30 protein-coding genes are annotated in these 41,802 nt (G+C 66.6%); 20 read left to right on the top strand and 10 right to left on the bottom strand.

Going from position 1 to position 41,802, the window contains the following annotated elements:
• Positions 1 to 255: 255 nt before the first annotated feature.
• A complete protein-coding gene (gene mgtE / locus PV781_RS23335) occupies positions 256 to 1,620 on the top strand; it encodes a magnesium transporter (protein WP_274778025.1) in 1,365 nt (454 codons plus the stop codon).
• A 153-nt stretch (positions 1,621 to 1,773) separates the two neighbouring features.
• On the opposite strand, the gene PV781_RS23330 is transcribed toward mgtE, so the two are convergent.
• On the bottom strand, positions 1,774 to 3,204 hold the full coding sequence (locus tag PV781_RS23330; protein ID WP_274778024.1) for a homospermidine synthase: 1,431 nt from the start codon (positions 3,202 to 3,204) through the stop codon (positions 1,774 to 1,776).
• Positions 3,205 to 3,408: 204 nt separating this feature from the next.
• Here PV781_RS23330 and PV781_RS23325 point away from each other — a divergent pair, with 204 nt between their 5' ends.
• Complete coding sequence (locus PV781_RS23325) at positions 3,409 to 4,236, top strand: bestrophin-like domain (protein WP_274778023.1); 828 nt, start codon at positions 3,409 to 3,411, stop codon at positions 4,234 to 4,236.
• A gap of 41 nt (positions 4,237 to 4,277) precedes the next feature.
• Here PV781_RS23325 and PV781_RS23320 read toward each other — a convergent pair whose 3' ends face one another.
• Positions 4,278 to 5,498, bottom strand: coding sequence for a polyhydroxyalkanoate depolymerase (locus PV781_RS23320; protein WP_274778022.1), 1,221 nt, complete (start codon positions 5,496 to 5,498; stop codon positions 4,278 to 4,280).
• A 277-nt stretch (positions 5,499 to 5,775) separates the two neighbouring features.
• Here PV781_RS23320 and PV781_RS23315 point away from each other — a divergent pair, with 277 nt between their 5' ends.
• The gene (locus tag PV781_RS23315) at positions 5,776 to 6,426 is read left to right on the top strand and encodes a glutathione S-transferase family protein (RefSeq protein WP_274778021.1); all 651 of its coding nucleotides are present in this window, start codon (positions 5,776 to 5,778) and stop codon (positions 6,424 to 6,426) included.
• 53 nt (positions 6,427 to 6,479) lie between these two features.
• Here PV781_RS23315 and PV781_RS23310 read toward each other — a convergent pair whose 3' ends face one another.
• The gene (locus tag PV781_RS23310) at positions 6,480 to 7,394 is read right to left on the bottom strand and encodes a LysR substrate-binding domain-containing protein (RefSeq protein ID WP_274778020.1); all 915 of its coding nucleotides are present in this window, start codon (positions 7,392 to 7,394) and stop codon (positions 6,480 to 6,482) included.
• A 129-nt stretch (positions 7,395 to 7,523) separates the two neighbouring features.
• On the opposite strand from PV781_RS23310, the gene PV781_RS23305 reads away from it, so the two are divergent.
• A complete protein-coding gene (locus PV781_RS23305; protein WP_274778019.1) occupies positions 7,524 to 8,297 on the top strand; it encodes a sulfite exporter TauE/SafE family protein in 774 nt (257 codons plus the stop codon).
• Positions 8,298 to 8,365: 68 nt separating this feature from the next.
• On the opposite strand, the gene PV781_RS23300 is transcribed toward PV781_RS23305, so the two are convergent.
• From PV781_RS23300 to PV781_RS23290, 3 genes are all read right to left on the bottom strand, one after another.
• Complete coding sequence (locus tag PV781_RS23300; protein ID WP_274778018.1) at positions 8,366 to 9,517, bottom strand: patatin-like phospholipase family protein; 1,152 nt, start codon at positions 9,515 to 9,517, stop codon at positions 8,366 to 8,368.
• 182 nt (positions 9,518 to 9,699) lie between these two features.
• Positions 9,700 to 10,446 (bottom strand): acetoacetate decarboxylase, encoded by a 747-nt coding sequence (locus PV781_RS23295; RefSeq protein WP_274778017.1) that lies wholly within the window; start codon positions 10,444 to 10,446, stop codon positions 9,700 to 9,702.
• 202 nt (positions 10,447 to 10,648) lie between these two features.
• Positions 10,649 to 11,641 carry a WD40 repeat domain-containing protein gene (locus PV781_RS23290; RefSeq protein ID WP_274778016.1) on the bottom strand — a complete coding sequence of 331 codons (993 nt, stop codon included), beginning with the start codon at positions 11,639 to 11,641 and terminating at the stop codon, positions 10,649 to 10,651.
• 225 nt (positions 11,642 to 11,866) lie between these two features.
• Between PV781_RS23290 and hrpB the strand changes: the two genes are divergently transcribed.
• The 9 genes from hrpB to PV781_RS23245 all read left to right on the top strand — a co-directional run bounded on the left by hrpB (position 11,867) and on the right by PV781_RS23245 (position 26,276).
• On the top strand, positions 11,867 to 14,371 hold the full coding sequence (gene hrpB / locus PV781_RS23285; protein WP_274778015.1) for an ATP-dependent helicase HrpB: 2,505 nt from the start codon (positions 11,867 to 11,869) through the stop codon (positions 14,369 to 14,371).
• 72 nt (positions 14,372 to 14,443) lie between these two features.
• Positions 14,444 to 15,064 (top strand): molybdenum cofactor guanylyltransferase, encoded by a 621-nt coding sequence (mobA, locus tag PV781_RS23280; protein ID WP_274778014.1) that lies wholly within the window; start codon positions 14,444 to 14,446, stop codon positions 15,062 to 15,064.
• A 61-nt stretch (positions 15,065 to 15,125) separates the two neighbouring features.
• Positions 15,126 to 15,530, top strand: a complete 405-nt coding sequence (locus PV781_RS23275; protein WP_274778013.1) for a group II truncated hemoglobin — start codon at positions 15,126 to 15,128, stop codon at positions 15,528 to 15,530.
• Between the two features lie 162 nt (positions 15,531 to 15,692).
• Entirely contained in the window at positions 15,693 to 17,978 is a 2,286-nt protein-coding gene (locus tag PV781_RS23270; protein WP_274778012.1) for an Orn/Lys/Arg family decarboxylase, read from the top strand.
• A gap of 24 nt (positions 17,979 to 18,002) precedes the next feature.
• Positions 18,003 to 19,550: an arginine/agmatine antiporter gene (adiC, locus tag PV781_RS23265; RefSeq protein WP_274778011.1), complete on the top strand. Its 1,548-nt coding sequence runs from the start codon at positions 18,003 to 18,005 to the stop codon at positions 19,548 to 19,550.
• A gap of 228 nt (positions 19,551 to 19,778) precedes the next feature.
• Positions 19,779 to 20,768 (top strand): HlyD family secretion protein, encoded by a 990-nt coding sequence (locus PV781_RS23260; protein WP_274778010.1) that lies wholly within the window; start codon positions 19,779 to 19,781, stop codon positions 20,766 to 20,768.
• Between the two features lie 10 nt (positions 20,769 to 20,778).
• Positions 20,779 to 23,514, top strand: a complete 2,736-nt coding sequence (rbbA, locus tag PV781_RS23255) for a ribosome-associated ATPase/putative transporter RbbA (RefSeq protein WP_274778009.1) — start codon at positions 20,779 to 20,781, stop codon at positions 23,512 to 23,514.
• Positions 23,514 to 24,668 (top strand): ABC transporter permease, encoded by a 1,155-nt coding sequence (locus PV781_RS23250; RefSeq protein WP_274778008.1) that lies wholly within the window; start codon positions 23,514 to 23,516, stop codon positions 24,666 to 24,668. The genes rbbA and PV781_RS23250 overlap by 1 nt, the downstream gene beginning before the upstream one ends.
• Positions 24,669 to 24,851: 183 nt before the next feature.
• On the top strand, positions 24,852 to 26,276 hold the full coding sequence (locus PV781_RS23245; protein ID WP_274778007.1) for a toll/interleukin-1 receptor domain-containing protein: 1,425 nt from the start codon (positions 24,852 to 24,854) through the stop codon (positions 26,274 to 26,276).
• A gap of 78 nt (positions 26,277 to 26,354) precedes the next feature.
• Here PV781_RS23245 and PV781_RS23240 read toward each other — a convergent pair whose 3' ends face one another.
• The 3 genes from PV781_RS23240 to PV781_RS23230 form a co-directional block, all read right to left on the bottom strand.
• Entirely contained in the window at positions 26,355 to 27,224 is an 870-nt protein-coding gene (locus PV781_RS23240) for a universal stress protein (RefSeq protein WP_274778006.1), read from the bottom strand.
• On the bottom strand, positions 27,221 to 28,651 hold the full coding sequence (locus tag PV781_RS23235) for an amino acid permease (RefSeq protein ID WP_274778005.1): 1,431 nt from the start codon (positions 28,649 to 28,651) through the stop codon (positions 27,221 to 27,223). The genes PV781_RS23240 and PV781_RS23235 overlap by 4 nt, the downstream gene beginning before the upstream one ends.
• 157 nt (positions 28,652 to 28,808) lie before the next feature.
• On the bottom strand, positions 28,809 to 30,017 hold the full coding sequence (locus PV781_RS23230) for a succinylglutamate desuccinylase/aspartoacylase family protein (protein ID WP_274778004.1): 1,209 nt from the start codon (positions 30,015 to 30,017) through the stop codon (positions 28,809 to 28,811).
• Positions 30,018 to 30,404: 387 nt separating this feature from the next.
• Here PV781_RS23230 and cphA point away from each other — a divergent pair, with 387 nt between their 5' ends.
• From cphA to denD, 6 genes are all read left to right on the top strand, one after another.
• A complete protein-coding gene (gene cphA, locus PV781_RS23225; protein ID WP_274778003.1) occupies positions 30,405 to 33,149 on the top strand; it encodes a cyanophycin synthetase in 2,745 nt (914 codons plus the stop codon).
• 10 nt (positions 33,150 to 33,159) lie between these two features.
• Positions 33,160 to 35,358 (top strand): cyanophycinase, encoded by a 2,199-nt coding sequence (locus tag PV781_RS23220; protein ID WP_274778002.1) that lies wholly within the window; start codon positions 33,160 to 33,162, stop codon positions 35,356 to 35,358.
• A gap of 199 nt (positions 35,359 to 35,557) precedes the next feature.
• Positions 35,558 to 37,384 carry an IlvD/Edd family dehydratase gene (locus PV781_RS23215; protein WP_274778001.1) on the top strand — a complete coding sequence of 609 codons (1,827 nt, stop codon included), beginning with the start codon at positions 35,558 to 35,560 and terminating at the stop codon, positions 37,382 to 37,384.
• A gap of 99 nt (positions 37,385 to 37,483) precedes the next feature.
• Positions 37,484 to 38,203: a GNAT family N-acetyltransferase gene (locus tag PV781_RS23210; protein WP_274778000.1), complete on the top strand. Its 720-nt coding sequence runs from the start codon at positions 37,484 to 37,486 to the stop codon at positions 38,201 to 38,203.
• A gap of 67 nt (positions 38,204 to 38,270) precedes the next feature.
• Positions 38,271 to 39,014 carry an SDR family oxidoreductase gene (locus tag PV781_RS23205; protein WP_274777999.1) on the top strand — a complete coding sequence of 248 codons (744 nt, stop codon included), beginning with the start codon at positions 38,271 to 38,273 and terminating at the stop codon, positions 39,012 to 39,014.
• Between the two features lie 27 nt (positions 39,015 to 39,041).
• Positions 39,042 to 40,019, top strand: coding sequence for a D-erythronate dehydrogenase (gene denD, locus PV781_RS23200; RefSeq protein WP_274777998.1), 978 nt, complete (start codon positions 39,042 to 39,044; stop codon positions 40,017 to 40,019).
• Between the two features lie 65 nt (positions 40,020 to 40,084).
• Here denD and PV781_RS23195 read toward each other — a convergent pair whose 3' ends face one another.
• Positions 40,085 to 40,558: a hypothetical protein gene (locus tag PV781_RS23195; RefSeq protein WP_274777997.1), complete on the bottom strand. Its 474-nt coding sequence runs from the start codon at positions 40,556 to 40,558 to the stop codon at positions 40,085 to 40,087.
• 319 nt (positions 40,559 to 40,877) lie between these two features.
• On the opposite strand from PV781_RS23195, the gene PV781_RS23190 reads away from it, so the two are divergent.
• Positions 40,878 to 41,802: hypothetical protein (locus PV781_RS23190; protein ID WP_274777996.1), on the top strand; the 925-nt coding region annotated here is incomplete at its 3' end.

The following is a 41,802-nucleotide window of genomic DNA, read 5'->3' as shown; positions in this document are numbered from 1 at the left end:
GCAGGCCATAGCTCGGCGCCAGGGCGCACAGCACATTGCCGCCAATGAACAGAGCCATCAGCCCCACCAGCGTCGCCGTGCGCGGCAAGGCGGCGGGCAGGATCGCCCTCACCCCCGCGCCCCGCGCGGCGCGCGGCTGGCCCCCCTCTATCCGTCCGAAGGCTGACCTGGCGCCCGAGCGTCACACGGCTTTCTCCCATTCCGGCTAAGGGCTTTATGGGGGCCTGCGCGTGCGGGCCGGACTGGGGATCAGGGATGAAGCAGGATCCGATCGATACGGCGGCGATCTCGGCCGCGCCGAGTGCGCTGGCCGCGCACCATGTGGCCGATGTGGTGGAGCTTTTGAACCGCAAGTCGCTGGAAGAGGCGGTGCAGTTCATGGGCACGCTGCCCGAGGCCTGGGCGGTGGAACTGATGGACCAGCCCGATTTCGCCTGGGCCTGCGAGGTGATGGAGGAACTGCCCGGCGACAAGGCCGCCCACCTCATGGAGCACATGTCCTCCGATCGGGTGGCCGACCTGCTGCGCTGGATTGCCGAGCCCAAGCGCTCCGAATTGAAGGACCGCCTCTCCCCCGAGACCCGCGCCGGCATCGACCGGCTGCTCACCTACCCGCACAATTCCGCCGGCTCCATCATGACGACCGAGTTCGTCAGCGTGCCCAGCGACTGGACGGTGCAGCAGACGCTGACCCATCTGCGCGAGGTGGAATCCTCCCGCGAGACCATCTACGCCATCTATCTGCTGGACCCAGCGACGAAGAAGCTGGTCAATGTGGTGAAGCTGCGGGCGCTCATCACCGCCGATCCCGCCGCGCCCCTCCTGTCGGTGGCGCCGGCCTATGCGCCCATCACCGCCAATGCGCTGGCGGATCGCGCGGACGTGGCGCGCCTGATCGCCAAATACGACCTTCTGGCCGTCCCGGTGGTGGACACCACCGGCCACATCATCGGCATCTGCACCTTCGACGACATGATCGACGCCATGATCGACGTGCAGACCGAGGACGTGCAGCGCATGGGCGGCATGGAGCATATCCACGAGCCCTACCTCCAGATCAGCTTCAAGGAGATGATCCAGAAGCGCGCCGGCTGGCTGTGCGTGCTGTTCCTCTCCGAAATGCTCACCACCTCGGCCATGCAGGTCTTCTCCGACGAGTTGGAGAAGGCCATCGTGCTGGCGCTGTTCATTCCGCTCGTCATGAGCTCGGGCGGCAATTCGGGGTCGCAGGCCACCTCGCTCATCATCCGCGCCTTGGCGCTCCAGCAATTGCGCCTGCGCGACTGGTGGCGGGTGGCGTTCCGCGAACTGCCCACGGGCGTGGTGCTGGGCTCCATCCTCGGCGTCATCGGCATCGCCCGCATCGCCATCTGGCAGGAAGCCGGCATCTTCGACTATGGCGAGCACTGGGTGCTGCTGTCGGTCACCATCGGCGTCGCGCTCATCGGCATCGTCACCTTCGGCTCGCTGTCGGGCTCCATGCTGCCCTTTGCGCTGAAGCGCCTGGGCTTCGACCCCGCCACCGCCTCGGCCCCGTTCGTGGCGACCCTGGTGGATGTGACCGGCATCGTCATCTATTTCTCGGTGGCCTGGCTGTTCCTCCACGGCACCATTTTGTGAGGGGAGGGGGCCGGTGCCCGGCACCCGATCCTGACACTGTGGGGAAGGGGACCGCCGCCGGCCCCCTGTCTTGCCCAAAACAAAAGCGCCCGCCGGGGAGGCGGGCGCTGAAGGTGCGGCCTGAAAGGGCCGCACGGGTCTTGCAGGCGCGGTTCAGCGCACCAGGATGTTCTTGAACTGCCAGGGATCGTCCAGGTCGAGATCCTCGGGGAAGAGCTTCACCCGCTCGGTCAGGGGCGTCCAGTCCGTATAGGTGCCGATCACCGGGCCGAGATACGGCATCTGGATTTCCAGGCAGCGGCGGAAGTCCATCTCGTCCGCTTCCACGATGCCGGCGTCCGGATTCTCCAGCGCCCACACCATGCCGGCCAGCACGGCGGAGGTCACCTGCAGGCCGGTGGCGTTCTGGTAGGGGGCGAGCTGGCGGGCTTCCTCGATGGAGAGCTGGGAGCCGAACCAATAGGCATTCTTGGCGTGGCCATAGATCAGCACGCCCAGCTCGTCGCAGCCATCGACGATCTCGTGCTCGTCCAGGATCTTCCAGTCGCTCTGCATGCGCCCGCCCGAGCCGAACATTTCGTGCAGCGAGAGCACGGCGTCGTTGGACGGGTGGTAGGCATAGTGGCAGGTGGGCCGGTAGACCGCCTTGCCGTTCTCGCGCACCGTCAGATAGTCGGCGATGGAGATGGCCTCGTTGTGGGTGACGAGGAAGGCATATTGCGGGCCGGGCGTCGGGGTCCAGGAGCGCACGCGGGTGTCGGCGCCGGGACGCATCAGATAGATGGCCGCGCCGCAGCCTTCTTCATGGGTGCGGCCTTCCGGCGGCAATTCCTTCTCGTGCGTGCCCCAGCCCAGTTCCGCCGGCTGCAGGCCCTCGGAGACGAAGCCTTCCACCGACCAGGTGTTCACGAACACGTCGCGCGGCTTGGGATCGCGGGCGCGCTGGGTGTCACGCTCGGCGATGTGGATGCCCTTGACGCCCAGCGCCTGGGCGAACAGGGCCCATTCCTCGCGGGTCTTGGGCTCGGGCCGGTCGAGACCGGTATCCTTGGCGATGTTGAGCAGGGCCTGCTTGACGAACCAGGACACCATGCCCGGATTGGCGCCGCAGGTGGACACGGCGGTCGGGCCGCCGGGCGAACGGCGGCGGGCATCCAGCAGGCCCTCGCGCAGCGCATAATTGGTGCGCGCGGCCGGGCCGAGGGTCTCGTCGAAATAGAAGCCCTTCCAGGGCTCGATGACGGTGTCCACATAGAGGCAGCCGAGCTCGCGGCACAGCTCCATCATCGCCACGGAGGACACGTCCACCGAGAGATTGACGCAGAAGCCGCGCCCGCCGCCCGCCGTCAGAAGGGGGGTGAGGAGGTCGCGATAGTTTTCGGCGGTCACTTCCGCCTTGATGTAGCGAATGCCGCGCGCGTCCAGCAGCTTGCGGTCGTCGTCCACCGGGTCGATCACCACGAAGCGGGACCGGTCGAAGTCGAAGTGCCGCTCGATCAGCGGCAAGGTTCCGCGCCCGATCGAGCCGAAGCCGATCATAACGATGGGGCCGTCGATGGTCGCGTGAACCGGCCAATCGCTCATAATTTTCGATACTCCTCCAAAGGCCAACACCAACGTGGCCGCCGGCACCATGCTGAGGCGGGACCGCGCCGTCAACACCTAGTGTGCCTCAAAGCGAAAGAAGATCGAAAAGCCACGCCACAGCCTGAAGGGTAAGTCCTCCTGACACATGAGGTTCACTGACCCGCCGGACAATTGCTGCAGTGCGGGCGGAGCGCTTTTGTCATGAATGTGTTGCAGTGGGTGGATTCACTTCCCTCCGATCAGGAGGTGCTTGTCCTTACGATCTTCATGCTGAGCTATGCGGCCAGTGTCGTCTATTGCGTCTATGGGGTGCGCAGGCGGTCGCCGAATGCCTTTGCCGGCGTATCGGCTTCGGTCTTCAGTCCGCTGGGCGCCATTTTCGGCCTCACGGCGGCCTTTCTGGGCGCGGACGTGTGGGACAACGAATCCGCCGCCCTGCGGGCGGTCAATGAGGAGGCGCGGGCCCTTTCAGAGATCTGGGTGCATGCCGACGGCCTTGGTACACCCATTGGCGACAATATAAGACAGAATATCCGGGATTACGGGCGCCTGGTCCTCGAGCAGGAATGGCCGATCCTTGAAAAGATGACCGACCCCTATAACGAAACCAGCGTGAAGGCCCGCGAACTGCTCTACGGCATCATCGCCCAGGTGGGGCAATACAAGGTGACGGACGGCGTGGGCCTTGCGCCGCTGGAGATCGACGAATTGGTGCGCCAGGCCTTTACGAGCCGCACCCAGCGCATCGACATCGCCATCCATCATGTGAGCTATACCAAGCTCTACCTGACGTTGAGCCTCGGCCTGCTGCTCATTTTGGCCGTGGCGGTGGTGCATTCGGGGACGCTGCGGCTGCTCATTGTCATGACGCTGGGCGCCACCTTGGTGGTGTCGCTGGTGGTGTGCGGCGTCATTGCCAATGACGAGCCCTATGAGGAGGGCGTCTCGCGCATCGACCCGGTGAAATATTACCAGGTCCACGAGGACTTCTCGCGCGGACCGCTCGCCGGGCCACCGCCCCTGCGCTGACCGCGGACAGCCACCGCCCGGGATAGGTCCCGGGCGGGAAATCAATCACTGGCGAGGATGTGGTTGCGCACCAGGGGATAGACCTGCCCCGCCCATTTGCGGCCGCTGAAGACGCCGTAATGGCCCACGCCCGCCTGCATGTGGTGGCGCTTGCGATGGGGGCGCAGGCTGGAGCAGATGTCCTGCGCCGCCACGGTCTGGCCGATGGAGCAGATGTCGTCCCGTTCGCCCTCCACGGTGAGCAGCGCCGTGCGCCGGATCGCCTTGAAGTCGATGGGGTTGCCGCGATAGGTCAGCTCGCCCTTGGGTAGCCGGTATTCCTGGAACACATATTGCACGGTTTCCAGGTAGAATTCGGCGGCGAGGTCCAGGACGGCGAAATATTCGTCATAGAAGACCTTGGTGGTCTCGGCTTTCTCAAGCTCCCCGGCGGCGAGATTCTCATAAAGCTCGAAATGCGCCTTCATGTGGCGTCCGAGATTCATGGAGACGAAGGCGGAAAGCTGCACGAAGCCGGGATAGACCTTGCGCCCGCTGCCGGCAAAGCCCGGCGGCACGGTGGCGATGAGGTTGCGCTCGAACCAGGAGATGGGTTTCGAGGTGGCCAGCTCGTTCACCTTGGTGGGGTTGATGCGACAATCGATCGGGCCGGCCATCAGCGTCATGCTGCGCGGCTGGGCGGGATTGTCCTCCTGCGCCATGACGGCGGCGGCCACCAGCGCCTGGACGCAGGGCTGGCACACCGCCAGCAGGTGGGAGCCGGGACCCATGAATTCCAGGAACTTGATGACGTGTTCCACATAGTCGTCGAAGGCGAAGGGGCCTTCGTCCAGGCTCACGTCGCGGGCATTGTGCCAGTCGGTGATGTAGACGTCGTGGTCGGGCAGGAGGGTGCGCACCGTGCCCACCAGGAGGGTGGCGAAATGGCCCGAGAGCGGGGCCACCACCAGCACACGGGGCTGGGGCACGTCCACGTCCTTCTTGAAGTGCAGGAGCGTGCCGAAGGGCATGCGGAAGACATTCTCCTCCACCACCTCCACCTCGCGGTTGCCCACCGTGGTGCTGTCGATGTGGAAGGGCAGGCGGGCGTGGGAGAGGGCGGCGCGCTCCACCATCTCATAGGCGGCCGAGAGATGGCGGATGCCGCTATTGCCGCCGAGCAGGCCCATGAAGGGGCTGTCGAGCATCCGCCGCGCCATTTTGGCGCCGAAGCGGATGGGCTCCATCAAGTCGGCCTGGGTCTGGTAGGCTAGGTACATCATGGGATCCTGCGCCTTGTCGGCCGTCCGGACTGCGCCCGTGGCCGCGATTTTTCTTCCCTTGCGATGAAACGTCTCGCCGGCCGCGTTAGGAGGCGCCGCGGCGGGGTTTTGCCCGGCAGGATCTAAGTCTTTGGGAGATTGTCATAATTTCGCCTTCCCCCTGACGCGGTTCGGATATACCTGTAAAGCCCTCTAAACTAGATATTGAAGCGGGGGGTGGTGCAATGCAACATGCAACCGCTAAGATTGATCCTCGCGGCGAAAATCGGGGCCCGGCATGAGCACGCTGACCATTTCCAGCAAGAATTATTCCTCGTGGTCGCTTCGGGGTTGGCTGCTGTGCAAAATGGCCGGCCTGACCTTCGAGGAGGAGCGCGTGCCGGTGGACGATCCCTCCGCCAAGGCCGAGCTTCTGCTGCTCTCCCCGTCCTTCCTGGTGCCCCGCCTGGTGCATGAGGGCGTGACGGTGTGGGACACGCTGGCCATCGCCTCCTATCTGAACGAAGTGTTCCCCCAGGCCGGCCTCCTGCCGGACGACCGGGCGGCCCGCGCCCACTGCCTGTCCATTTCCGGCGAGATGCATTCGGGCTTTGCCAATATGCGCTCCGCCCTGCCCATGAACATCAAGGGCCGGTATCCCGGCTTCAAGGTGTGGGCCGGCGCGCGGGCGGACATCGAGCGGATCGTGGCCATCTGGCGCGGCTGCTTCGCCGCCCATGGCGGGCCGTTCCTCATGGGCGGGCGCCCGACCCTGGCGGACGCCATGTTCGCGCCGGTCTGCTCGCGCTTCACCACCTATGACGTGCCCCTCGATGCCGCCTGCGCGGCCTATCGCGACCGCATCATGTCCCATCCCCTGATGCTGGAATGGATCGAGGGCGCCAAGGCCGAGCCCGAGGAGCTGGAAGAGCTGGACGTGGAATTCTGAGGGCGTCCTGAGCCTGACGTCCTGACCCTGGCGTTCTGATGGCCCTCGGGCGATCAGGGGGCGTTTGGATCCTCCGGTCCTGTCCCCCGCGCCTCCAGGTGGTCCAGCAATTCCCGGGCGAAGGCGGGCAAGGCGGCGCGGCTGCGCACGCAGAGGACGAGGCGCCGCCGCGTCCAGGGCTCGTCCAGCGGGCGCACGGCGAGGGTTCCCTCGGCGGCAAGGCGCAGGGCCGCCGCCTCCGGCAGCACCGCCACCCCGACCCCGGCCGCCACCATCTCGGCCACCGGCTCGAAGCTGTTCACCCGCACCCGGTATTTGGGCGCGGCCCCCGTGCGCAGGGCCTGCCTTCCCACCAGTTCCTGCATGGCATTGCCCGGCGGCAGGCCCACGAAGGGCTCGGCCAGAAGCTCGGCGAACCGCACCGCTGGGCGCTCCGCCAAGGCGTGGCCCGGCGGCAGCACCGCCACCAGGCGGTCCTCCCCATAAGGCGACAATTCCAGCCCCCGCGTGTCCACCGCATCCGAGCCGATGCCCAGATGGATAAGGCCCTGCGCCAAAGCGAGCGTGATCTGGCGGCTCGGCTGCTCGGACAGGTCGAGATCCACATCCGGATGGGCGGTGAGGAAGGCCGCGAGGTCGCCATGCAGGCGCCCGCCCAGCGCCGCCGTATTGCACCACAGCCGCACATGGCCCTTCAGCCCGCGCCCGTAGCGGGCCAGTTCGCCGCGCATGCGCTCGGTCTGGTCGAGGATCAGGCGGGCATGATGGGCGAGCGCTTCGCCCGCCGGCGTGGGTGCTGCGCCGGCGCGGGAGCGGGTGAGGAGGGCGGTGCCGATGGCCTCTTCCATGCCCTTGATGCGGGCGGAGGCGGAGGCAAGCGCCAGATGGGCGCGCTGGGAGCCGGCGGTGATGGAGCCGGTCTCCACCACCGAGAGGAACAGGCGCAGGTCTGCGGGGTCGAAGCGCATGTGGGGCGGCTCCGCTCATCCTATGGATAAGCCGAAGGATAAGGCCGTATCTTCCGCATTGTTGCAAGGCCGTCCTGGCCTTAGAGCAGATGGACCGCCCTTTGGGCTCCTTCTTCCGTCCGTGCCCCCATGTCCTTTTCCTTTCCTCTGCCCGTAACCGAGACCACTCTGGCCTTCATCGTCGCCGTGCTCGTCTTCGCGGGGCTGGTGAAGGGCCTCATCGCCATGGGCATGCCCACCGTTGGGGTGGGGCTCTTGTGCCTCGTCATGCCGCCGGCCCAGGCCGCGGCCCTGATCGTGGTGCCGGCGGCCATTTCCAATGTGGTGCAGCTCGCCACCGGCCCGCGCCTTGGCCACACCCTGCGGCGCTTCTGGGCGATGATCGTCACTGTTGTCATCGGCACGTTCCTGGGCGGGCTGGTGTTGGGAGGGCTGGAATCCCACCTGGCGCCGGGCATATTGGGCCTGACCTTGACCGTCTATGGCGTGATGGGCCTCCTCAATCTTCACCTGAAGACCCCGCCCGCGCTGGAGCGCTGGCTTTCCCCGGTGGCGGGCTTCGCCTCGGGGCTGCTCACCGGTACCACGGGTGTCACGGTGATGCCCATGGCGCCCTACCTTCAGTCCCTGGACATGCCCAAGGAGGAATTGGTGCAGGCGCTGGGGCTGGGCTTTGCCGTCTCCACCTTCGCGCTGGGCTTTGCGCTGATGGGGCAAGGGGCGCCCTTTTCCGATCCCACCATGATGTTGGCCTCGCTGGCGGCCCTGGTGCCGGCGGTGGCGGGCATGGAGATCGGCCGCCGCCTGCGCCTGAAGGTTTCCCCCACCGGCTTCCGGCGCTGCTTCTTCGCCGGGCTGGCGCTGCTCGGCCTGCACATGCTCGCCCGCGCGATCCTGATCTGAGGTTCACCCCACGAAAAAGGGCCCGCCGGACGATGCCGGCGGGCCCTTTTCGTTTGGGGGAGGCGACCTCAGTCGTCGATGCGGTGCACGTCGTGCACCACCACCGAGGCTTCCTTCGGCGGACGGCGCAGCCATTCGCGGTGGCGCAAGGTGCGCAGGGTGTCCTCGACGCCGGCCTGCCAGTGATCGCGCATGGAGGTGCCGGAGAATTCGTAGTCCTTGAAATCCCGCTCGTAGGTCTTTTCCTGATAGATCAGGTGGCAGATGTTGACCGGGCCGGAATTGGCATAATCCTCCAGCACGGCGCGGTCCTCGTCGGTGCGCAGCTGCTCGGGAATGCGCAGCACGGTCTCCGCATGCTTGGTGCGCATCTCCTGCACCCGGCGGAACAGGTCCGTGGTGTAGCGCGTGCGGCTGGAATAGACGATGTCCTTCTGGCGCTCGATCACGTCGAGCATGTCACGGGGCATCTCGCCCCGGGCGCTGAACAGGTCCACCTGGAACACCAGGGAGGCCGGATGCTCGGGTTGGTCCAAGAGCCATTGCAGGGGCGTGTTGGAAACCACGCCGCCGTCCCAGTAATATTCGCCATCGATGCGAATGGCCGGGAAGGCGGGCGGCAGGGCTCCGGAGGCCATCACATGCTCCGGCCCGATGCGATGGGTGGTGTTGTCGAAATAGATGAAGTTTCCGGTTCGCACATTGGCTGCGCCAACGGAAAAGCGCTTCTGGCCGTTATTGATCAGGTCGAAATCCACCAGGCGCAGCAGGGTCTCGCGCAGGGGCGTGGTGTCGTAGAAGCTTGTGGCCCCCTCCGCGCCCGTGGGCAGCAGCCAGGGATTGGGCCAGCGGGGGCGGAAGAAGCCGGGCTGGCCGAGATTGATGGTGGCCAGCGCGCTCATCTGGTTGCGCATGGCGCGGAAGATGTCGCCTTCCGGCGTGAAGGGGAAGAATTTGCGCCCCGACACCGTCTCCCAGAATTCGCGCAGGCGCGGCACCCGGTTTTCCGGCGTGTTGCCGGCGATGATGGCCGAATTGATGGCGCCGATGGAGACGCCCGAAATCCAGTTGGGCTCCGCGCCGGTGGCCGAGAGCGCCTCATAGACGCCCGCCTGATAGGCGCCGAGCGCGCCGCCCCCCTGGAACACCAGGGCGACCCGGTCATATTCGTGAACGAGAGAGGCGATTTCCTGCGGATTGTGATCCAGACGCGTGCTCATCTGTCCCTCGTGTCCTGACCTCCACCGGGCGGCGGTACGCGCCTGCGGGGGAATGCGCGATCTTCATGTGAGGATGGCGTGCGCGCCCATGGAGCGCAATCGCCGGAGGGGTGGCCGGGCACCGCGGGGCGCCGGGCGCCCCGCCATTGGCGCTCAGCCCGGCCGGGCCGTCAGACTGGCCGTCACTTGGGCTCGGCCATGTAGTCGTAGATCACCTCGCCCATGCCCAGGGTCAGGTCCGCGCGCAGATGCAAGGCGGAGACGATCTCCAGCACCGGCAGGCGGGCCACGTCGCAGATGGCGTGGGGATAAAGGCCGAGGGCGGCCGGGCCGACCCAGCATTCCTTCAGGTCGATGTCTTCCAGGTAGTAGCGCACCAGCTCGCAGATGCGGGGGGTGGCGTCCACATGGGGGATGATCTTGATCATGTAGTTGGGCGCCTTGAGCGCCTTCATGACCACGTCCTTGTCGGCCGCCACGTGCTTGTAGCCCATGGTGGCCTCGGCGCAGAGCGTCTTGCCATAGTGGAGGCGGCCGGAGAGCACGTCCTTTTCCACTTCCATCTTGGGATGGGCATATTTCTTGGGGAAGCCCCACAGCTCGCGGCCGCCGGCGATGGGCGCCTCGTCGTCCAGGTACATGGAGTGGACATAGCCGCCCTCCACGCCGTTGAACTTCACGGGGATGACCTGTCCGGTCTCGGTATAGTCGCCGAAGCCGGTGGAGTCGGGCATGCGGATGAATTCGTACTTCACCAGCGGCTCGAACACTTCCAGCGGCTCGGGCACCACCTTGCGCAGCGCCTCGATGTCGGTGCGGTAGGTGATGATCATGAATTCCCGGTCGAAGAACCGATAGGGTCCCTTCGGGAACGCAGGGTTCGTCAGCGGCATGGAATAGGCTGTGCGGCGAACGTCTTCGATCTTCATGGGGAACTCCGAACTCCATCCGACCGGAACGGGAGCGGCCGGGCGAACCGTCCGCAACGTCATCTCGCAGGCGCGAGATAAGCATCAGGTTAGCCCATAGCTGTCCTGCGTGACAGCCCCGAGACGTCATCGCTTGGCGTGTCCCGCACTGCAGCAAAAATGTGCGGGTGCGCTCCGGGCCGTCCGGTCCGCACCCCAGCCTTCAGAATTCCAGCAGGCCCGCGCTGCCCGAGGCCGTGCCGAACGCCACCGCCCCGCCATCCGCCCGCCAGCCGATGGCGGTGACCGGGGTGGCGTCGGGCTTGCGCAGGAGAATCTCGGCGCCATCGGAGATGCGCACCATCAGCACCATTCCGTCCTCGAAGCCGGCCGCCAGCACCGGGTCCTTGGGATGGCAGGACACCTGCGTCACCTTGCCGGTGGTGGAGGGGGCCAGCATGGAGGGCTGCTTGCCCATGGGGCCTTCCTTGGACTGGAACGGCCACAGGATGACTTCCGTCGAGCCGGAGGAGGCCAGCCACTTGCCGTCGGCGGTGAATTCGAACGACTTCACGCGGCTGGGATAGCCGGTCATGCGCATATGCCCGCCATCCACCACCCGCCAGCCATGGAGCGCGGCTTCCTGCATGGTGGTGATGACGAAGCGGTTGTCGGGGCTGAACACCACCCCCAGGTGCGAGCCCTTCCAGCCCAGCGTCTCCGGCTTGGAGCCCGGCGCATTGGGGAACCACAAGGTCACGCCGCCATAATGGGCGACCGCGAGGCGGATGCCCTTATGGGCGAAGGCGAGACCGCCCACGGTGGAGGCGACCTCCAATTGGCGCGGCTCGCCCTTGGGGGAGATCATGTGGGCGGTCTTGCCCACCGAATAGGCGGTGATGCCGTCCGGCCCCAGGGCCACATGGTCCACCCAGCGGGCCTTGTGCTCTGCGAGGATTTTCACCGTGCCGTCGGCGGCCAGTTCCACCACCTTGCCGTCATCGCCGCCGCTGACAAGCCGCCGTCCATTGCCGGCCACGTCCAGCGGCACACCGTCATGGAGCGCGACCTTGAGGGGGGAGGCGCCCACCAGGGTCGCGGCGCCCGCATCCTCCACCAGCACGCAGGTCCCGCCCAGAAAGCCGGAATGGACGATGCCGCTGTCGAGGGTGAAGGTGCGGACCTTGTCGGTGAGCGAAGAGGGAACAGTGGACATGCGCCAGCCGGAATGTCTGCGCCATCGGGGACGATCCGCCCTCCGAAGGCTTGAAGGAGAAGCCCGTGCGATCCGCGACGCAGCGGGCGCGCCGGCGGATCGTTCGCCCCCTAGATAAGCGAGGCGAGGGCATTTGTCGCCCCGCACCCGGCGTTCGGCCCCCGTTTCGGCCGTGCCCGCCGCCATGCTACAGGACGCGCCCCGCCGCCCCATCATTCTGGCCCCATGTTCGACACCCGCCTGCCCATCGATGACGTCCTGGATCCGCTGCGCGAGACGCTGGCACGGGGCCCGAATGCCGTCCTGGTGGCGCCGCCCGGCGCCGGCAAGACAACGCGGGTGCCGCTCGCCCTCATGGACGAACCCTGGGTCGCCGGCCGCAAGATCCTGGTTCTGGAGCCCCGCCGTCTCGCCGCGCGCGCCGCCGCAACCCGCATGGCGCAGACGCTGGGCGAGAAGGTGGGGGAACGGGTCGGCTATCGGGTGCGGCTGAAGGCGGAGGTCTCCCGGCGCACCCGCATCGAGGTGGTGACGGAGGGTGTCTTCACCCGCATGATCCTGGACGATCCCGAACTCTCCGGCATCGCCGCCGTGCTGTTCGACGAATATCACGAGCGCTCCCTGGACGCTGACCTGGGCCTTGCTTTGGCGCTCGATGCCCAAGGCGGGCTGCGGGAAGACCTTCGCCTGCTCGCCATGTCCGCAACCCTCGATGGGGCCCGCGTCGCCGCCTTGCTGGGCGGGGAGGGCGGCCCGGCGCCGGTGATCGAGAGCGAGGGGCGCGCCTTTCCGGTGGAGACCTTCTATCTCGGCCGCGATCCGCGTGCGCCCATCGACCGGCAGGTGGCGGATGCGGTGGTGCGGGCGCTCAACGCCGAGCGCGGCTCCATCCTGGCCTTCCTGCCCGGCGCCGGGGAGATCCGTCGCACGGAGAGCCTTCTGCGCGAGCGCGTGCGGGACAAAGACGTGGCCATCGTGCCCCTTTATGGCGCGCTGGATGCCGCCGAGCAGGACCGGGCCGTGCTGCCCGCCCCGCCCGGCACGCGCAAGGTTGTGCTCGCCACTTCCATCGCCGAGACCAGCCTGACCATCGAGGGCGTGCGGGTGGTGGTGGACGGGGGCCTTGCCCGCGTGCCCCGCTTCGAGCCCGATGTGGGCCTGACCCGCCTTGAGACCGTGCGCGTCTCCCGCGCCGCCGCCGACCAGAGGCGGGGCCGCGCCGGACGCACCGAGCCCGGCGTGTGCTATCGCCTGTGGAGCGAGGGGGAGATGGCGAGCCTCCAGCCCTTCGCCACGCCCGAGATTCTCGCCGCCGACTTGACCGGCCTGGTGCTGGACCTGGCCGCCTGGGGCGTGCGCGATGCGCGCAGCCTCGCCTTTCTCGATCCGCCGCCCGTTCCGGCCTTGGCCGAGGCCAAGGCGCTGCTGGTGCTGCTCGGCGCGCTCGATGCGGAAGGCGCGGTGACGCCGCTCGGCCGGCGCATGGCGCGCCTGCCCTTGCCGCCGCGCCTCTCGCACATGGTCATTGCCGGCGCCGATGCGGGCCTGGCGCAGGAGGCGGCGGAGATCGCCGCCGTGCTGGTGGAGCGGGGACTGGGCGGGGATGGCGTCGATCTTCTCCACCGCCTCGACGGTTTCCGCCGCGAGCGCTCCCGCCGGGCGGACGATGCCCGCCGGCTTGCCGATCGCTGGGCTGAGAGTGCCGAACGGGGGGCAGGGGAGGGGCGTCTTTCCCTGGCGCAAGTTTCCCTCGCGCAAGGCGCTTCGCCTGCCGGCCTCCTGGCGCTGGCCTTCCCGGACCGTGTGGCCAAGGCTCGGGGGGATGGCACGCGCTTTCTCCTGGCCAATGGCAGGGGCGGGGTGATGGAACCCTCCGCCGCGCTCGCCCGCGCGCCTGTCCTGGCCGTGGCGGAAGTCTCCGGTCGCGCCGAGGCCGCCCGCATCACGCTCGCCGCCGCCCTGGAGGCGGAGGAGTTGGAACGCCTGTTCGCCGCCGACATCACCAGTGGCGTGGAAGTGGCCTTCGATGCGGAAGCCGCGGCCGTGCGCGCCCGCGAGACGCGGCGCCTGCGGGCCCTGGTGCTGGCGGACCGGCCCCGCCCGGTGCCGCAGGGGCCGGAGACGGCGGCGGCGCTGGCGCGGGGCGTGGTGGGGCTGGGCCTTGTCCGCCTGCCCTGGAGCGCGGCGCTCTCCCAATGGCGCGACCGAGTGATGTTCCTGCGCGCGGCCGAGGGCGAGCCCTGGCCGGACCTCTCTGACGCCGCCTTGGCGCAGGCGCCGCAGGATTGGCTCGCGCCTTATCTGGAGGGGCGCACGGCGCTCGCCGACATCACGGCCGGCGACCTCTCCAACGCCCTGCACGCCCTTCTGCCCTATGAGCTCACCCGTCGCCTGGAGGCGGAGGCCCCCACCCATTTCGAGGCGCCCACCGGATCGCGCCTGCCCATTGATTATGGGGCGGAAGGCGGCCCGGCCGTGTCGGTGCGGGTGCAGGAGATGTTCGGGCTGAAGGTGCATCCCGCCATTGCCGGTGGGCGGGTGCCGCTCACCCTCGCCTTGCTGTCCCCCGCCCATCGGCCCATCCAGATGACCAAGGACCTGCCGCAATTCTGGCGGGGCTCCTGGCGGGACGTGCGGGCGGACATGCGCGGGCGCTATCCCAAGCACCCCTGGCCGGAAGACCCCTCCCAGGCCCCGCCCACCACGCGGGCGAAGCCAAGAGGCACCTGAGGGTGCCGTGATGCCGCCCGCTTCCTGTGGCTGGGATGGGGGACAACAAGGTCCGCAAGCAAAGGGCTGGTCATGTCGATCAAGGTCATTGAGGGACTCACCGGCGTGGTTCTGGCCGGCGGCGAGGCCCGGCGCATGGGGCGCATCAACAAGGCGCTGGTGACGGTGGGCGGCGTGCCGGTGATCGACCACATCCTCGCCCGTCTCGCCGAGACCTGCGCGCATGTGATGGTCATCGCCAATGATCCCGCCCCCTATGCGGAGCGGGGCCTGGAGGTGCATGGGGACGTGATGCCCCATCACGCGGCGCTTGGCGGGATCTATACGGCCCTGCTGAAGGCGCCCACGGAACATGTCTTCGTCTGTGCCTGCGACATGCCGTTCCTCTCCGCCCCGCTCATCCGGCACCTGAGCTATGCCCTCGACGGCCATGACGCCGCCGTGCCGCGCGATGCCTATGGGCTCCAGCCGCTGCACGCCATCTATGCCCGCCGCATCGCGCCGGTGTTGCACCCCTTCCTGCTGCGCGGCGAATTGAAGCTGGAAAAGGTCATCGCCGCGCTCGATGCCCGCATCCTGCCCCCCGCCGAGGTGGAGCCCTATGCGGCGGAAGCCAATATCTTCTTCAATGTGAATACGCCCGCCGACCTGGAGCAGGCGCGCCGGCAGGCGGGGTATCCGGGGGAGCCCTGAGTGGCGCGCGCCGTCCGCCTCGCTATGGTGGCGCGCTTCGAGGACGAGGATCATGGGCGGCATGGCGCAACAGGATCAGCAGGCGCCCGAGCGCTCGGTCTATGACCGCATGGGCGGAGAGGCGGGCATCCGCCGGCTCACCGGGCGCTTCTATGAATTGATGGACACCTTGCCCGAGGCCGCCGAATGCCGGGCCATCCATCCCGAGAGCCTCGCCGGCAGCGAGCAGAAGCTGTTCGAGTATTTGTCCTACTGGTTCGGCGGGCCGCCTCTGTTCGTGGAGCGCCACGGCGCGCCCATGATGCGCCAACGCCATTTCCGCGCGCCCATCGGGCCCCTGGAACGCGATGGCTGGCTCATCTGCTTCCGCCGCGCCTTCGACGAGACGGTGGAAGATCCCGGCCTTCGGGACGTGGTCATGCCCCGCGTGGAGGCGCTCGCCATGCACATGCAGAACAAGGCGTGACCAGTTTTGCATCGCAATGAATCTATGTGCCGAGCGGTTTTGGGGTAGTGTTCAAAATAGTGGTTTGTCCGTGCTTAAAATGTGAGCGAAGTCAAAGACTGAAATCGCCTTCTCCGTGGTAAGCTCCTGCCAAAGGTCCGACGTCAGGGCAGGAGACCTGGAATGGCACGTTCTCGGGAAGAAGGCCTCGGGATGCGGGCTTTGCTCGCGCACTCCCACATCAATTCTCAAACGCCGCCGGGCCGGGCCGCCCGCGCCCTCGCCGACGAGCTGATCGAGCAGGACGTGGACGTGGTGACCGCCACCTCCTGCGAGGATGCCGGCGCCCTGTTCGCCGCCGATGCCGCCATCCAGGCGGTGCTGCTGGACTGGGACATGGAGGGCGACGCCGACCACAAGGCGGCCCTTGCCACCATCACTGCCATCCGCGCCCGCAATTCGGCAGTGCCCATCTTCCTGTGTGCCGACCGCTCGCTCGCCTCCACCATTCCCCTCGACGCCATGGGCGAGGTGGATGATTTCGTCTGGCTGATGGAGGACACGCCCCGCTTCATCGCCGGCCGCGTGGTGGCGGCGACGGAGCGTTATCGCAGCCAGGTGCTGCCGCCCATGTTCGGCGCCCTCGCCCGCTTCTCCCAGGTGCACGAATATTCCTGGCACACGCCGGGCCACACCGGCGGCACCGCCTTCCTGAAGCATCCGGCGGGGCGGGCCTATTTCGAGTTCTTCGGCGAGAACCTCCTGCGGGCGGACCTGTCCATCTCGGTGGGGGAACTGGGCTCGCTGCTGGACCATTCCGGCCCCATCGGCCAGGGCGAGAAATATGCGGCGAGGGTCTTCGGCGCCCATCGCACCTATTATGTGACCAACGGCTCGTCCACCTCCAACCGGGTCATCCTCATGGCCTCGGTGACGCGGAACGATGTCTGCCTGTGCGACCGCAACTGCCACAAGTCCGCCGAGCACGCCATGACGCTGTCCGGCGCCATCCCCACCTACATGATGCCGTCCCGCAATGGCCTCGGCATCATCGGCCCCATCCCGCCCTCGCGGCTGACGCCGGAGGCCATCAAGGCTTCCATCGCCGGCAACACGCTGGTGGGGGAGGGGGTGGACCCGACGCCCCAGCACGCCATCATCACCAACTCCACCTATGACGGCCTCTGCTACAACGTGGCCAAGGTGGAGGCGCTGCTGGGCCAGAGCCTGGATCGCCTGCATTTCGACGAGGCGTGGTACGGCTACGCCCGCTTCAATCCACTCTACAGGGACCGCTTCGCCATGTTCGGCGATGCGAAGGCCTATGACCCGTCGCGGCCCACGGTGTTCGCCACCCAGTCCACCCACAAGCTCTTGGCGGCGCTCTCCCAGGCCTCCTACATCCATGTGCGCGACGGGCGCCGGCCCATTCCCCATGGACGCTTCAACGAGGCGTTCATGATGCACGCCTCCACCTCGCCCAATTACGCCATCATCGCCTCCAACGACGTGAGCGCGGCCATGATGGACGGCGCCTCCGGCAAGGCGCTGACCACCGAATCCATCCGCGAGGCGGTGGCCTTCCGCCAGATCATGGCGCGGCTCCATGGCGAATATGGCGAGCGGGGCACCTGGTTCTTCACCACCTGGCAGCCGGACTTCGTCACCGACCGGAGCGGCCGCAAGGTGGCCTTCCATCTGGCGGATGAGACACAGCTTGCCACCGATCCCGCCTGCTGGGTGCTGGCGCCGGGCGCCGCCTGGCATGGCTTCGAGGGGCTGGAGGATGACTGGTGCATGCTCGACCCCATCAAGGTGTCGGTGCTCACCCCCGGCATGTCGCCGTCGGGCGTCCTGGCCGAGACGGGCATCCCCGCCGCCATCGTCACGCTCTATCTGGACCGGCAGGGCATCGTGGTGGAGAAGACCACGGACTTCACCATCCTGTTCCTGTTCTCCATCGGCGTCACCAAGGGCAAGTGGGGCACGCTGGTGAGCGAGCTGGCGGACTTCAAGCGCGACTATGACGCCAATGCCCCGCTTGAGCACATCCTGCCCGACCTCGTGGCCCTGGCTCCCGGCCGCTACGGCGCCCTGGGGCTGAAGGACCTGGCGGACGAGATGTTCGCCGCCATGAAGGAGCTGAAGACCACCGCCACCATGGCGGACGGTTTCTCCGAACTGCCGGAGCCGGATCTCTCCCCCGTGGAGGCCTACGAGAAGCTGGTGAAGGGCAAGGTGGAGGCCCTCACCCTCGACGAGATGGCGGGCCGCACGGTCGCCACCGGCGTGGTGCCCTATCCGCCGGGCATTCCGCTTTTGATGCCGGGCGAGAAGGCGGGCGCCAAGGCGCTCGCTTATCTCAAGGCGCTGGAAGCCTTCGATCGCCGCTTCCCGGGATTTGGCCACGACACCCACGGCGTCGAGGTGGAAGACGGCACCTATCGCATCCTGTGCATCACGGCCTGAGGCCACGGGAAAGGGGAGGCGGGCATGAGCGAGGCGAGCACAGCGGCGCCGGCGGCTTCGGCCAATGGCGCATCCAGCGGCGGCAAGAAGATCGGTCTGGTGGCGGCCACCTTGATGGTGGCGGGCAACATGATGGGCTCCGGGGTCTTCATGCTGCCGGCAAACCTTGCCGCCACCGGCGGCATCGCCATTTTCGGCTGGCTCATCACCATCGTGGGGGCCGTGTCCCTGGCGCTGGTGTTCGCCAAGCTCGCCTCCATCGATCCGGCGGCGGGCGGACCCTATGCCTATGCCCGCAAGTCGTTCGGCGACTATATGGGTTACCAGACCAACCTCATCTACTGGCTCGCCAATGTGGTTGGTAATGTGGGGCTGGCGGTGGCGGGGCTCGGCTATCTCTCCAACTTCTTCCCCGGCCTGAAGGACCCGCTGATCTCCGCGCTCGCCCAGATCGCTTTGGTCTGGTTCTTCACCTATGCCAACATTCTCGGCCCCAACGTGGTGGGGCGGCTGCAATCCTTCACCACGTCGTTCGCATTGGTGCCCATCGTGGGCATGGCCATTCTCGGCTGGTTCTGGTTCTCCGGAAAAACCTATGCGGACGGCTGGAACGTGTCGGGCCAAGGCACCTTCTCGGCCATCGGCGCCACCTTGAACTTCACGCTCTGGGCCTTCATCGGCGTGGAGACGGCCTCGGTCTCGGCCGGGGTGGTGGAGAATCCGAAGCGCAACGTGCCCATCGCCACCGTGTTCGGCGTCATCATCGCGGCGGTCTGCTACGTGCTTTCCTCCTCGGTGATCATGGGCATGATCCCCAACAAGGAATTGGTGGCCTCCTCCGCCCCCTTCGCCGATGCGGCGCGCCTCGCCTTGGGCGACACGGCGGCCAATATCGTCGCGGCTTGCGCCGCCATCGGCTGCCTGGGCTCGCTCGCCGGCTGGACATTGCTGGTGGGCCAGACCGCCAAGGCGGCGGCCGATGACGGGCTGTTCCCGAACCTGTTCGCCAAGGTCAATTCCAAGGGCGTGCCCTCGGCGGGCCTCGCCGTGGTCGCCATCATCATGAGCGTGCAGATCGTGGCGACCATGTCCCCCACCGCCAGCGAGCAATTCGGCAAGATCGCCTCCATCGCGGTGATCATGACGCTTCTGCCCTACATCTATTCGGCCATCGCGTTGAAGGTGATCGGCTACAAGAACATGCCACCCAAGGACTATACGATCTACACCATGATCGCCTTGGTGGCGGCGGTCTATTCGCTGTGGGCGATGGTGGGATCGGACGGCAACCAGACCCGCTGGTCGCTCATCTTCGTCATCTCCACCATCGTCTTCTATGCCCTTGCCCTCAATCACAAGCGCGACGTGGAGGATGGCACGGTGCATACGGGCGGCGCGGCGCCCCGCTGGATCCGCTATGCGACGCTCGCCATCACCATCGCCGCGCTGGCGCTCATGTTCTGGGAGGCGGTGGGCAAGCACGAGGCCGGCACGTTGCGCACCCGCTCGCCCCATGCGACGCTGGAGTGGCGGGGAGAAAAGCCGGCGGGGCCGGCGCTGGTTCTGGCGTGAGGAAAGCGTTGGGGTTGACCGGGACGTGTTGACCTGCGTCAACGAAGCGCGCTGCGGTGCAGCATAGGGTGAGCCCGCTTCCGCCCCCGGCTTCACGCAGGGGGTGGCCCGGGTGGAAGGTTGCGGTCCCCGGGGGCGAAGACATGACATTCGGACCCCGTCCTCCGAACCGGCCGAGATGCGGCCGAAGCGGCGGGCGTGGCCCGGCCGGCCGGATTGGACCCCCTGATGCTCCGCAAGATCGTCGTCGCGCTCGTCCTCATCGCCCTCGCCGCCGGCGGGGGCGCCTATTACTACCTGAAGACCCGCCAGCAATTGCCCGCCGGCTTTGTTGCCGCCAATGGCCGTATCGAGGCCACCGAGATCGACATCGCCACCAAATATGCCGGCCGCGTCGCCCAGGTGATGGTGGAGGAGGGCGATTTCGTCCAGGCCGGCCAGGTGGTCGCGCAGATGGATGTGGAAGAGACCGCCGCCGCGCTCCGCACCGCTGAGGCCCAGGCCCAGCAGGCGGAAAAGGCGCTGGAGCAGGCCTCCCACGTGGCCGAGCAGCGCTCCAGCGAACTCGACCTCGCCGTGAAGGAATTGCAGCGCTCCGAGACCTTGCTCTCGCGCGGCTTTGCCACCGCGCAAACCGTGGACCAGCAGCGCACCGCCCGCTTCACCGCCCAGGCAGCCCTGTCCGCCGCCCAGAGCAGCCTGGCCGCCAACGAGGCGGCCGTGCGCGCCGCCCAGGCGGAGGCGGACCGCCTTGCCCGGCAGGTGGCCGACGGCACGCTGAAGGCGCCCAAGGCGGGGCGCATCCTCTATCGCCTCGCCGAGCCGGGCGAGGTGCTGGCGGCGGGCGGCAAGGCGCTGACCATGCTGGACCTCTCCGACGTCTACATGACCGTCTTCCTGCCCGCCGGGCTCGCCGGCAAGCTGGCGCTGGGCGCCGAGGCGCGCATGCTGCTGGAGCCGCTCCCCGACACCGCCATTCCCGGCCGCATCTCCTTCGTTTCCGCCCGCGCCCAGTTCACGCCCAAGCAGGTGGAGACGCAGACCGAGCGGGAGCGCATGGTGTTCCGGGTCAAGATCCGCATTCCCTCGCAGCTCGTCTCCGACCATATCGACATGGTGAAGACCGGCGTGACCGGCATGGCCTATGTGCGCATCGACCCGGCCGCGCCCTGGCCCGCCTGGCTGCAATCACGCCTGACCGAGGCCGTGGCGAAGTAGCGGGGCGATCATGGCCGATCCGGCTTGCGCCCCCGCCGAAACCGCGCCCGGCACGGGGCTCTCCTTTCGCGGGGTGCGGCACCTCTATGGGGCCTATGAGGCCCTGAAGGGCATCGACCTCGACCTTGATGCCGGCGCCTCGCTGGCGCTGGTGGGGCCGGACGGGGTGGGCAAGTCCACGCTGCTGGCCCTGCTTGCCGGCTCCAAGGCGGTGCAGGGCGGCGTCGTGCGCGCGCTCGGCGTCGACATGTCGGTGCGCCGCGACCGGGAAGGCGTGCAGCCGCGCATTGCCTATATGCCCCAGGGGCTGGGGCGGAACCTCTATCCCAACCTCACGGTGGGCGAGAACATCACCTTCTTCGCCCGCCTGTTCGGCGCCAGCCCCAACGAGGCCCGCGCGCGCCTCGCTCCGCTTTTGGCTGGCACCGGCTTGGCGCCCTTCGAGGACCGGCTGATGCGCAAGCTCTCCGGCGGCATGAAGCAGAAGCTCGGTCTGTGCTGCGCGCTGGTGCATGACCCGGACCTCCTGATCCTCGACGAGCCCACCACCGGCATCGACCCGCTCTCGCGCCGGCAATTCTGGGAATTGGTGGACGCCATCAAGGCCGAGCGGCCGCAATTGTGCGTCATCGTCGCCACCTCCGACATGGACGAGGCCGCCCGCTTTGACCGGGTGGTCCTGATGAATGACGGGGCGATCCTGGCCGATGGCTCGCCCGCCGACCTCCTGGCCCGCACCAAGCAGCCCAATCTGGAACGCGCCTTCATCGCCCTCCTGCCCGAGCGGCCGGACGGGGTGGGGCAGGACCATGACCGCGCCGCCATTCCCGCCGACGCACCCGTCGCCATCGAGGCCAAGGGGCTGACAAGGCGCTTCGGCGACTTCATCGCCGTCAATGACGTCAACTTCACCATCCGCAAGGGCGAGATCTTCGGCTTTCTCGGCTCCAATGGCTGCGGCAAGAGCACCACCATGAAGATGCTCACCGGCCTGCTGCCAGCGAGCTCCGGCGAGGCGCTTTTGTTCGGCAAGGCGGTGGCGGCCGATGACATGGAGACGCGCCGGCGGGTGGGCTACATGTCCCAGTCCTTCTCGCTCTATGGCGAACTCACCGTGCAGCAGAATCTCGACCTGCACGCCCGCCTCTTCGCCTTGTCCGGGGAGGCCGCGAAAGCCCGCATCGCCGATCTCGTCGCCGATTTCGACCTCGGCCCCCATCTGGAGGCGCTCTCCGACAGCCTGCCGCTGGGCGTGCGCCAGCGCCTGCAATTGGCGGTGGCCATCCTGCACGAGCCGGAGCTTCTCATCCTCGACGAGCCCACGTCGGGCGTCGATCCGGTGGCGCGCGACCAGTTCTGGGACCGGCTGGAGCGGCTCTCCCGCGACCAGGGCGTGACCATCTTCGTCTCCACCCATTTCATGACCGAGGCGGAGCGCTGCGACCGCATCTCCTTCATGCATGCGGGCCGGGTGATCGCCACCGGCACGCCGGGCGAGCTGAAGGCGGCGCAAGGGGTTTCCACGCTGGAGGAGGCCTTCATCGCCTATATGGAAATGGGCGGGCGCAAGGATGCGCCCGTCGCCATGCCCAAGGCGGTGGCGGGCGGGGTGCGCAAGCCCGCCGCCTTCTCGGTGCGCCGCATGGGCGCCTATGCCTGGCGCGAGGCCATCGAGATGCGCCGCGACCCGGTGCGCCTCACCTTCGCGCTGCTCGGCACGGCGCTGCTCATGCTGATCTTCGGCTTCGGCATCACGCTGGACGTGGACCATCTGCGCTTTGCCGTGCTCGACCGCGACCAGACGCCGGAAAGCCGGGCCTATGTGGATGAATATGCCCATTCGCCCTATTTCATCCTGGAAGCGCCGCTCGCCGGGCCGGCGCAGCTGGAGGAGCGGCTGCGCGCCAATGACATCTCCTTCGCCATCGAGATCCCCCCGCAATTTGGCGCCAATCTGCGGGGCGGCAAGGACACGGAGGTCTTCATCACCGTGGACGGGGCCATGCCGTTCCGGGCCGAGACCATTGTGGGCTATGTGGAGAGCGTGCATCTGCGCTTCATCCAGGATGCGGCGCAGCTGGCGGGGAGCGCCATCGAAAGCCCCGCAAACCTCGTCATGCGCTATCGCTACAACCAGGCGTTCCGAAGCCTGGATGCCATGGTGCCGGCCACCATCGCGCTCATGCTCATCTTCATCCCGGCGGTGTTGACCGCGCTGGGCGTCGTCACCGAGAAGGAGATGGGCTCCATCACCAATCTCTATGTGACGCCGGTCACCAAGGTGGAATTCCTGCTGGGCAAGCAATTGCCCTATGCGGCGCTGGCGGCCTTGAACTTCCTCGTCATGGTGGTGATGGCCCTGACCATTTTCGGCGTGCCGCTGAAGGGCAGCTTCCTGGGGCTGTCGCTTGGGGCCATCGCCTATGTGCTGGCCACCACCGCCTTCGGGCTTTTCATCTCCATCTTCACCAAGACGCAGGTGGCGGCGCTGTTCGCCACCTCCATCCTGACCATGGTGCCCGCCAGCCAGTTTTCCGGCCTGCTCCAGCCGGTGCCCACCTTGGATGGGGTGGCGCGGGTGATCGGCACCTTCTTTCCCACCACCTATTTCATGCGCGCCAGCGTGGGGGCCTTCACCAAGGGGCTGTCGCTCCTGGATTTGATGCCCTTCATCCTGGCGAGCCTGGCCTTCTGGCCGGTTCTGCTCGCCGCGGCGCTCCTTCTCCTGAAGAAGCAGGAGGTGTGATGTCCACCCCAGCCCTAACCCCGAAGCGCCCGCGCCTCATGTCCAATCTGCCGCCGCTGCTCATGAAGGAATTCGAGAGCCTGCGCCGCGACACCGTGCTCATGGTGCTGGTCTTCTATGCCTTTTCGGCCGCCATCCTGATCCAGGCCAATGGCATGAAGCATGATCTCCACCGCGCCACCGTGGCGGTGGTGGACGAGGATCGCTCCCAGCTCTCCCACGCCATCACCGATGCGCTGCTGCCGCCGCGCTTCCAGACGCCGGTGGCGGTGGCGCCGGGGGATCTGGACCGGGCCATGAACCAGGCGCGCTATGTCTTCGCCCTGGATTTCCCGCCCCGCTTCGAACAGGACGTGCTGGCCGGCCGCTCGCCCGACGTTCAGCTTCTCATCGACGCCACCGCCCTCATGCAGGCCGGGCTCGGCGCCACCGACATCGCCAACATCTTCCAGCAGGAAGTGCTGCGCTTCGCCACCCGCTCGGACAAGCCGGTGTCCTATAATCCGACGCTGGAGGTGCGCGCGGCCTTCAACCAGGCGCTGGAAAGCTCCTGGTTCACCGGCACCATGGGGCTCATCACCAACATCACCATGCTCTCGGTGCTGCTGGCGGGCGCGGCCTTGGTGCGCGAGCGCGAGCATGGCACGCTGGAGCATCTTCTCGTGCTGCCGGTGCGGCCGGTGGAGGTGATGCTGGCCAAGATCCTCGCCAATGGCGCGGTGATTTTGGTGCTGACCGGGCTCTCGGTGCTGGTGGTGCTGCGCGGCATATTGGGCATGACCATTGCCGGCTCGGTGCCGCTCTTCATGGCCGGGGTGGCGCTCTATCTCTTCTTCACCGCCTCACTGGGCATCTTTTTGGGCACTGTGGTGCGCTCCATGCCGCAGCTGGGCCTCATGTTCATGCTCATCGTGCTGCCCATGAACATGCTGTCCGGCGGCTTCACGCCCCTGGAAAGCATGCCGGTGGCGCTGCAATATATCATGCAGGTTTCCCCCTCCACCCAATTCGTCGCCTTCGCCCAAGCCATCCTCTATCGCGGCGCCGGCTTCGACGTGGTCTGGCCACGCTTCCTGGCGACGGCGGCGGTGGGGCTGGTGTTCTTCTCCTATTCGCTGGTGCGGTTCAGGGGGTTCTTGGCGGCGCAGCAGTGAGGGGGGATGAGCAGAATGTTAAGTGCAACGTCTTTTCAGATCTTTGACGCGGTGTGCTCTGGAGGGATATGCTAAAAAAGTAGTGCGCTGCATACGTTATCTAAAAATCGGACAAGTCGCAGATCCGGTTACACGTCAAAGGCGCAAAATGTAAAATGCTAACGAGCAGGGTATGGCAAGGAAATGTCCGAAAGTCCGAAACTATTTATTTCGTATAGTTGGACCAGTCCGAGCCATGAAAAATGGGTCCTCTCTTTAGCTGAAGAGCTCGTCGAAAATGGCATTTTCGTCATTATAGACAAATGGCATCTCAAACATGGGCACGACGCAAACGCTTTTATGGAACAGATGGTGACGGATGCGTCTGTCAATAAAGTTCTTCTTGTGTGTGACGCAAGATATGTCGAAAAATCAAACGCTAGGACTGGTGGTGCAGGGACAGAGGCGCAAATTATAACGCCTCAATTGTATGCAAGGCGGGAGCAGGAGAAGTTTGTTGCCGCAGTGCGTGAAAAATATAAAGATGGTGAGCCCTGTGTTCCTGTTTTTTATAAAGGCCGCATCTTTTTTGATCTAAGTGATGATGCTAAGTATGTCGAGGAATTTGAAGGGATCGTACGTTGGGCGTGGGATGAACCAGCGTATGTCATGCCGCCATTAGGGAAAAGGCCGACTTTTCTTGATGTCGGGTCGTCATCCGTGAAAGCTGCCACCTTATTAGCTTTCCGTCGTGCGCAAGAAGTATTGCGAACAAAGCGCGAAAATTTTGAAGGTCCGCTTCAGGATTACTTAAACGTATTTTTGAGTGAATTAGAAAAATTTAGAATGGAAAATGATCACGTCACTTCGGAGGAATGGGAAGAGGCGTTGCTCAAAAATATATCTGATTTCAAAGCTTATCGTAATGAAATGATTGAGGTATTTCTATCAATTGCGATTTATGTTCCAAGCATTGATTGTGCCAGAGTTATCCATAGATTTTTTGAAAAAATGGAGCCGTTTATGCGGGTTCCGGACGGTGTTTATCAATGGAACGAAATTTGGTTTGATAATTTTCGATTCATAATACATGAATTATTTTTGTATTTGATTGCGATTTTACTAAAGTATGAAAGATTTGATTTTGTAAATTACCTGTTATCTACAGAATATTTTACTTCCGATGACAAATCTAACCCCATGCGGCCGTTTACGGTGTTTGGGGATTACATGCCGTCGCTCGCCAACAGAGATGCTCGCTTACGTCACTCCTCTACCCGGGCCGAATTGTTGAAAGAGCGATGTCAAGCGCTGGGTGTAGAGTTTCGCAATCTTATGGCCGCTGATTTCGTCCTCTATTTGCGGGCGTTGGGTGAAGGTTATGGACTTGGCTGGGAACCCCATACTCTCAAGTTTATTGGCCGTAACCCCAACCCAATTGAGATATTCGCAAGATCGAAGTCAAAGTCGTACTTCATGAAAGTCGCCCCGATGATCGGCGTGGCGAATAAGGATGAACTCCAGGACAGAATAGACAGTGTGCCACCCAGTTCGCGGCCTCGGTGGGATTTTATGCGGCTGAATATATCTCAATTGGCGAGGCTTGGCGAGCTTGCAACCAGTCCTTAGGGCTTCACGGGAGTGACCTTCGCACCCCCGCGCGCCCTCCCTCCCGAGAGCGCGCGCGTCCGTTTCCCCACCTCTCCCTTAATCCACCGCCAAGACCGGCACGCTGGCATAGCGCAGCAGGCGCGTGAAGGCGGTGCCGAAGAGGAAGGCCCACACGCCCTGTTCGTGATGGGCGCCGGCCACCAGGATGTCGCCCTTCAGCCAGCCCACATTGGCGATGGCGTGCTTCCAGTCGCGGCCGTCGCCGATGGTGGCGGTGGCCGTGATGTCGTCGGGAAGTTGGTCCATCGCCTGGGCCTGGGCGGCGGCGGCCTGCTGCTTCCAGGCATTGGCCACCATGTCCTCGGCGTGGAGGCCCACGTCGGAGGGATACATCTGCTTGTCGCGCACCACGAAGGTGACGAGGCGCAGCGGCACGCCGTGGCGGCGGGCCAGCGAGACGGCCACTTCCAGGGTGGAGCGGCCCTCATGGTCGTCGGAATAGGCGCAGGTCACCCGCTCCAGCTTGTCGGGCGCGGAGGCCGCATAGCCGAAGGGGGCGAGCATGGTGGGGAATTTGGTGCCCGCCAGCACCGCCGAGGCGGTGGAGCCGAACACGCAGCGCATCTTCTTGCCGTCCCGCGCCGAGCCGAGAATGGTGATCTCGGCATCGCTCTCATTGGCGATGCGGGTGATGCCCTTGGCGGCCGAGGGGGCGGAGGTGGCCACGAAATCGGCCTTCACCTTGCCCCCCAGATAGGCCGCCGCCTTGGCGAGGGCCTTCTCGGCATATTTGGCCAGGAACACCTTGTACTCGGCATCCACCGCCGCGGGCGAGGGATAGCCCCAGGTTTCCGGCGTCACCACGCAGACCGTCAGGGGCACGTCGCCGGCCATGGCCAGCATGCGCCCCACCGCCAGCGCGTCGGCGCCGCCCCGGTCGGGCGAGTAACCGACCACATAGCTCATCGCGCGCCCCCATCCTGGTTGAGCAGGGAGTTCTTGCGCGAATATTTGAAATAGACAACCAGCGCGATGGCGATCCACACCACGAACATGGCGTAGGTGTCCCACGGCAGCTGGGTGATGAGGTAGACGCAGAACAGCACGCTGGCGATGGGCACGAAGGGGAACAGCGGCACCGAATAGCCGCGCGGCAGGTCCGGCCGGGTGCGGCGCAGGATGATGACGCCCATGGAGACCACCGAGAAGGCGATCAGCGTGCCCATGGAGGTGAGGTTGGCCAGCACGTCCAGCGGGATGAGGGCGGCCAGGAAGGCGATGAAGACGGCGACGATATAGGTGTTCGTCACCGGCGTCATGGTCTTGGGGTCCACCTTCTGGAACATCTTGGGCAAGAGCCCATCGCGGCTCATGGCGAAGAGGATGCGCGTCTGCCCGTACATCACCACCAGCGTGATGGAGAAGATGGAGATGATGGCCCCCAGCGACAGCACGAAGGACGGCCAGGTGGCGCCCGTAATGTTGCGCAGGATCACGGCGAGCCCCGCATCCTGGCCCTGGAACTCCGTCCATTTCTGCGCGCCGACGCCCGCCAGCGCCACCAGCACGTAGACCACCGTCACCAGGAACAGCGACATGATGATGCCGAGCGGCATGTTGCGGCGGGGGTTCTTGACCTCCTCGCCAGCGGTGGAGACGGCATCGATGCCGATATAGGAGAAGAAGATGGTGCCCGCCGCGGCGCCCACCCCCAGCCAGCCCTTCGGGGTGAAGGGGGTGAGGTTCTCCGAATTGAAGGCGGAGAAGGCGATGATGATGAACATGGCCAGCACGCCCAGCTTCAGCACCACCAGGATGGCGTTGATGGTGGTGGATTCCCGCGCGCCCTTCATGAGCAGCGAGGCGCACATGGCCACCAGCACGATGGCCGGCAGGTTGAAATAGCCGCCCGCCCCGGGAGGCTGGCTGATGGCGTCCGGCATCTGCCAGCCGAACACGTCCAGGAACACCTCGTTCAGATATTGCCCCCAGCCCACCGCGATGGCGGAGGCGGAAACCGCATATTCAAGCAGCAGGCAGGCGCCCACCACATAGGCGACGAATTCGCCCAGCGTGGCATAGGCATAGGAATAGGCCGAGCCGGAAACCGGGATGGTGGAGGCAATCTCCGCATAGCACAGGGCGGTCAGGGCCGCCGTGATGCCGGCAATGATGAAGGAGACCACCACGGCCGGGCCCGCTTCCGGCACGGCGGCGGTCAGCGCCACGAAGATACCGGTGCCGATGGTGGCGCCCACCCCCAGCATGGTGAGCTGGAACAGGCCAATGCTGCGTTCCAGATGGCCTTTGCCGCCGCCCCCATGCTCGTCCACCAGCGCGGTGACTGGCTTGCACCGCAGCAACTCACTGCTCCAATTCCCCGACCCACTCATGGAAGACCCCGTCTTTCGATTCTGCTCCCGCCGTCCTTCACGGGGCGGGCGCCCCTTTGCGGGGCTGTGTCGTGTCACCCAGCAATCAGCGTGCCACAAAATTTTCACACTGCCCGCACTTTTTTGCCGGATTCCAGGCCGCAAGCGCCAGGAAGCGTTAATCCGTCAGCAGCTTGCCGGTGCGCTCGGGCAAGGCATGGGCGCCGGCGATCTTGCCGATCACCTTGCCGGGCCAGGCATAGGTCTGATTGTGGCGCGCAAAGAGAAGTCCGTCCGTGGTGGCCAGGACGGGCACGCTCTCCCCCACCGGATCGATGATCCGCGCCACTTCCTCGCCCGCGGCGACGGTGTCGCCCAGGCGCCGGACATAGGCGATGAGACCGTAGGAGGGGGAGCGCAGCTGTTGCATGGCCTCCAGCGGCGTCGCCTCGCACAGCAGGCGGGGCAGGGCCTCGTCGAGGCCGCCGGCAATGACGCCGCGCCGGCGAAGAAAGCGTTCCAGCGCGGCCGCGTCGCGGGCGGCGAGCGCCTCGTCCACGGTGTCGTTGCAGCGCAGTTCCAGCGTGGCGGACAGGCAAGCGGGCGGAATGGGATGCTCGGGAAACCGCCGCGCCAGCGCCCACCAGGGGCCGCCGCACGCCTCGTCGAACGGATGGCCGCCGGAGACTTCCGCCAGCAGCACGGCGCGGGCGTCGATCTCGGCGGCGAGGTCCTGGGCATCGGGCCAGAGCGGGGTGCCGATATAGAGATGCAGCAGCGCCTCGTTGTCGGCGTGCAGGTCGAGCACCATGTCCGCATCATAGGCAAGGCCCATGAGCGTGAGGCGCAGGCGCTCCATCTCGCCCTCGCCGGTCATGTCGGCGAGCGCATCGCCCATGGCGGCCCGGATGGTGGCGATATTGGCGGCCGGATCGGGACCCAGGCGAGGGCCGATTCTGTCGCCGATGGCGGCGGCCAGGTCGGGATAGTCGCGGTTGAAATTGGCGCCGCTGGCCTCGTGGAATCGCCCCTGGAGCAGGCCGAAGCGGTGCTGGGCCAGCCCCAGCGGATTGGCCTGCGGCACCAGGACGATCTCGCCCGCAATCTCGCCGCGCGCCGCCCGTTCCTCCAGCCGTGCGGCAAGGTGGCGCAGCGCCAGCATGCCGGGAAACTCATCCGCGTGCAGGCCGGCCTGGAGATAGGCCTTGGGCCGTGCGCCGGGCGTTCCAAAACGCAGCACAGTCAGGGCGGCGGGCCCTCCGTCAGGCCCTGTCCCGGCGAGGGGAAGAACGGTGCGGGAGACCGGGGCGGGCAGGGGGGCGGGCAGGGGGGAGGGGAGCGGGCCGGATGGGGCGGCTGATCCGGGACTTGCCTCAATTTGCGCCATAATCGCGTTCGCCCCTGTTGTGCATTGCAACGAAAATAGTCGGTTCGAGAACGGCTTGCGCCGGGCGCGCCGCCTGTGGACGACGCCATATTGCTTGGCGCTCTCGATTGGGTCTAGGCTCTCTGCGACCTGGAGATTTTTCGGGTGCGTGAACCGGCGGCCGGCCGGGCGCGGGCAAGGTGCGGACGAGGGTCCGAACCCCATCTGCGCGCGGTGGCAGAGCAGTCGTGCGTATTGCAATGCAGCATCCGCATTTTTGCGGACGCGTGCCGCGCAAGGCGCCGGCGGGGTTCACCGCCCGCGAAGGCTCCGGCACAAGGATGAGAACAGGGTCACTTCCAGAACGGGGCAGCGCCGACGTCGTCGGCTCGCTGGGGAACTACCATCATGGATATCATCTCGACAGCCGCCTATGTCGGTCCGAACAGCTATGCCAAGGTGCCGCTGATCCGGCTGACGGTGGATCTGCGGTCCCGCTCCACCGCCTCGGTGGCGAGCTATGGCGCGGGCGTTCTCGACACGCTGCTGAAATACGTTCCGACCATGGCGTCCGATCGCCTGCCCGACGGAAGCCTGTGGGTGGACCGCGCCCGCACCTCGCCCGATTGCGGCCTCGGCGAGCTGATCGCCCATGTGGCGCTGAACCTGCAGCGCCTGGCCGGCGCGCCGACCGATCTCGCGACCGCCGTCCCGGTGCCCGGCACCGACGACGTGGAAGTGCTCTATGGCTATGAATCCGACGAGATCGGCCTGGAGGCGGGCGACCTGGCCTGCGACCTCATCATCGAGCTGATCGCCCCCCGCGCGTCCGATGACGAGCCCTATGATTTCGAGGACGAGCTGGACCGCTTCCTGCGCTTCGCCCAGAAGCGCTCGCTCGGCCCGTCCGCCCTCGCCTTGGTGAAGGCGGCGGAAGCCCGCGACATTCCCTGGGTGCGCCTCAACGACCAGAGCCTGATCCAGGTGGGCCAGGGCAAGTTCCAGAAGCGCATCGAGGCCGCGCTCACCTCCATGACCTCGCACATCGCCGTGGAGATCGCCTCCGACAAGGGCGTGTGCAACACCATCCTCGGCGATCTCGGCCTGCCGGTGCCGCAGCAGAAGCTGGTCTATGACGCCGACGAGGCCGTCTCAGCCGCCCGCCGCATCGGCTATCCGGTGGTGGTCAAGCCGCTGGACGGCAATCACGGCCGCGGCGTCACCGTCAACATCACCACCGACGAGGAGGTGGAGAAAGCCTTCGCGGTGGCCGACGAAGAAGGCTCCGCCGTGGTGGTGGAGAGCATGATCGTCGGCGACGACCATCGCCTCCTGGTGGTCAATGGCAAGCTGGTGGCCGCCGCCAAGCGCGTGCCCGGCCATGTGGTGGGCGATGGCAGCCACACGGTGGCCGAGCTGGTTGATATCGTGAACCTCGACCCGCGCCGCGGCGTCGGCCACGACAATGTGCTCACCAAGCTGGAGCTGGACGACCAGGCCTTCCGCCTCCTGGGCGAGAAGGGCTACACCGCCGAGAGCGTGCCGCCCGAGGGCGAGGTGGTCTATCTGCGCAAGACCGCCAACATCTCCACCGGCGGCACCGCCGTGGATGTGACGGACGTCATCCATCCCGACAACAAGTCCATGGCCGAGCGCGCCATCCTGGCGGTGGGCCTCGATCTCGGCGCGGTGGACTTCCTGACCTCCGACATCACCCAATCCTATCGCGACACGGGCGGGGCCATCTGCGAGATCAATGCGGGGCCGGGCCTGCGCATGCACATCTCGCCCTCCGAGGGCAAGCCGCGCGACGTGGGCGGGGCGATCATGGACATGCTGTTCCCGCCGGGCACGCAGAGCCGCATTCCGGTGGCAGCGCTCACGGGCACCAACGGCAAGACCACCTGCTCGCGCATGCTCGCCCACATCCTGAAGATGGCGGGCCATGTGGTGGGCCAGACCTCCACCGACGCGGTCTATATCGACGGCAACGTGACGGTGAAGGGCGACATGACCGGCCCGGTCTCCGCCAAGATGGTGCTGCGCGACCCGACCGTGGACATTGCGGTGCTGGAGACGGCACGCGGCGGCATCGTGCGCTCGGGCCTCGGCTACATGTATTGCGACGTGGGCGCGGTGCTGAACGTCACGTCAGACCATCTGGGCCTTGGCGGCGTCGACACGGTGGACGAGCTGGCCCGCGTGAAGCGCGTGGTGGTGGAAGTGGCGCGGGACACCGCGGTGCTGAACGCCGACAACGAATACACGCTGAAGATGGCGTCCTATACCAGCGCCAAGAACCTGTTTTACGTGACCCGCAATCCCCACCATGAGCTGGTGCGCGAGCATATCCGGCTCGGCAAGCGGGCCATCGTGCTGGAAGAGGGCCTGAACGGCGACCAGATCGTCATCTATGACAACGGCACCCAGATCCCCCTCATCTGGACCCATCTGATCCCCGCCACCATCGAGGGCAAGGCGCTCCACAATGTGGAGAATGCCATGTTCGCGGCGGCCATGGCCTATGCGCTGGGCAAGAGCCTCGACCAGATCCGCACCGGCCTGCGCACCTTCGACAACACCTTCTTCCAGTCCCCCGGCCGCATGAATGTGTTCGACGAGCACGGCTTCCGGGTGATCCTGGACTATGGCCACAACGAAGCCGCCGTCGGCGCCATGGTGGACCTGGTGGAACGCCTGAAGCCGCGCGGCAAGCGCATCGTGTGCGTCACCTGCCCGGGCGACCGGCGCGACGAGGACGTGCGCGACATCGCGGAGAAGGTGGCCGGCAAGTTCGACACCTATATCTGCCATCGCGACGACAACCTGCGCGGCCGCGGACCCACCGAAATCCCGGACCTCATGCGCGCCGCGCTCATGTCGTTCGGGGTCAAGGATGAGCAGATTATGATCGCGCCGGAGGAACTGACCGCGGTCGACATCGCTTTGAACATGGCCCGGCGCGACGATCTGGTGCTCGTCTTCTGCGATGGCATCACCGCCTGCTGGAAGAAGATCATCTATTTCAAGCCTGAGGAAATGGCCGCGGAGGAGAAGGTGTCTCCTCCGCCGGTGCGCATCGCCTTCGATGTGCCCGAAGGCTTCAAGATCGTCACGGATGAGCGCGGCGTGATCCTGGCACCGATCGAGTAACGAGCGGGATATGTCCTTCTATGACTGGTTCTCGCTGCGGCTGAGCGACGAACCGACCCGGCGGCTCGCCGTGATCGGCGGTCGGCTCGAGGATGGCAATTCCGCCATCTTCGGGGAGATGCACCGCCTGTCGGGCGGGCGCATCCTCGTGTTTCCCACCGCCTCCGGCGAGCCGGAGGAGGTGGGGCTCGAGACCGCGCAAGTGTTCCGCTCCTACGGCTTCGAGGCGGAGGTCGCCCCCGTCTTCGGGCCGAACGCGACCGTCGCCGCCAACGACCCGGCGGTGGCGGCGATGGTGCGCGCGTTCGGCAGCGTCTATTTCACCGGCGGCAACCAGGCCCTCATCATCGCCGCCCTGGCGCCGGGGGGCGTGGAGACCCCGGTGCTCGCCGCCATCCGCGACGCCAACCTGGACGGCGGTCTGATCGCGGGCTCCAGCGCCGGCGCCGCCATCATGTCGCAGGTGATGATCGTCGGCGGCACCTCGCTGGACGCCATGGTACACGGGGTGACCGCCGACCCCGAAAAGCCCGGCATGCTGGTGGGGGAGGGTCTCGGCTTCTTTCCCTATGGCGTGGTGGACCAGCATTTCATCAAGCGCGGGCGCCTCGGGCGCCTCATCATCGCCATGGCCAAGGGCGGGGTTCAGCGCGGCTTCGGCATCGACGAGAACACCGCCCTGATCGTGGAGGGACGGCGCGGGCGGATCGTGGGCGAATATGGCGCCTTCGTCATCGACCTGTCGGCGGCCAATTTCGACGAGCGCTTCCGCACCTTCGAGGACATGCGCTTCCACTATCTGGACGATGGCGACGAGATCGACCTGGAGCGCATGAAGCCGACCGCCGGCCCCACCAAGAGGCGGGTGCGCACGGCCGAGATCGCCTATCGGGCGCCGGCCCGCTCCCAGCGCAACGTGTTCGGTGCCTATACGCTCTACGACCTGCTCGGCCGCCTCGTGCTGGGCGATCCCGTCGTCTATGCCACCGACCGGGCGAGCGCCGTGGACCTGAAGACCTCCATGGCCGTGACCGTGGAGCTGGAGCGCGTGCGCGGCCAGTCCCGCATGCTGGTGGCCCAGACCGAGAACGGCTTCCGCATGACCGCCCTCAATCTGAAGGCGACGGTCATGAGCGAGAAATTAAGCGCCGCGCGCCTCGCCAACCGTGCCACCAAGCTCCAGCGCGATTACGGGGTGAAACCCTCGCCCAAGGCGCGGCTGCTGCTGCTCGGCTCCTCCCCGCTCCAGCGCGGCCCCGAAATGCTGGTGGAGATGCTGCGCCATTGCGAGGGCGACATCGGCATCATCGCCGCCGCCTCCTCCGATCCGCGGGACACCGCCCAAACCCATATCAAGGCGCTCCAGGAGCACGGGCGCACGGGCATTGATCTGGGCATCACCATCGACAATGTGGAGAGCTGCTTCCACGATGCCGAACTGATGGCCCGCATTGGCGGGCTGAAGACCATCTTCTTCCCGGGCGGCAACCAGATCCGCCTGGTGGAGAGCCTGCTTTACCGGGGCGAGGAGACCCCGCTGGTGCTGGCCATCGCCAAGGCACGGGCGGCGGGGGCGACCTTGATCGGCGCCTCGGGCTCGGCTTCGGCGCTGTCGCGCTTCATGATTGCGGGCGGCTCCTCGCAGGAGGCGTTCCGCTTCGGCGTGTCCTCCGACACCAGCCATTATGGCCTCGTCATCCAGGAGGGCGTCGGCTTCTTCGGCGGCGGCATCGTGGACCAGAACCTGTTTTCCTCGCGCCGCCTTGGCCGCCTGGTGGTGGCCTGCGCGGAGGAGGGTGCCCGCTTCGGCTTCGGCATCTGCGAGGAAAGCATGATGTGCGCGCGGGGCGAGGGCGGCCTCATCGACGTGTTCGGCCGCTATGGCGTGGTGCTGGCGGATGTGGACCAGAATGCGCTGGTGCTCCAGAGCGACAGCTTCGTCGCCCGCGGCGTGAAGCTCTCCTTCGCCCGCCCCGGCGACCAGATCGACGTGGCCAAGGGCGAGATCATCCGCCATTCCCCCGCAGAGCCCGCCACCGCCACATTGGTGCGCCTGGTAAACGAGCTGGTGGTGGAATGCGGCGCCGTGCCGCTCGGCACCCCGCTCACCGAGCACCAGCGCAACCGCGCCATCCTCATGGGCATCTCCGCCATGGGCGAGGGCACGGTGAGCCTCGACGTGGAATGCCCCCGCGACGACCGGACCTGACGCGCCTCGCACTGCCCGCCGGGGCCTTGTACGGCCTCGGCGCGGCAGCGGCCCGCGCGCCCGTGCTGCCATGCACAAGCTGCACGGCTGTTGCGAACCGCTCCAAACGCAATTGATTTCCCGGCGGCGGCGGCGCATAAATTCGCCAAATCAAATCGATTGAAATTTCCGCCCCCAGGCGGGTCGAAGGGAGACATCCATGGCCGGACCGCACGACAAGAAGAACCAGAACGGGGCTGCGACGGAACGGCGCCTGCGCTCGCAATTGTGGTTCGACAATCCCGACAATCCCGGCATGACCGCGCTCTATCTGGAGCGCTACCTGAATTTCGGCCTCACCCGCGCCGAACTCCAGTCCGGCAAGCCCATCATCGGCATCGCCCAGACCGGCTCGGACCTCTCCCCCTGCAACCGCCACCATATCGAGCTGGCCAAGCGGGTGCGCGAGGGCATTGCCGCCATGGGCGGCATTCCCTTCGAATTTCCGGTCCATCCCATCCAGGAGACCGGCAAGCGACCCACGGCCGCCCTTGACCGCAATCTGGCCTATCTCGGCCTCGTGGAAATCCTCTATGGCTATCCGCTCGACGGCGTGGTGCTGACCACCGGCTGCGACAAGACCACGCCCGCCTGCATCATGGCGGCGGCGACCGTGAACATCCCGGCCATCGTGCTCTCCGGCGGCCCCATGCTGAACGGCTGGTGGAAGGGCGAGCGCACCGGGTCCGGCACGGTAGTGTGGAAGGCGCGCGCGGAGCATGCCGAGGGCAAGCTGGACTACGACACCTTCATGGACGTGGTGGCGTCTTCCGCCCCGTCGGTGGGCCATTGCAACACCATGGGCACCGCTTCCACCATGAATGGCCTGGCCGAGGCGCTGGGCATGTCGCTGCCCGGCTGCGCCGCCATTCCCGCGCCCTATCGGGAGCGCGGCCAGATCGCCTATGAGACCGGCAAGCGCATCGTGGACATGGTGTGGGAGGATTTGAAGCCCTCCGACATCCTCACCCGCGAGGCGTTCGAGAACGCCATTCGCGTCAATTCCGCCATTGGCGGCTCCACCAATGCCCCCATCCATCTCAACGCCATTGCCCGCCATGTGGGCGTGCCGCTGAGCGTGGATGACTGGCAGGCGGTGGGCCACAAGATCCCGCTGCTGGTGAACATGCAGCCGGCGGGCGAGTTCCTGGGCGAGGAATTCCACCGCGCGGGCGGCATTCCGGCCGTGGTGGCCGAGCTGATCGGCGCCGGCAAGATCCATGAAAGCGCGCTCACGGTGAACGGGCGCACCATGGGCGAGAATTGCAAGGGGCAGTTCTCGTGGGATCGCAACGTGATCCGTTCCTATGACGATCCGCTCAAGACCGATGCCGGCTTCATCGTGCTGCGCGGCAATTTGTTCGACAATGCGGTGATGAAGACCTCGGTCATCTCCGAGGAATTCCGCGCCCGCTTCCTGTCCAATCCCGACGACCTCAATGCCTTCGAGGGGCCCGCCGTGGTGTTCGAGGGGCCGGAGGACTATCACCACCGCATCGACGATCCCAGCCTCGGCATCGACGAGCACACCTTGCTGTTCATCCGCGGCACCGGCCCCATCGGCTATCCCGGCGGCGCCGAGGTGGTGAACATGCAGCCCCCCGCCGCCCTCCTGAAGGCGGGCGTGAAGGCGCTGCCCTGCATCGGCGATGGCCGCCAGTCCGGCACCTCGGGCTCGCCCTCCATCCTCAATGCCTCGCCGGAGGCGGCGGCGGGCGGGGGCCTTTCGCTGCTGCGCACCGGCGACCGGGTGCGCATCGACCTCAACACCGGGTCGGCGGACATCCTCATCTCGGACGCGGAACTCACCGAGCGGCGCGCGGAGCTGGAAGCCAAGGGCGGCTTCCCCATCCCCAAGAGCCAGACCCCCTGGCAGGAAATCCAGCGCAGCATGGTGGAGCAGTTCGACGAAGGCATGGTGCTGAAGCCGGCGGTGAAGTACCAGCGCGTCGCCCAGACCATGGGCGTGCCGCGCGACAACCACTAAGGTGCCGTCCGGCCCGGTGCTTTCCCGGGCCGAACGTGTCCTTCCCGCCTCGCGAGCCGGCTGTTTCGTCGGCTCTAGGCTTAGCCTGCAGGTCTTGCTATGTCTCAGTCATCCGCCGACGCACCGGCGTCCGGACAGCCCCTCGGCGACATCGTGGAGGGGCCTGCCGCGCGCCGGCCCGAGCGGGTGCGTCACGAAGGGCACCACATCCAAGTGGTGCCCTTCGACTGCGACCTCCACGCCGCCGACCTCTATGCCGCCTCCCACGGGCCGGGCGACGAGGCGCTGTGGACCTATCTCTCCCCCGCCCCCTTCCCGGACGAGACCACCTTCCGCCGCTATTATGCGGAAGCCGCCACCAAGGCCGACCCGCTTCTGTTCGCGCTGGTGGACCCTGCGTGCGGCAAGGCAGTGGGGCACGCCACCTATATGCGCATCGAGCCCGCCCAACGGGTGATCGAGGTGGGCAACATCCTCTATACCCGCGCGCTCCAGCGCACGCCGTCGGCCACCGAGGCCATGTATCTCATGGCGCGCCACGCCTTCGAGGATCTCGGCTATCGGCGCTATGAATGGAAGTGCAACGCCCTCAACGCGCCTTCCCGCGCGGCGGCCAAGCGCCTGGGCTTCACCTATGAGGGGCTGTTCCGCCAGCACATGATCGTCAAGGGCCGCAACCGGGACACCGCCTGGTTCTCCCTGCTCGACACCGAATGGCCGCGCGCCAAGGCGGCCTTCGAGGCCTGGCTCTCCCCGGACAATTTCGACGCCGACGGCCGCCAGAAGGCGCGCCTGGAGGATCTGCGCGACCGGGCCTGAGGCCCGCACACCAATAGGGGCGGCGCAAAGCCGGCCTGTCAAAAGACCACACGAAGGGATGGAAACCATGGGTGGACGCTTGAAGGGAAAGACCTGCCTCGTCACGGCGGCGGGGCAGGGGATCGGCCGGGCCATCGCCGACATCTATGTGCGCGAGGGCGCCACGGTGGTGGCGACCGATCTGGACCTTGCCAAGCTGAAGGGCTTCGGCGGCGAGGCGCGGGTGCTGGACGTGCTGTCCACGCAGGCGGTCAACGCCCTCGCCCAGGAGATCGGGCCGGTGGACGTGCTCGCCAATTGCGCCGGCTATGTGCACCAGGGCTCGCTTCTGGAGTGCAGCGAGAAGGATTGGGATTTCTCCTTCGACCTTAACGTGAAGTCCATCCACCGCACGCTCACCGCCTTTGTGCCGGGCATGCTGGAGAAGGGCCGCGGCTCCATCGTCAACATCGCCTCCGCCGCCTCCTCGGTGAAGGGCGTGCCGAACCGCTATGCCTATGGCGCCACCAAGGCCGCCATCATCGGCCTGACCAAGGCGGTGGCCGCCGATTATGTGGCCAAGGGCATCCGGGTGAACGCCATCTGCCCGGGAACGGTGCAGTCGCCCTCGCTGGACGAGCGCATTGCCGCGGTGGCGGCGCAGACCGGGCGCTCCATCGCCGCCGTGCAGGCCGATTTCGTCGGTCGCCAGCCCATGGGCCGGCTCGGCACGCCGGAGGAAATCGCCAATCTCGCGCTCTATCTCGCCAGCGAGGAAAGCGCCTTCACCACCGGCCAGATTCACATCATCGACGGCGGCTGGTCGCTCTGAGGGCGGCTGCTTGGCAGGATTGAACCCATGCGCATTCTCGTCATTGGCGGCGCCGGAATGGTCGGCCGCAAGCTCATCGAGCGCCTCGCCCGCGAGGGCCGCCTCGGCACGTCTCCCATCACCGCGCTGACCGCGCACGACGTGGTCGCCCCGGCCCGCACCGAGGCGCCGTTCCCCATCGAGACCCGGGTCTCCGATCTCTCCGTGCCCGGCGAGGCGGCGGCGCTTCTGGCTGATCGGCCGGACGTGATCTTCCACCTGGCCGCCATCGTCTCGGGCGAGGCGGAGATGGATTTCGAGAAGGGCTACCGCATCAACCTGGACGGCACGCGCTTTTTGTTCGATGCGGTGCGGGCCATCGACGGCTATTGCCCGCGCCTCGTCTTCACCTCGTCCATCGCGGTGTTCGGCGCGCCCTTCCCGGAGGCCATTGGCGACGAATTCTTCCACACGCCGCTCACCTCCTACGGGACCCAGAAGGCCATCTGCGAATTGCTGCTGGCGGACTATTCGCGGCGCGGCTTCTTCGATGGCGTGGGCATCCGCCTGCCCACCATCTGCGTGCGGCCAGGCAAGCCCAACAAGGCGGCCTCGGGCTTCTTCTCCTCCATCATCCGCGAGCCGCTGGCCGGCCAGGAAGCGGTGCTGCCGGTGTCCGACGAGGTGATGCACTGGCACGCCTCGCCGCGCTCGGCCGCGGGCTTCCTCATACATGCGGCGCTTCTGGACACGGCGCCGCTGGGCGCCCGGCGCAACTTCACCATGCCGGGACTGGCGGTGACCGTGGGCGAGCAGATCGAAGCGCTGCGGCGGGTTGCCGGGGACAAGGCGGTGGCCCGCATCCGCCGCGCGCCCGATCCGGTGATCGAGGGCATTGTCGCCGGCTGGCCGCGCAAGTTCGATGCACGGCGGGCAACCGAACTCGGCTTCGTCGCCGAGACCAGTTTCGATGAGATCATCCGCATCCATATCGCGGATGAACTGGGCGGCCGCATCGCGGACTGAGCAGCCCTCTTTCATCGCGACAGAACGGCCGGGGGCCTCCGCCTCCGGCCGTTTTTCTTTTCAGATCAGGCCGCTGCGGGCAGCGTGGCGGGCAGCGCGCCGATGGCCGAGCGCAGCGCCGGCAGAAGGCGGCGATAGGCGAGGCGGCGGGTATGGGTGTCGGCGAGATCCGCCACTTCCTCGAACCGCCACAGGTGAAGGCGCGCCCCGCACCGCGCTGCAAAGCGGCTCGCCTCGCCATGGACGGCCTCCACCATGGCCACCACCGCATGAACGCGCGGTGCGCCGGCGAGCGCGAACAGTTCGAGCGGCTTGGCGGACAGGCCATCCGCCGGCACGCGGGCGCCGTGCAGGCATTCAACCGCCGCCAGGTCCACGGGGCCGGCGCGCTCGGCGCTGGCGGAAAAGGCGCGCAGATGCGGCTGACCGTGATTGGCGAGGGCTTCGGCCAGCAGGCTGAGGCCGCCATTGTCACGGCAGGTGAAGACGATGGACAGGCGGCCATTGAGAGGCGCGCGCTCGGGTCCGTGCAAGGTCATTTCGGCCTCCGTCTGAAGGACTTTTGTCACATTTTGGGCCGGCTCGGGCGCCCCCGCGCACCGGCCATGCGCCCGCCGCTCCGCCGCGGGGGTGATTCGCGAGAGCACCCTAGCGGAGGGTCTCGACAGGTCGATGACGTTGATGTTCTTGTTATGTTTCGTATTGCTTAAGAAAAATAACCGTCCATCAGCACTTTTGCCTTGCTCTTGCTGATTTCATTAACCAATTCCACACATCTCCGGGGCATCCATCCGAATGCTGGCGGTCAAGCCGATTCGGCCCATGCGTCTGCGCCGGCTCAAGGAATTGGAGGCGTTGATGGCAAAGAGCGAAGTCACGGGTCCCTCGGTGAGCAAGATCGCGGCGAAGGCCCTGAAAGATCCCGCGAGCTTGACCCCCGAGGAGATCAAGGCCCTGGCTGCCTCGGCCCTCACCCAGGCCCCCGCGAAGGCGAAGGCCGCGCCCAAGGCTGAGAAGGCCGCGCCCGCCGCCAAGAGCGCGACGAAGGCTTCTGCCAAGGACACTGCAAAGGACACTGCAAAGGCTGCCGAAAAGCCGGCCGCTGCCCCGAAGGCGAGCGCCAGCGCCTCTGCCGCGCCGAAGGCCGCTGCCCCCGCCAAGGCCGCCAAGATCGCCGCCGCCGCCAAGCCGGCTGAGAAGGCTCCCGCCAAAGCCGCCGCCAAGCCCGCCGAACCCAAACCCGCCGCAACCAAGCCCGCATCCGGCAAGGCGGCCAAGGCGGCTGCGGCACCGGCACCGGCTGAAGCGCCGGCCGCTGAGGCTGCGCCTGCCAAGGCATCGGTCAAGGCCTCCGAGAAGACACCTGCCAAAGCCGCTCCCAAGGCCGCTGGAAAGGCTGCGTCCAAAACTCCCGCCAAGACTCCCGAAAAGACTCCCGCCAAGACAGCTGCCAAGACCGCAGCCTCGGCGCCCGTCGAGCCGGTTTCCGCCGAGGCTGCGCCGGCCCCCGCCGCCGCTGCTCCCAAGGGCCGCGCGGGCAAGGCCAAGGCCGCTGCTCCCGCGCCCGAGGTGAAGGCCGCTGCGCCCGCGCCAGTGGAGGCTCCGGCCCCCGTTGAGGCGCCCGCCGCTGCCGCCAAGCCGGCCCGCAAGGCGGCGCCCACGACCGCGCTCACCCGCTCTTGGGCGGCGATGGTACTGCGTGTAAGCATGCGCCTCTCCTGCACATTGCCCATCTCCCCCAGAATCCGCGACAGATGCTGCATGCGGCGCTGTGAGAGCATGT

This window comes from Aquabacter sediminis (genome assembly GCF_028863665.1).
Taxonomy (GTDB): Bacteria; Pseudomonadota; Alphaproteobacteria; order Rhizobiales; family Xanthobacteraceae; genus L1I39.
Note: the sequence above shows the minus strand (reverse complement) of the source record. Positions and strands in the feature narration are given on the sequence as shown.

Bases quoted from the DNA above. Each gene is read 5' to 3' on its own strand.
- PV781_RS23245 (WP_274778007.1), top strand. From the start codon at position 24,852: ATGTCCGAAAGTCCGAAACTATTTATTTCGTATAGTTGGACCAGTCCG.
- adiC (WP_274778011.1), top strand. From the start codon at position 18,003: ATGAGCGAGGCGAGCACAGCGGCGCCGGCGGCTTCGGCCAATGGCGCA.
- PV781_RS23215 (WP_274778001.1), top strand. From the start codon at position 35,558: ATGGCCGGACCGCACGACAAGAAGAACCAGAACGGGGCTGCGACGGAA.
- PV781_RS23195 (WP_274777997.1), bottom strand. From the start codon at position 40,558: ATGACCTTGCACGGACCCGAGCGCGCGCCTCTCAATGGCCGCCTGTCC.
- PV781_RS23250 (WP_274778008.1), top strand. From the start codon at position 23,514: ATGTCCACCCCAGCCCTAACCCCGAAGCGCCCGCGCCTCATGTCCAAT.
- mobA (WP_274778014.1), top strand. From the start codon at position 14,444: ATGTCGATCAAGGTCATTGAGGGACTCACCGGCGTGGTTCTGGCCGGC.
- PV781_RS23305 (WP_274778019.1), top strand. From the start codon at position 7,524: ATGTCCTTTTCCTTTCCTCTGCCCGTAACCGAGACCACTCTGGCCTTC.
- cphA (WP_274778003.1), top strand. From the start codon at position 30,405: ATGGATATCATCTCGACAGCCGCCTATGTCGGTCCGAACAGCTATGCC.
- PV781_RS23260 (WP_274778010.1), top strand. From the start codon at position 19,779: ATGCTCCGCAAGATCGTCGTCGCGCTCGTCCTCATCGCCCTCGCCGCC.
- mgtE (WP_274778025.1), top strand. From the start codon at position 256: ATGAAGCAGGATCCGATCGATACGGCGGCGATCTCGGCCGCGCCGAGT.
- PV781_RS23320 (WP_274778022.1), bottom strand. From the start codon at position 5,498: ATGATGTACCTAGCCTACCAGACCCAGGCCGACTTGATGGAGCCCATC.
- PV781_RS23295 (WP_274778017.1), bottom strand. From the start codon at position 10,446: ATGAAGATCGAAGACGTTCGCCGCACAGCCTATTCCATGCCGCTGACG.
- PV781_RS23330 (WP_274778024.1), bottom strand. From the start codon at position 3,204: ATGAGCGATTGGCCGGTTCACGCGACCATCGACGGCCCCATCGTTATG.
- PV781_RS23220 (WP_274778002.1), top strand. From the start codon at position 33,160: ATGTCCTTCTATGACTGGTTCTCGCTGCGGCTGAGCGACGAACCGACC.
- PV781_RS23230 (WP_274778004.1), bottom strand. From the start codon at position 30,017: ATGGCGCAAATTGAGGCAAGTCCCGGATCAGCCGCCCCATCCGGCCCG.
- PV781_RS23310 (WP_274778020.1), bottom strand. From the start codon at position 7,394: ATGCGCTTCGACCCCGCAGACCTGCGCCTGTTCCTCTCGGTGGTGGAG.
- PV781_RS23275 (WP_274778013.1), top strand. From the start codon at position 15,126: ATGGCGCAACAGGATCAGCAGGCGCCCGAGCGCTCGGTCTATGACCGC.
- rbbA (WP_274778009.1), top strand. From the start codon at position 20,779: ATGGCCGATCCGGCTTGCGCCCCCGCCGAAACCGCGCCCGGCACGGGG.
- PV781_RS23300 (WP_274778018.1), bottom strand. From the start codon at position 9,517: ATGAGCACGCGTCTGGATCACAATCCGCAGGAAATCGCCTCTCTCGTT.
- PV781_RS23210 (WP_274778000.1), top strand. From the start codon at position 37,484: ATGTCTCAGTCATCCGCCGACGCACCGGCGTCCGGACAGCCCCTCGGC.
- denD (WP_274777998.1), top strand. From the start codon at position 39,042: ATGCGCATTCTCGTCATTGGCGGCGCCGGAATGGTCGGCCGCAAGCTC.
- PV781_RS23205 (WP_274777999.1), top strand. From the start codon at position 38,271: ATGGGTGGACGCTTGAAGGGAAAGACCTGCCTCGTCACGGCGGCGGGG.
- PV781_RS23315 (WP_274778021.1), top strand. From the start codon at position 5,776: ATGAGCACGCTGACCATTTCCAGCAAGAATTATTCCTCGTGGTCGCTT.
- PV781_RS23325 (WP_274778023.1), top strand. From the start codon at position 3,409: ATGAATGTGTTGCAGTGGGTGGATTCACTTCCCTCCGATCAGGAGGTG.
- PV781_RS23270 (WP_274778012.1), top strand. From the start codon at position 15,693: ATGGCACGTTCTCGGGAAGAAGGCCTCGGGATGCGGGCTTTGCTCGCG.
- PV781_RS23240 (WP_274778006.1), bottom strand. From the start codon at position 27,224: ATGAGCTATGTGGTCGGTTACTCGCCCGACCGGGGCGGCGCCGACGCG.
- PV781_RS23235 (WP_274778005.1), bottom strand. From the start codon at position 28,651: ATGAGTGGGTCGGGGAATTGGAGCAGTGAGTTGCTGCGGTGCAAGCCA.
- hrpB (WP_274778015.1), top strand. From the start codon at position 11,867: ATGTTCGACACCCGCCTGCCCATCGATGACGTCCTGGATCCGCTGCGC.
- PV781_RS23290 (WP_274778016.1), bottom strand. From the start codon at position 11,641: ATGTCCACTGTTCCCTCTTCGCTCACCGACAAGGTCCGCACCTTCACC.